Source organism: Streptomyces sp. NPDC050619, assembly GCF_040654815.1.
Taxonomy (GTDB): domain Bacteria; phylum Actinomycetota; class Actinomycetes; order Streptomycetales; family Streptomycetaceae; genus Streptomyces.
On record NZ_JBFAIR010000024.1, the window covers coordinates 114,357 to 170,645 of the forward strand.

Annotated in this window: 53 protein-coding genes and 2 riboswitches (2 of these 55 running past the window's edge); of the genes, 20 read left to right on the forward strand and 33 right to left on the reverse strand. The window is 71.1% G+C overall.

The features are described 5' to 3' along the window. The 4 genes from AB0I77_RS33580 to AB0I77_RS33595 form a co-directional block, all read left to right on the forward strand. A protein-coding gene (locus AB0I77_RS33580; protein ID WP_363286520.1) for a carbonic anhydrase crosses the window boundary here: on the forward strand, window positions 1–521 show its 3' portion. It extends 28 nt beyond the left edge of the window; the window shows 521 of its 549 coding nt (coding positions 29–549); the start codon falls outside the window, past its left edge; its stop codon occupies window positions 519–521. A 237-nt stretch (window positions 522–758) separates the two neighbouring features. Further along, window positions 759–1,793, forward strand: a complete 1,035-nt coding sequence (locus AB0I77_RS33585) for a MoxR family ATPase (RefSeq protein ID WP_363286521.1) — start codon at window positions 759–761, stop codon at window positions 1,791–1,793. Continuing rightward, window positions 1,793–3,157 (forward strand): DUF58 domain-containing protein, encoded by a 1,365-nt coding sequence (locus tag AB0I77_RS33590; protein WP_363286522.1) that lies wholly within the window; start codon window positions 1,793–1,795, stop codon window positions 3,155–3,157. Before AB0I77_RS33585 ends, AB0I77_RS33590 begins: the two co-directional genes overlap by 1 nt. After that, window positions 3,154–5,568: a DUF3488 and transglutaminase-like domain-containing protein gene (locus AB0I77_RS33595; RefSeq protein WP_363286523.1), complete on the forward strand. Its 2,415-nt coding sequence runs from the start codon at window positions 3,154–3,156 to the stop codon at window positions 5,566–5,568. Before AB0I77_RS33590 ends, AB0I77_RS33595 begins: the two co-directional genes overlap by 4 nt. Window positions 5,569–5,780: 212 nt before the next feature. Here the strand turns inward: AB0I77_RS33595 and AB0I77_RS33600 are convergent, their stop codons facing one another. From AB0I77_RS33600 to AB0I77_RS33610, 3 genes are all read right to left on the reverse strand, one after another. Then, window positions 5,781–6,173 (reverse strand): DUF3040 domain-containing protein, encoded by a 393-nt coding sequence (locus AB0I77_RS33600; protein WP_363286524.1) that lies wholly within the window; start codon window positions 6,171–6,173, stop codon window positions 5,781–5,783. Window positions 6,174–6,449: 276 nt separating this feature from the next. Next, complete coding sequence (locus AB0I77_RS33605) at window positions 6,450–7,277, reverse strand: methyltransferase (protein ID WP_363286525.1); 828 nt, start codon at window positions 7,275–7,277, stop codon at window positions 6,450–6,452. Window positions 7,278–7,503: 226 nt separating this feature from the next. After that, window positions 7,504–8,070, reverse strand: a complete 567-nt coding sequence (locus tag AB0I77_RS33610) for an SAV_6107 family HEPN domain-containing protein (protein ID WP_363286526.1) — start codon at window positions 8,068–8,070, stop codon at window positions 7,504–7,506. A gap of 171 nt (window positions 8,071–8,241) precedes the next feature. Here AB0I77_RS33610 and AB0I77_RS33615 point away from each other — a divergent pair, with 171 nt between their 5' ends. Then, on the forward strand, window positions 8,242–8,871 hold the full coding sequence (locus AB0I77_RS33615; protein ID WP_363286527.1) for a TetR/AcrR family transcriptional regulator: 630 nt from the start codon (window positions 8,242–8,244) through the stop codon (window positions 8,869–8,871). A gap of 521 nt (window positions 8,872–9,392) precedes the next feature. Next, entirely contained in the window at window positions 9,393–10,916 is a 1,524-nt protein-coding gene (locus AB0I77_RS33620; RefSeq protein ID WP_363286528.1) for an NAD(P)/FAD-dependent oxidoreductase, read from the forward strand. Window positions 10,917–10,954: 38 nt separating this feature from the next. Here the strand turns inward: AB0I77_RS33620 and AB0I77_RS33625 are convergent, their stop codons facing one another. The 5 genes from AB0I77_RS33625 to AB0I77_RS33645 form a co-directional block, all read right to left on the reverse strand. Continuing rightward, window positions 10,955–11,926, reverse strand: coding sequence for a hypothetical protein (locus tag AB0I77_RS33625; RefSeq protein WP_363286529.1), 972 nt, complete (start codon window positions 11,924–11,926; stop codon window positions 10,955–10,957). Window positions 11,927–11,982: 56 nt separating this feature from the next. Further along, complete coding sequence (metF, locus tag AB0I77_RS33630; RefSeq protein ID WP_363286530.1) at window positions 11,983–12,906, reverse strand: methylenetetrahydrofolate reductase [NAD(P)H]; 924 nt, start codon at window positions 12,904–12,906, stop codon at window positions 11,983–11,985. A gap of 117 nt (window positions 12,907–13,023) precedes the next feature. Beyond that, window positions 13,024–13,680 carry a thiamine phosphate synthase gene (thiE, locus tag AB0I77_RS33635; protein WP_363286531.1) on the reverse strand — a complete coding sequence of 219 codons (657 nt, stop codon included), beginning with the start codon at window positions 13,678–13,680 and terminating at the stop codon, window positions 13,024–13,026. A 113-nt stretch (window positions 13,681–13,793) separates the two neighbouring features. Further along, window positions 13,794–14,159 (reverse strand): Rv2175c family DNA-binding protein, encoded by a 366-nt coding sequence (locus AB0I77_RS33640; protein ID WP_363286532.1) that lies wholly within the window; start codon window positions 14,157–14,159, stop codon window positions 13,794–13,796. Between the two features lie 113 nt (window positions 14,160–14,272). After that, the gene (locus AB0I77_RS33645) at window positions 14,273–15,523 is read right to left on the reverse strand and encodes an FAD-dependent oxidoreductase (protein ID WP_363286533.1); all 1,251 of its coding nucleotides are present in this window, start codon (window positions 15,521–15,523) and stop codon (window positions 14,273–14,275) included. Window positions 15,524–15,657: 134 nt separating this feature from the next. Next, a riboswitch (TPP riboswitch) is annotated at window positions 15,658–15,769 on the forward strand. Between AB0I77_RS33645 and thiO the strand changes: the two genes are divergently transcribed. The 5 genes from thiO (at window position 15,767) to AB0I77_RS33670 (ending at window position 20,986) form a co-directional block, all read left to right on the forward strand. Further along, complete coding sequence (gene thiO / locus AB0I77_RS33650; RefSeq protein WP_363286534.1) at window positions 15,767–16,960, forward strand: glycine oxidase ThiO; 1,194 nt, start codon at window positions 15,767–15,769, stop codon at window positions 16,958–16,960. (Overlaps the previous riboswitch by 3 nt.) Continuing rightward, a complete protein-coding gene (thiS, locus tag AB0I77_RS33655; protein WP_363286535.1) occupies window positions 16,957–17,157 on the forward strand; it encodes a sulfur carrier protein ThiS in 201 nt (66 codons plus the stop codon). The genes thiO and thiS overlap by 4 nt, the downstream gene beginning before the upstream one ends. 3 nt (window positions 17,158–17,160) lie before the next feature. Continuing rightward, entirely contained in the window at window positions 17,161–17,955 is a 795-nt protein-coding gene (locus AB0I77_RS33660; protein ID WP_363286536.1) for a thiazole synthase, read from the forward strand. Between the two features lie 180 nt (window positions 17,956–18,135). Further along, entirely contained in the window at window positions 18,136–20,064 is a 1,929-nt protein-coding gene (pknB, locus tag AB0I77_RS33665; protein ID WP_363286537.1) for a Stk1 family PASTA domain-containing Ser/Thr kinase, read from the forward strand. Between the two features lie 43 nt (window positions 20,065–20,107). Continuing rightward, the gene (locus AB0I77_RS33670) at window positions 20,108–20,986 is read left to right on the forward strand and encodes a deoxyribonuclease IV (RefSeq protein ID WP_363286538.1); all 879 of its coding nucleotides are present in this window, start codon (window positions 20,108–20,110) and stop codon (window positions 20,984–20,986) included. A 17-nt stretch (window positions 20,987–21,003) separates the two neighbouring features. Here the strand turns inward: AB0I77_RS33670 and AB0I77_RS33675 are convergent, their stop codons facing one another. Then, window positions 21,004–21,651, reverse strand: a complete 648-nt coding sequence (locus tag AB0I77_RS33675) for a sulfite oxidase-like oxidoreductase (RefSeq protein ID WP_363286539.1) — start codon at window positions 21,649–21,651, stop codon at window positions 21,004–21,006. 174 nt (window positions 21,652–21,825) lie between these two features. Between AB0I77_RS33675 and bfr the strand changes: the two genes are divergently transcribed. Beyond that, window positions 21,826–22,305 (forward strand): bacterioferritin, encoded by a 480-nt coding sequence (bfr, locus tag AB0I77_RS33680; RefSeq protein ID WP_363286540.1) that lies wholly within the window; start codon window positions 21,826–21,828, stop codon window positions 22,303–22,305. On the opposite strand, the gene AB0I77_RS33685 is transcribed toward bfr, so the two are convergent. Further along, complete coding sequence (locus AB0I77_RS33685) at window positions 22,302–22,553, reverse strand: (2Fe-2S)-binding protein (protein WP_363286541.1); 252 nt, start codon at window positions 22,551–22,553, stop codon at window positions 22,302–22,304. The two genes, bfr and AB0I77_RS33685, sit on opposite strands and share 4 nt — an antisense overlap. 181 nt (window positions 22,554–22,734) lie before the next feature. Beyond that, window positions 22,735–24,087, reverse strand: a complete 1,353-nt coding sequence (locus AB0I77_RS33690; protein ID WP_363286542.1) for a class II 3-deoxy-7-phosphoheptulonate synthase — start codon at window positions 24,085–24,087, stop codon at window positions 22,735–22,737. A 96-nt stretch (window positions 24,088–24,183) separates the two neighbouring features. Between AB0I77_RS33690 and AB0I77_RS33695 the strand changes: the two genes are divergently transcribed. Together AB0I77_RS33695 and AB0I77_RS33700 are read left to right on the forward strand one after the other, a co-directional pair. Continuing rightward, window positions 24,184–24,240: a trp operon leader peptide gene (locus AB0I77_RS33695; protein WP_363286583.1), complete on the forward strand. Its 57-nt coding sequence runs from the start codon at window positions 24,184–24,186 to the stop codon at window positions 24,238–24,240. A 130-nt stretch (window positions 24,241–24,370) separates the two neighbouring features. Beyond that, window positions 24,371–26,227 carry an anthranilate synthase family protein gene (locus tag AB0I77_RS33700; protein ID WP_363286543.1) on the forward strand — a complete coding sequence of 619 codons (1,857 nt, stop codon included), beginning with the start codon at window positions 24,371–24,373 and terminating at the stop codon, window positions 26,225–26,227. Between the two features lie 80 nt (window positions 26,228–26,307). Here the strand turns inward: AB0I77_RS33700 and AB0I77_RS33705 are convergent, their stop codons facing one another. The 4 genes from AB0I77_RS33705 to AB0I77_RS33720 all read right to left on the reverse strand — a co-directional run bounded on the left by AB0I77_RS33705 (window position 26,308) and on the right by AB0I77_RS33720 (window position 30,188). Then, the gene (locus AB0I77_RS33705; protein ID WP_363286544.1) at window positions 26,308–27,336 is read right to left on the reverse strand and encodes a 6-phosphofructokinase; all 1,029 of its coding nucleotides are present in this window, start codon (window positions 27,334–27,336) and stop codon (window positions 26,308–26,310) included. Window positions 27,337–27,450: 114 nt separating this feature from the next. Then, window positions 27,451–28,137: a response regulator transcription factor gene (locus AB0I77_RS33710; RefSeq protein ID WP_363286545.1), complete on the reverse strand. Its 687-nt coding sequence runs from the start codon at window positions 28,135–28,137 to the stop codon at window positions 27,451–27,453. Next, on the reverse strand, window positions 28,134–29,360 hold the full coding sequence (locus AB0I77_RS33715) for a DUF5931 domain-containing protein (RefSeq protein WP_363286546.1): 1,227 nt from the start codon (window positions 29,358–29,360) through the stop codon (window positions 28,134–28,136). The genes AB0I77_RS33710 and AB0I77_RS33715 overlap by 4 nt, the downstream gene beginning before the upstream one ends. Before the next feature lie 45 nt (window positions 29,361–29,405). After that, window positions 29,406–30,188: a lysophospholipid acyltransferase family protein gene (locus tag AB0I77_RS33720; protein WP_363286547.1), complete on the reverse strand. Its 783-nt coding sequence runs from the start codon at window positions 30,186–30,188 to the stop codon at window positions 29,406–29,408. Between the two features lie 161 nt (window positions 30,189–30,349). Here AB0I77_RS33720 and AB0I77_RS33725 point away from each other — a divergent pair, with 161 nt between their 5' ends. Both AB0I77_RS33725 and AB0I77_RS33730 read left to right on the forward strand, forming a co-directional pair. Further along, the gene (locus tag AB0I77_RS33725) at window positions 30,350–31,129 is read left to right on the forward strand and encodes an alpha/beta fold hydrolase (protein ID WP_363286548.1); all 780 of its coding nucleotides are present in this window, start codon (window positions 30,350–30,352) and stop codon (window positions 31,127–31,129) included. Further along, window positions 31,122–31,790 carry a hypothetical protein gene (locus tag AB0I77_RS33730; protein ID WP_363286549.1) on the forward strand — a complete coding sequence of 223 codons (669 nt, stop codon included), beginning with the start codon at window positions 31,122–31,124 and terminating at the stop codon, window positions 31,788–31,790. Before AB0I77_RS33725 ends, AB0I77_RS33730 begins: the two co-directional genes overlap by 8 nt. A gap of 7 nt (window positions 31,791–31,797) precedes the next feature. Here the strand turns inward: AB0I77_RS33730 and AB0I77_RS33735 are convergent, their stop codons facing one another. From AB0I77_RS33735 to AB0I77_RS33760, 6 genes are all read right to left on the reverse strand, one after another. Further along, window positions 31,798–32,550 (reverse strand): endonuclease/exonuclease/phosphatase family protein, encoded by a 753-nt coding sequence (locus tag AB0I77_RS33735; protein WP_363286550.1) that lies wholly within the window; start codon window positions 32,548–32,550, stop codon window positions 31,798–31,800. Between the two features lie 109 nt (window positions 32,551–32,659). Then, a complete protein-coding gene (locus AB0I77_RS33740; RefSeq protein ID WP_363286551.1) occupies window positions 32,660–33,613 on the reverse strand; it encodes an ROK family glucokinase in 954 nt (317 codons plus the stop codon). A 128-nt stretch (window positions 33,614–33,741) separates the two neighbouring features. Beyond that, window positions 33,742–34,239 (reverse strand): DUF5304 domain-containing protein, encoded by a 498-nt coding sequence (locus AB0I77_RS33745; RefSeq protein WP_363286552.1) that lies wholly within the window; start codon window positions 34,237–34,239, stop codon window positions 33,742–33,744. 57 nt (window positions 34,240–34,296) lie between these two features. After that, window positions 34,297–35,502, reverse strand: coding sequence for an ArsA-related P-loop ATPase (locus tag AB0I77_RS33750; RefSeq protein ID WP_363286553.1), 1,206 nt, complete (start codon window positions 35,500–35,502; stop codon window positions 34,297–34,299). A gap of 256 nt (window positions 35,503–35,758) precedes the next feature. Further along, the gene (locus tag AB0I77_RS33755) at window positions 35,759–36,202 is read right to left on the reverse strand and encodes an SRPBCC family protein (protein ID WP_363286554.1); all 444 of its coding nucleotides are present in this window, start codon (window positions 36,200–36,202) and stop codon (window positions 35,759–35,761) included. Window positions 36,203–36,338: 136 nt separating this feature from the next. Next, window positions 36,339–37,094, reverse strand: a complete 756-nt coding sequence (locus AB0I77_RS33760) for a metallophosphoesterase (RefSeq protein WP_363286584.1) — start codon at window positions 37,092–37,094, stop codon at window positions 36,339–36,341. 294 nt (window positions 37,095–37,388) lie between these two features. Between AB0I77_RS33760 and AB0I77_RS33765 the strand changes: the two genes are divergently transcribed. Beyond that, on the forward strand, window positions 37,389–39,185 hold the full coding sequence (locus tag AB0I77_RS33765) for an AMP-dependent synthetase/ligase (RefSeq protein WP_363286556.1): 1,797 nt from the start codon (window positions 37,389–37,391) through the stop codon (window positions 39,183–39,185). Between the two features lie 19 nt (window positions 39,186–39,204). Here the strand turns inward: AB0I77_RS33765 and AB0I77_RS33770 are convergent, their stop codons facing one another. Continuing rightward, a complete protein-coding gene (locus AB0I77_RS33770; RefSeq protein ID WP_363286585.1) occupies window positions 39,205–40,791 on the reverse strand; it encodes a GMC oxidoreductase in 1,587 nt (528 codons plus the stop codon). A 141-nt stretch (window positions 40,792–40,932) separates the two neighbouring features. Beyond that, window positions 40,933–42,075, reverse strand: a complete 1,143-nt coding sequence (locus AB0I77_RS33775) for a glycosyltransferase family 4 protein (RefSeq protein WP_363286557.1) — start codon at window positions 42,073–42,075, stop codon at window positions 40,933–40,935. A 122-nt stretch (window positions 42,076–42,197) separates the two neighbouring features. On the opposite strand from AB0I77_RS33775, the gene AB0I77_RS33780 reads away from it, so the two are divergent. Beyond that, window positions 42,198–43,433, forward strand: coding sequence for a glycosyltransferase family 87 protein (locus AB0I77_RS33780; RefSeq protein WP_363286558.1), 1,236 nt, complete (start codon window positions 42,198–42,200; stop codon window positions 43,431–43,433). Between the two features lie 34 nt (window positions 43,434–43,467). Here AB0I77_RS33780 and AB0I77_RS33785 read toward each other — a convergent pair whose 3' ends face one another. The 5 genes from AB0I77_RS33785 to AB0I77_RS33805 form a co-directional block, all read right to left on the reverse strand. Beyond that, window positions 43,468–44,661, reverse strand: a complete 1,194-nt coding sequence (locus AB0I77_RS33785; RefSeq protein WP_363286559.1) for a hypothetical protein — start codon at window positions 44,659–44,661, stop codon at window positions 43,468–43,470. A 32-nt stretch (window positions 44,662–44,693) separates the two neighbouring features. Next, window positions 44,694–45,725 carry an NlpC/P60 family protein gene (locus tag AB0I77_RS33790; RefSeq protein WP_363286560.1) on the reverse strand — a complete coding sequence of 344 codons (1,032 nt, stop codon included), beginning with the start codon at window positions 45,723–45,725 and terminating at the stop codon, window positions 44,694–44,696. Window positions 45,726–45,957: 232 nt separating this feature from the next. Next, window positions 45,958–46,989 (reverse strand): NlpC/P60 family protein, encoded by a 1,032-nt coding sequence (locus tag AB0I77_RS33795; RefSeq protein WP_363286561.1) that lies wholly within the window; start codon window positions 46,987–46,989, stop codon window positions 45,958–45,960. Between the two features lie 202 nt (window positions 46,990–47,191). Next, complete coding sequence (locus AB0I77_RS33800) at window positions 47,192–48,535, reverse strand: NYN domain-containing protein (RefSeq protein ID WP_363286563.1); 1,344 nt, start codon at window positions 48,533–48,535, stop codon at window positions 47,192–47,194. Window positions 48,536–48,571: 36 nt separating this feature from the next. Continuing rightward, entirely contained in the window at window positions 48,572–48,811 is a 240-nt protein-coding gene (locus AB0I77_RS33805) for a hypothetical protein (protein ID WP_046261230.1), read from the reverse strand. Between the two features lie 157 nt (window positions 48,812–48,968). On the opposite strand from AB0I77_RS33805, the gene AB0I77_RS33810 reads away from it, so the two are divergent. Beyond that, a complete protein-coding gene (locus tag AB0I77_RS33810; RefSeq protein WP_363286564.1) occupies window positions 48,969–49,703 on the forward strand; it encodes a rhomboid family intramembrane serine protease in 735 nt (244 codons plus the stop codon). Next, window positions 49,700–49,981, forward strand: coding sequence for an Lrp/AsnC ligand binding domain-containing protein (locus tag AB0I77_RS33815; protein ID WP_363286566.1), 282 nt, complete (start codon window positions 49,700–49,702; stop codon window positions 49,979–49,981). The genes AB0I77_RS33810 and AB0I77_RS33815 overlap by 4 nt, the downstream gene beginning before the upstream one ends. 27 nt (window positions 49,982–50,008) lie before the next feature. Here AB0I77_RS33815 and AB0I77_RS33820 read toward each other — a convergent pair whose 3' ends face one another. The 5 genes from AB0I77_RS33820 to AB0I77_RS33840 all read right to left on the reverse strand — a co-directional run. Further along, window positions 50,009–51,385: an aminotransferase class V-fold PLP-dependent enzyme gene (locus tag AB0I77_RS33820; protein ID WP_363286567.1), complete on the reverse strand. Its 1,377-nt coding sequence runs from the start codon at window positions 51,383–51,385 to the stop codon at window positions 50,009–50,011. Between the two features lie 39 nt (window positions 51,386–51,424). Beyond that, window positions 51,425–51,541: riboswitch (SAM riboswitch) on the reverse strand. A gap of 74 nt (window positions 51,542–51,615) precedes the next feature. Then, a complete protein-coding gene (gene trpD, locus AB0I77_RS33825; protein ID WP_363286568.1) occupies window positions 51,616–52,680 on the reverse strand; it encodes an anthranilate phosphoribosyltransferase in 1,065 nt (354 codons plus the stop codon). A gap of 138 nt (window positions 52,681–52,818) precedes the next feature. Continuing rightward, window positions 52,819–54,459, reverse strand: a complete 1,641-nt coding sequence (locus tag AB0I77_RS33830; protein ID WP_363286569.1) for a cytochrome bc complex cytochrome b subunit — start codon at window positions 54,457–54,459, stop codon at window positions 52,819–52,821. Continuing rightward, the gene (locus AB0I77_RS33835; RefSeq protein ID WP_363286570.1) at window positions 54,456–55,526 is read right to left on the reverse strand and encodes a Rieske 2Fe-2S domain-containing protein; all 1,071 of its coding nucleotides are present in this window, start codon (window positions 55,524–55,526) and stop codon (window positions 54,456–54,458) included. Before AB0I77_RS33835 ends, AB0I77_RS33830 begins: the two co-directional genes overlap by 4 nt. Further along, window positions 55,523–56,289, reverse strand: partial view of a c-type cytochrome gene (locus tag AB0I77_RS33840; protein WP_363286571.1) — the 3' portion only. It continues 43 nt past the right edge of the window; 767 of the gene's 810 nt are visible here — the last part of the coding sequence; the start codon falls outside the window, past its right edge; it ends in the stop codon at window positions 55,523–55,525. The genes AB0I77_RS33835 and AB0I77_RS33840 overlap by 4 nt, the downstream gene beginning before the upstream one ends.

The following is a 56,289-nucleotide window of genomic DNA, read 5'->3' on the forward strand; positions in this document are numbered from 1 at the left end:
GACCCGAAGGCGCCATAACCAGCGTCGGCACGGTCACCGACCGCCTCGTCGAGGCCAACGAGCAGTACGCCGCCGCGTTCGCCGACCCCGGGATGGACGCCCGTCCCGTCCTGCGCGTCGCCGTAGTGGCCTGCATGGACGCCCGCCTCGACCTGCACGCCGCGCTCGGCCTGGAGCTCGGCGACTGTCACACCGTCCGCAACGCGGGCGGCGTCGTCACCGACGACGTCATCCGCTCCCTCACCATCAGCCAGCGGGCGCTGGGCACCCGCAGTGTCGTCCTCATCCACCACACCGGCTGTGGCCTGGAGAACCTCACCGAGGATTTCCGGCACGAGCTGGAGGACGAGGTGGGCCAGCGTCCCGCCTGGGCCGTGGAGGCCTTCCGGGACGTCGACCAGGACGTACGGCAGTCGATGCAGCGCGTGCGTACCTCGCCGTTCCTGCCGCACACCGACGACGTACGCGGCTTCGTCTTCGACGTGAAGACGGGCCTGCTGCGCGAGATCGACCCCGCGTAACCATCCGCCGCAGCTGTCGGTTCGCTGTTGATTTCCGGCCCTGGGGCACCCGAAAGACCGTAAACCCGACAAATCGCGGGCAGTTGTCCACAGGCGAGTGACACGAATCGGTAACGGCAGCAAGAATGCGGGGTGTGGCGTCACACGGAAGCTTTCACGTGTGGTGTCCGTGTTTCGGGGTGGGCCGGTTACGCATCGCGCGCATCGGCCCGGAAAGAACGGGCCGAGGAGGGCCGGGTGACGACCTATGACGATCGAGCGAGCCTCACTGATCTGACCGCCACTGTGGAGCGTGTCCGCAGTTCGGTGGAAGGAGTGATCGAGGGCAAGCCCGAGGTCGTACGGCTTTCGCTGACCGTACTGCTCGCCGAGGGACACCTTCTGATCGAGGATGTCCCCGGTGTCGGCAAGACCATGCTGGCCAAGGCACTGGCGCGGTCCATCGACTGCTCCGTGCGACGTATCCAGTTCACGCCCGACCTGCTGCCCTCGGACATCACGGGTGTGTCCATCTGGGATCAGCAGCGCCGGGACTTCGAGTTCAAGCCGGGCGCGATCTTCGCGCAGATCGTGATCGGCGACGAGATCAACCGTGCCTCGCCGAAGACGCAGTCCGCGCTCCTGGAGTCCATGGAGGAGCGCCAGGTCACGATCGACGGCACGACCTACGAGCTGCCCAGCCCCTTCATGGTGGTGGCGACGCAGAACCCGGTCGAGATGGAGGGCACCTACCCGCTGCCGGAGGCCCAGCGCGACCGCTTCATGGCCCGCGTGTCCATCGGCTACCCCAGCGCGGAGGCCGAGCTCGAGATGCTCGACATCCACGGCGGGGTGAACCCCCTGGACGACCTCCAGCCGGTGGCGCACGCGCACGAGATCGTGAAGCTGATCGACGCCGTCCGCGGCGTCCATGTCGCCGACTCGGTCCGGCGGTACGCGGTGGACCTGGTCGCCGCCACCCGCAACCACCCTGACCTCAGGCTGGGCGCCTCCCCGCGCGCGACGCTGCATCTGCTGCGCGCGGCCAAGGCGTCCGCGGCCCTGAGCGGCCGGGAGTACGCGCTGCCGGACGACGTGCAAGCGCTCGCCGTCGCGGTCCTGGCCCACCGCCTGCTGCCGACCGCCCAGGCCCAGCTGAACCGCCGTACGGCGGAGCAGGTCGTGCAGGAGATCCTCCAGCGCACCCCGCTGCCCGCTTCGCCCCAGCAGGGCGCCCTCGGCCTGGGCCACGGCGGGCCGACGTACGGCCAGCAACCGCCGCGGAGGCTGTGATGACCACCGGCGGGACCGGCCACGCGGAGGCCGACCAGGGCGACAAGGGCGGTATGCGCACCGCGCTGGCCGGCCTGAGCACCCGCGGCCGATCCTTCTTCGCGGCCGGGATCGCCGCGGCCATCTGCGCGTACGTCCTCGGGCAGAGCGACCTGCTGCGGGTCGGACTGCTGCTGGCCGCGCTGCCCCTGATCTGCGCCACCGTCCTCTTCCGCACGCGCTACCGGGTCGCCGGCAGCCGCCGGCTCTCCCCCGCGCGCGTGCCCGCCGGCAGCGAGGCCCGCGTCCATCTGCGGATGGACAACGTCTCGCGGCTGCCCACGGGCCTGCTCATGCTCCAGGACCAGGTGCCGTACGTGCTGGGCCCGCGCCCGCGCTTCGTCCTCGACCGGGTGGAGCCGGGCGGCCGCCGCGAGGTGTCCTACCGCGTCCGCTCCGACCTGCGCGGCCGCTATCCACTCGGCCCGCTCCAACTGCGCCTGACCGACCCCTTCGGCATGTGCGAGCTGACCCGGTCCTTCTCGACGTACGACACCCTGACCGTCATCCCGCGCGTGGAGCCGCTGTCGCCGGTGCGGCTGAGCGGCGAGGCGAAGGGGTACGGCGAGGGCCGGCAGCGCGCGCTCGCCCTGGCCGGCGAGGACGACGTCATCCCACGCGGGTACCGCTACGGCGACGACCTGCGCCGGGTGCACTGGCGGCTGACGGCGCGCTACGGCGAGCTGATGGTGCGCCGCGAGGAGCAGCCGCAGCGCTCCCGCTGCACGGTACTGCTCGACACCCGGGGCCTCGCCTTCCAGGGCGCGGGCCCCGACTCCGCCTTCGAGTGGGCCGTCTCGGGCGCCGCGTCCGTCCTGGTCCACATGCTTGAGCGGGGCTTTTCCGTACGGCTGTTGACGGACACCGGCAACTCGGTGCCCGGCGAGGGCGCCGACGGGTTCGCGGGCGCGAACCAGGAGTCGGCGGACGCGGCCGGGCTGATGATGGACACCCTCGCGGTGATCGACCACTCGGACGGCACGGGCCTGTCCCGGGCCTACGACGTGCTGCGCGGCGGCAACGAAGGGCTGCTGGTGGCCTTCTTCGGCGACCTCGACGAGGAACAGGCCGCGGTGGTCGCCAGGATGCGGCAGCGCAGCGGAGGGGCGGTCGCCTTCCTGCTGGACAGCGACACCTGGGTACGGGAACCGAGCGATGTGCCCGGCCCGTTGGACAGGAGCGGGGAGCGGCTGCGGATGCTGCGCGAGGCGGGCTGGACGGCGCTGAGCGTACCGCGGGGCGCCTCGCTGAACGAGCTGTGGGGCCAGGCGGACCGGGAGCGCACGGGCATCGGTGCGGCCGGCATCGGGGAGGGGTCGTCATGAGCGGGAGGGCACGACTGGCGCTGTGCGCCTGGGCAGCCACCCTGATGGCCTCGTGCGCCCTGCTGCCGCTGGTCGAGCCGGCCACCTGGATCCTTCAGGCCGCGTTCCTGCTGGCGGTGCAGACGGGCGTGGGCGCGGCGACCCGGCGGGTACCGCTGGCCCGGCCGTTGACGGTGGCGGCGCAGGCCCTGGTCACGCTGCTGCTGCTGACCCTGACCTTCGCGCGCGAGCAGGCCTTCCTCGGGCTGATCCCCGGCCCTGAGGCCTTCCTCCACTTCGCCGACCTGCTGCAACAGGGCTCCGACGACATCGCGCGGTACGCGATCCCGGCCCCGCTGGAGTCCGACGGCATCCGGCTGATGCTGGTCGGCGGTGTCCTGGTGATCGGCCTCGCGGTGGACCTGCTCGCGGTGACCTTCCGCAGCGCGGCCCCGGCCGGTCTCCCCCTGCTCGCCCTGTACTCCGTCGCCGCGGGGCTGTCCGACGGCGGCGCCGACTGGCTGTGGTTCCTGGTCGCGGCGGCCGGCTATCTGCTGCTGCTCCTGGCCGAGGGGCGGGAGCGGCTCTCGCAGTGGGGCCGGGTCTTCGGCGGGGCATCGCGCACTCCGGGCGCCGAGTCCGGCGGGGCGGTGGCGCCGGTCCGCACCGGCCGGCGCATCGGCGTGGTCGCGCTGGGTGTCGCCCTCGTGGTCCCGCTCGCCCTGCCCGCGATGAACGGCGGTCTCCTGGACGGCGCCCGGACAGGCGTGGGCTCGGGCTCCGGGCGCGGCGGCATGATAAACGCGGTGAACCCCCTGGTGTCCCTGCGCAACAACCTGAACGTGGACGAGGACAGCCAGGTCCTGTCCTTGCGGACCAATACCAACGACCTCTCCAACCTGTACCTGCGGATCGTGTCGCTGGACGACTTCGACGGCACCACCTGGGGGCCCTCCCGGCGAGACGTCACCGACGTGCCGGACGACGAGTTCCCGGCCCCCATCGGCCTCAGCTCCGACGTCAAGCGCTCGGAGATCGAGACCACCATCTCGGCGGCCGGCACGTACGCCCAGAACTGGCTGCCGATGCCGTACCCGCCCAGCGAAGTACGGGTCCCGGGCAAGTGGCGCTACGAACCCGTGGGCATGACAGTCGTCGGCGACCCCGGCCAGACCACGCGCGGCGCGACGTACCAGGTCAAGAGTCTGGACATACAGCCGACGGCCGAGCAGCTCTCCTCCGCGCCGGCGCCGCCCGCGGCGCTGAAACGCGAGTACACCGAGCTGCCGGACTCGCTGCCGGCGGTGGTGGGCGAGACGGCCCGTAAGATCACCGCGGGTGCGACGAACGCCTACGAGCAGGCGGTCGCGCTCCAGGACTACTTCGCCGTGACCGGCGGCTTCGAGTACGACACCAGCGTGCAGGTCGGCAGCGGCCCGCAGGCGATCGCCCGCTTCCTCCAGGACAAGGAGGGCTTCTGCGTCCACTTCTCCTTCGCGATGGCGGCGATGGCACGCTCCCTGGGCATACCGGCCCGGGTCGCGGTGGGCTTCGCGCCCGGTTCTCCGCAGGCGGACGGGTCGGTGTCGGTGGGCCTGAAGGACGCCCACGCCTGGCCCGAGCTGTACTTCGAGGGCGTGGGCTGGACCCGCTTCGAGCCGACTCCCAACCGTGGCTCGGTGCCGTCGTACACCGTCCCGGACGCGCCCGGCAGCGCCCTTCCGGACGCGGCGCAGCCGTCCCAGTCGGCGAGCACGGCTCCTTCGCCCTCGGCCTCGGCCAGCGAGAGCTGCACAGCGGAGCAGAAGAAGGTGGAGGGGTGCGAGAGCGACTCCCCGGCAGCCGGGCTGGGCAAGGACACCAACTTCCCGTGGTGGTCCATCGCCGGCCCGTGGTGGTACCTCAAGCTGCTGGGCTGGGTTCTCGCCGGGCTCGCCGTCCTGGCGATCCCTCTGTCGCCGATGTTGTGGCGGCTGCGGACCCGAGCCGTCCGCCTGGGCGGGCACGACCGCACCGAGGCCGGCGCGGCGGTGCACACCCTGGCGGTCTGGCAGGAGCTGGCCGATACGGCATGGGACTTCGGGATCTCGCCGGACGAGTCGCAGACCCCGCGCAAGGCGGCGGCGCGGATCGTGCGGCTCGGGCATCTCGACCCGGCCGCGGCGGCCGCGGTGCACCGTGTGGCGGACGCCGTGGAACAGGTCCTCTACGCGCCGCGACCGCGCCCGACGGCGGGGCTCACGGAGGATGTCCGCAAGGTCGTCGCCGGGCTGCGAAGCACCGCCGGCCGGGGCACGAAGCTGCGCGCTGTGGTCACCCCGCGCTCCACCGTACGAGTGGCGTGGGCGATGTCGGAGTGGTGGACCGGTCTCAAGGCACGCGCTTCGGCGGCCCGCCCGACCCTGCGCAAACCGTCGGGCCAGCAGGGCTGAGCGCGCTGCCCAGCACGCTGCCTTCGGCTGTCTTCGGCTGATCTGTCTTTGGCTGATTCCGGGCCTCTGGGCCCCGGGTCGTGGATGCGACCCGGGCCCAGGCGCCCGTGGGTTTTCCAAGGGGGTCGTGCATGGGGGCATGCGTGAGGGGGTGACCACCCAGCTGGGTGGTCACCCCCTCACGCACACGCGAGAGCTGTCAGTCGGTCGAGCTAATGGCCCTGTTCATCACGGCGGCGCTGCCAGCGCTGCTCGATCCGGTCCATCATGGAGCGCCGCTGCCGTCCCTGGCGACGTGCCTGCGGGCCGCCCTCGGCGGGCTGTTCGCCCGGCTTGGGGGCTTTGCGCCAGCCGGTTACGGCGAGCACCGCGCAGCCCAGCATGACCAGGAAGCCCACCACGCTGAGCCAGACCTGCTTGGCGACCATACCGGCCATGAGGAGCGCGATACCCACGAGGAAGCCAGCGACCGCCTGGTAGACCCGTCGCCGGGTGTACGTACGCAGCCCGCTTCCCTCAAGCGCTGTCGCGAACTTGGGATCTTCGGCGTACAGCGCTCGCTCCATCTGCTCGAGCATTCGCTGCTCGTGCTCCGAGAGCGGCACGGAGTCCTCCTCATCGTGCAGTCGCCGGGGCGACTCCGGGGGTCCCTTCAGGATAGGCAGGGAATCGCCCCCGTGAAACCCGCCCCTCTACGCCATTTAGCCAACCGGATTCCGCCATGAGCGTCCCGACTCGCTGAAGATTTCATTCCCCAGCAGCCGACCCGTCATGCCGGGCGGTCTCCCTCGATCATACGGCGCTGGGCGCAGGATCGGGGGGCCTGTGGCGTACTCCATGCACGCGCAAGTTGCTGATCAGCGACACACCTGGAGAGAGGCTCAGCCCTCGGCGGCACCCCGCGTCTCACCGAGCACATGAAGCTGAGTGGCCACGGAGTGGAACGCGGGGAGCTCGGCCGCCGCCTCCTCCAGCTTCAGCAGCGCCTCCAGGGCCCCGGGCTCGGTGTCGACCAGCACGCCGGGGACCAGATCGGCGAAGACCCGCACGCCGTGCACGGCGCCGACCCTCAGGCCCGCGCCCTCGACCAGTCCGGTGAGCTGCTCGACGGTGAAGCGGTGCGGCACGGGGTCGCCGGCGCCCCAGCGGCCGTTCGGGTCGTCGAGGGCCTGCTTGGCCTCCTTGAAGTGGCCGGCGATGGCCCGGGCGAGCACGGCGCCACCGAGGCCGGCGGCGAGCAGGCTGAGGACGCCCTCGGCGCGCAGGGCGGCCACCGTGTTGCGGACGCCCTCGGCCGGGTCGTCCACGTACTCCAGGACGCCGTGGCACAGCACCACGTCGTAGCCGCCGCGCTCGACTACGTCGAAGAGGCCGTGGGCGTCGCCCTGGACGCCCTGCACCCGGTCGGCCACGCCTGCCTCGGCGGCGCGGCGCTCCAGGGCGAACAGCGCGTTCGGGCTGGGGTCGACGACGGTGACGCGGTGACCGAGGCGGGCCAGGGGGACCGCGAAGTTACCGCTGCCGCCTCCGGTGTCGAGGACGTCCAGCGACTCCCGGCCCGTGGCCTTGACCCGGCGGTCCAGGGCGTCCTGGAGGACCTCCCAGACCACGGCGGTCCGGAGAGAGGCGCGAGAGCGGGAAGGGCCGGAGCGCAGCGACGTCGGTTGCGGGCGGTGGTGGGCGACGGGCGGGCGCATCGGGTCCGACACGGCAGTTGACTCCTCGGCGCGGCACCGCCTCTTGCGCGGCGGAGCGATCGGGGCGCCTCCCGCCCCGGGGCGCGGGACAGCGAGGCTTCAGGCCCTTCCCACCCTATTGCCTCCGACACCGCACCTGGTCGCTACGGTGCCGCGCCTCCTGGTCCGTCTCGCACGGTGGACTCGAGAGTGCCGACCGCCCTCCAGGAAAAGCCGGCACGCCCCGGGTACCGGCCGGTCAGCCCGCGTCCGGGAAGCCACGGTCGGCGGTGTCGGGGCCCTCCGGCCGGTCCGCGTCCTGGCGTGGCTGGGGCAGGACGGGCTGGAGCACCAGCATGCGCTCGACGAGGCGCAGGAACATCGCCACGTCGCGTATCAGGTCGTCGGCGTCCCGGCGGCTGGCCGCGCCCTGGATGCCCGCCTCGGCCCGGGCACGGCGCCGGGCTCCGGCGGCGAACAGCGCGCCCCACTCGGCGAGTTCGGGCGCGATCTCGGGGAGCACTTCCCAGGCGCTCCTGATCCGGGCCCGCCGTCGCGGTGTGGTCTCCGGGCGGCCCCGCGCGGCGAGCACGGCGGCGGCGGTGCGCAGGGCGGCGAGGTGGGCCGTCGCATAGCGCTCGTTCGGCGTTTCCAGCGCGGCGGCCTCGTCCAGTCCCGCGCGGGCCTGGGCGAGCAGATCGAGGGCGGCGGGCGGGGCCGTGGCCCGGCGGAGCACGGGGTGTACGTCGCTCGCCGGGCCGGTCAGTGAGGGGGCAGGGCCGGTGGCGCGGCGCCGACGGGCGGCTGCTGCGTGGTGGTTGGCCATGACGAACCTCCTGTCGTCTGTGTGACGGCACGCCCGGACACGAGGTGCCGTATGTGCCCATCGTGAGGTATGGCACTGACAATCCGTTCTGACCTGGTCTTTTACTTCGATCGAGCGTTCGGGTGACGGACTCGGTGTCACCGCCGAGCGGCTCCTGTGAGAATCAAGGTCATGGAAAGCAGCAGCGCCACGCCGGGCGTCAGCACCCGCCGCGAGGCCACCCGGCAGAAGCTCTACGAGGCGGCCGTCACGCTCATCGCCGAGCAGGGCTTCTCCGCCACCACGGTGGACGAGATCGCCGAGCGGGCCGGAGTCGCGAAGGGCACCGTCTACTACAACTTCGCGAGCAAGTCCGTCCTCTTCGAGGAACTGCTGCGGCACGGCGTGGGACTCCTCACCGCCTCCCTCCGGGAGGCGGCCGAGCGGACCGCCCGGGACGGCGGCGGCCAGGTGGACGCCCTGGACGCGATGATCCGCGCGGGTCTCGTCTTCATCCAGCGCTACCCGGCCTTCACGCAGCTGTACGTGGCCGAGCTGTGGCGCACCAACAGGGCCTGGCAGTCCACGCTCATGGTGGTCCGGCGCCAGGCGGTGGCGGTCGTCGAGGGCGTCCTGCGCGACGGCGTCGACAACGGTGAGTTCAGTGACGACCTCGATGTCCCGCTGACCGCGGCCGCGCTGGTCGGCATGGTGCTGGTGGCCGCCCTGGACTGGCAGGCCTTCCAGCCGGAGCGCTCCCTGGACGACGTGCACGCGGCGCTGTCCCGGCTGCTCCAGGGGCGGGTGAGCGGGCGCCGCTGAGCGGCCGCCGTTGAGTGGGCGCCGTTGAGTGGGCGCCGTTGAGTGGGCGCCGCGCACAGCCGAAAGCGCCGGTCCGGTGTGGCCGCGTCCCCCGCGGGCCACCTCGAACCGGCGCCTCCTCGTGCTCCCCCGTTTCCCCCGTTTCCCCCGTTCCCCCGTTCCCCCGTTGGGCCCCCGTTCGGTCGTCCCCCGGGTTCCCCCGTGCCTCGCTCCCGCCGGCGCCAGCCGGCGGAAGGAGCGGATCCGGGGCGGCTCCGTTCCGGCGCCCCGTGTCGCCGGTGCCGGAGCCGTTCCCCTTCTCCGTGCCTCCACTCTCTCGTTCACGCAGGTCGGAACCTATCCGCGCGCGTACTCAACTCACCTGCTAGGTACGCGTACTCAGTCGTACGCACTCAGGCCCAGGACGCCGGGTCGCCGACTGGTGACGAACGCGTCCGTGTCCGTACTCCCCCACTCCCTCCGGCCGGGGGCCTCACAGGCCCGCGGCCGGATTGTCGGTGGCGGCCGATAAAGTCGCGGGCATGGCAGGGATTGCGGTGATCGGCGCCGGGATGGGCGCGATGGCGGCCGCCGCACGGCTGGCCGTCGCGGGCCACCGGGTGGCGGTGTACGAGCGTACGGAGACGTACGGCGGAGCGGTGCGCCGCTTCGAGCGGGACGGCTTCTCCTTCGACACGGGCCCCGGGCTCCTGCCCCTGCCCGCGGTCTACCGCGACCTGTTCGTCAAGACCGGCAGGGAACCACTGGAGGAGTGCGTCGACCTGGTCCAGGTGGACCCGTCGTCACGGCACGTCTTCGCGGACGGCACCGAGGTCTCGCTGCCGAACGCCTCACGCGCGGGCGTCGTCACCGCCCTGGACGAGGCGCTCGGGTCGGGCACCGGGCAGCTCTGGGGCGACTTCCTGGTCCGCGCGCGCGAGGCCTGGGACCGGACGCGCAGGCCGCTCCTGGAGGAGCCGCTGTGGCCGAACTGGTCGGTGCTGGCCGAGCGCGAGCCCTATCCGGCGGTCCCCCACAAGCGGCTGCTGCGCACTCGTCGGGCCGGCACGCTCGCCGAGGTCGGCGCCTGGGAGCTGCGCGACGCCCGGCTCATCGCCCTCCTGGAGAGCCACGCCCTCGCTCACGGCCTGGACCCGCGGGTCGCTCCGGCGAGCGCGACCGTGCTGCCGTACCTGGAGCACGCCTTCGGCACCTGGTATGTGCGGGGCGGAATACGGGAGTTGGCGCGCGCGGTGTACGAGCGGTGCGTGGCCAGGAAGGTCGAGTTCGTCTTCGGCGCCGAGGTCACCGGGGTGGTGGAGAAGGACGGCCGGGCAGCGGGGGTGGAGCTCGCGGACGGGGCGGTGGCGGAGGCGGATTTCGTGGTCGCCGGCGTCGCGCCCGAGGCGCTCGGCCGCGTCGTCCGGAATGCGGTACTGCGGGGAGAAGGGGAAGTCGGGCCCCAGCGCGGGCTGCCGAGCCGGCTGGCCGTGCTGCTGGCGCTGCGCGGCGCACGCCCGCAGGGGACGACTCATCGCACGGTGGTGCACGCGGAGGACCGCGAGACCGAGTTGGACCGTTTGTTCGGCACGCCCCCCGCTACGGCCGCGCCGCCCCCGACGGTCACGGTGCTGCGGCCGGACGACCCGCGGCTGGTCCCGGACGCGGGGCATGAGGCGGTCACGCTCACCTCGGTGGTACCCACCGGCCGACATGAGCCGGAGGCCTTCGACCGGCGCGCCGACGCAGATGCCGCCGCCGAGGGCATGATCACCGCCGCCGAGCGCGCGATACCCGGCCTGCGCGACCGCCTCCTCTGGCACGAGGTCCGCACCCCGGCCGACATCGCGGCGGCGACGGGCGCGGAGGGCGGGGCGGTCCCGGGACCGGCACTGGCCGCGGCCGACGGCCGTCTGCTGCACCCGGCCAACCTCACGGCCGTACCGGGCCTGTTCACCGTCGGCGGCTGGTCGCACCCCGGCGGCGGTCTCCCGCACGCCGGCATGTCGGGAGCGCTGGTCGCCGGACTGATCGTGGAGGGGCCGGACTTCCGGGGATCCCAGTGAAATGAAGCGAGATGGAGTGAAATGAGGTCCGCTCAGAATCAGAAGCGGTACTGCTCGTCGAACCCGTTCCCCTGCGTCTGACCGTCTCCCTGGTACGGGTACTGCTGCTGCTCCGGCGGGAGTTCGCCACCGTACGGGTCGTCGGTGGTGCGCTGCTGCGGTACCCAGACACCGCCGGGCGGGGTCTCGCCGTACTGACCGGTGGCGTACTGGTCCTGGCCGTAGCCCTGCTGGCCGTACTGCTGCTGGCCGTCGTAGGAGGTGTCGTACGAGGCACCGTCGTAGGTCTGGGTGCCGATGTAGGGGTCGGAGTAGGCGGCGTACTGCTGCTGTCCGGTCATGTCGTAGCCGTACTGCTGCTGGTCGTAGCCGGAGTAGCCGTCATAGGCGTACGTCTGGTCGGTGGCGGCCGCCGCGTACTGGTCCTGGGGCTGGCCCGCGGCCGCGTAGGACGCGTCGGCGGCGGTGTACCCGGGGGCGTTGTATATGCCGTACGAGCCGGTGTCCTCGGGCACGGGCAGCGGTTCGTACACGGCGGTGGCCTCGGCGGCCGGAGGGTCGAGGGGGCGCGCGGGCGCGAACACGTCGTCGCGGTCGTACTCGTCCTCGTGGCCGTAACCACCGGGACCACCGGCGTCCTGGCCGTACTTGGCGTCGGCGTCGAAGCCGGCGTCGGCCGCTTCGAGGCCGGTGACCTCCAGGCTCGGATCCTGGCGGTCCGCCCTGCCGCGGCGCCGCTTGGAGCCGTCGGCGCCCGGGCGGCTGACCGCCCAGCCGGCCGCGAAGCCGCGGCGGAAGGAGAGGGTGACGTAGGTCTGCCCGACCGCGAAGGCGACGGCGCCCAGCGCGATGACGATCACCGACGGGATGAGCACGCCGAGCACGACGCCGAGGAAGCCGACGAAGGCGAGCAATCGCCAGCGAAGCCGCGCCTTGTACTGCAGCAGCACCTCGCCCAGCAGCCACAGTGCGACGATTCCGAACGCGATGTAGAGGACCGTCCAGCCCATGTACGCCCCTCTCCCAGTGGCCGTTACGCAGTGTGTCGTATGGCGGTGCGGCCGGTCTAGGCCTGCGGGGGGTGGTGCAGGCCCAGGTTCTCGTAGATTTCCAGCGTCGCCGTGGAGTTGTTGAGCGTGATGAAGTGCAGTCCGGGCACTCCCTCGGCCAGCAGCCGCGCGCAGAACTCCGTGGCGAATTCGATGCCAATGGAGCGTACAGCCGCCGGATCGTCTTTGACTGTGAGGATCCGCTCTTTCAAGGCGGGCGGGAAGGCCGCGTTGGTGAGGGACGGCACCCGCGCCAGGGTCTTCGCGCTGGCGATCGGCATGACCTCGGGGATGATCGGGGTGTCGCAGCCGGCGTCCGCGACCCGGTCACGCAGCCGCAGATAGTCCTCCGGGTCGAAGAACATCTGCGTGATCGCGTAGTCCGCGCCCGCGCGGCACTTGTCCACGAAGTGGCGGACGTCGGTGTCCCAGTCGGCGGAACGCGGGTGCATCGCGGGGAAGGCCGCGACACCCACGCAGAAGTCACCTGACGTCTTGATGAGTTCGACCAGCTCGGACGCGTAGGCGAGGCCTCGCGGGTGCGGCACCCAGTCGCCCATCGGGTCGCCGGGCGGGTCGCCGCGCAGCGCCAGCATGTTGCGGATCCCGGCGTCGGCGTACTGGCCGATGATGTTGCGCAGGTCGGCGACCGAGTGGTCGACGGCCGTCAGGTGGGCGATGGGCGTGAGCGTGGTGTCGGAGGCGATCGCCTCGGTCGCCTTGACCGTGCCCGCGCGGGTGGAACCGCCCGCGCCGTAGGTCACGGAGACGAAGTCGGGTGCCACGGCCTCGACCCGGCGCAGCGCGTTCCAGAGGTTCCGCTCGCCCTTCGGGGTCTTCGGGGCGTAGAACTCGAAGGAATACGTCGTTTTGCCGGTCGCGAGCATGTCACGCACGGTGCGGGCATGGTCAGACCTGGTGGATGCGGTGCCGAGGGCCATACCCGCAGGTTAGTCAGGGGTGGGCGGTCCCCCAACCAGATCACGGAAGTTTGCCCGATTTGTCTATTTATTGTCCACCGTTCGGACACCTTCGCAGGCCGAAAGCTGTGACGGACGTCACGCCTGCCGCAGCCTTTTGGCGAACTCCGCGGCGGCCGCGCCCGGGTCGTCCGCCTCGGTGATCGCCCGGACGACCACGACCCGGCGGGCGCCCGCCTCCAGCACCTCGTCGAGGTTGCCGAGGTCGATGCCGCCGATGGCGAACCAGGGGCGGTCGGCGCCGAGGCCCGCGGCGTACCGGACCAGATCCAGGCCGGGAGCATGGCGGCCGGGCTTGGTCGGGGTGGGCCAGCAGGGTCCGGTGCAGAAGTAGTCCACGCCCTCCTGGACGGCGGCCGCGGCGGCCTCCGGCTCGGCGTGGGTGGAGCGGCCTATGAGGACGTCGTCCCCGAGGATCGCGCGGGCCGCGGGGACCGGGAGGTCGCCCTGGCCGAGGTGCAGGACGGCGGAGCCGGCGGCATGTGCGACGTCCGCCCGGTCGTTGACCGCGAGGAGCTTGCCGTGCCGGGCGCAGGCATCGGCGAAGACCTCTAGGTGCTCCAGCTCCTGAGCCGCCTCCATGCCCTTGTCGCGCAACTGCACGATGTCGACACCGCCGGCCAGGACGGCGTCCAGGAACTCGGCGAGGTCGCCCTTGCTCCGCCGGGCGTCCGTGCAGAGGTAGACGCGGGCGTCGGCGAGCCGGGCGCGTGTGGTGGCGGCGGTGTCGGGCATGCGTGTGGCTCCCCGTTGCGGTGTGGTGTCGGTGGCGTACGGGCCGCGGTTGGCCGTGCTCGGCCGGGGCCGTGGCCCTGAGGGTCGCGGCCCGTACGCCGGTGCTGTTCAGCTCAGACGGCGAGCGCCTGGGCGCGGCGCTTCACCTCCGTGCCGCGATTCTCGCTCAGAGCCTGTGCGGGGGTGCCGGGCAGGCTCGGGTCGGGGGTGAAGAGCCACTCCAGCATCTCCGCGTCCGTGAAGCCGTCGTCCCGCAGGAGCGTCAGGGTCCCGGACAGGCCCTTGACGACCTTGTCCCCGTCGATGAAGGCGGCGGGGACGTGCAGCGCGCGGTTCTCGCCACGGCGTACGGCGATGAGCTGGCCGTCCTTGACCAACTGCCGCACACGCGTCACCTCGACGCCGAACTGTTCGGCGATGTCGGGGAGGGTGAGCCAGGCGGGGACGAGAGCATCGATTTTTGCGTCAATCTCGGTCACGGGACAAGCCTGCCATCCCGGACTGACAGTCGGAAGTCAGCGCCGTCCGACCTGGGACGACACACCGCCGTCCGAGGCCGCCGCCACGGAAACGGAACAACGGAACAGCGGAACTACGCCGTCGCCGTCTTCAGCGGCCGCGCCGGGTCGACCAGCAGCTCCGGATCCATCGGTGTGCCCGCCTCGATCAGCCGCCGGCCCTGGGCCAGGTCCCGGGGGCGCCCCACCGCGAGCAGGGCGACCAGACGGTTCTCACGCAGCCAGCAGACCGTCCAGGCCGGGCCGGACGGCTCGCCGCGCCACAGGGTCGTGTCGGCGGACGCGTGGTGGCCGGCGTACTGGACGAAGCGGCCGAACTGCTCGGACCAGAAGTACGGGACCGGGTCGTAGACCGCCGGCGCCTCGCCGATGGCCTCGCCGATGATGTTCGCGGCCACCGTCCGGGGGCCCTGGAGGGCGTTGTCCCAGTGGTGCACCAGCAGCCGCTCGCCATACCTTCCCGAAGGGAACGAGGCGCAGTCGCCGACCGCGTAGACGTCCGGCGCGGAGGTGCGCAGGCGGTCGTCGGCGACGACCTCGCCGTGCGCGCCGAGGGCGATGCCGGAGCCGGCCAGCCAGGCCGTGGCGGGCCGGGCGCCGATGCCGACCACGACGGCGTCCGCGGGCAGCCGGGAGCCGTCGTCCAGCAGCACGGCCCCGGGTTCGACGCGCTCCACGCGCGCGTGCGTACGCAGCACGGCACCCGCGTCGGCGTACCAGGCGGCCATCGGCGCGGCCACCTCGGCGGGCAGCGCGCCCGCCAGCGGCCGGTCCGCGGCCTCGACGACGGTCACCGCGCAGCCGGCCTCGCGGGCGGCCGTCGCGAACTCCGCGCCGATCCAGCCCGCGCCGACGACCACGATGTCGTGCTGCCGGGCGAGCACCGGGCGCAGCCGTTCGGCGTCGTCCAGGGTGCGCAGCAGATGGACACCGGGGACGCCTTCCGCGCCCGGCAGCCGGATCGGTTCGGCACCGGTGGCGAGGACCAGGACGTCGTACGGCACGGGCCCCTCGGCGGTGTCCAGCTCGTGCTCGCCGGGGCGCACGCCCAGCACCTCGTACCCGAGCCGCAGTTCGATGCCGAGCGCCTCGAAGTCCACGTCGAAGGCGGAGCCCTCGGCCTTGCCCAGCAGCACCGCCTTCGACAGGGGCGGCCGGTCGTACGGCTGATGGGGCTCCGCGCCGACCAGCGTCACGGTCCCGGTGAAGCCCTGTTCCCGCAGGGCGACCGCGGTCTGCACCCCGGCCATGCCCGCGCCCACGACGACGACACGCCGTGGCGTGGAGTCTCCCGGTTCCTGCCGTTCCTGCGTCTGCTCGCTCACCTGATCACCATAGCCAGCTGATGATCCGTCAGTCTGCGGCCGGGCTCAGTGACCTGTTCCACACCACGTGCCCCGCCGGTATGACGACAGGCTCCCTTACAGAGGTGCGGAACCAAGAGTTAGGGTGGCCGACGTAGAGCACTCGCGGGAGCCCGGACGGACCGGGCTGAGAGGGAGGCTGGCGGCCTCCGACCGTACGAACCTGATCCGGGTCATGCCGGCGAAGGGAGGGGCTGGACGCCCATGTCGCATACGCCCGAGTCATCAGGCAGCCCAGACACGTCAGGCACGTCAGACGTCCTTGTCATCGGGGGCGGAATCATCGGCCTGGTCACGGCTTGGCGGGCCGCGCAGCGCGGGTTCGGCACGGCCGTGGTGGACCCCGAACCGGGCGGCGGGGCCGCCCAGGTGGCGGCCGGGATGCTGGCCGCCGTCACGGAACTGCACTACGGCGAGCAGACCCTGCTCGGCCTGAATCTCGCCTCGGCCCGCCGCTATCCGGACTTCGCGGCCGAGCTCACCGAACTCACCGGTCACGACCTCGGCTACCGCCGGTGCGGCACGCTCGCGGTCGCGCTGGACGCCGACGACCGTGCCCATCTGCGTGAACTGCACGCGTTGCAGCGGCAGTCGGGCCTGGAGTCGGAGTGGCTGTCCGGGCGGGAGTGCCGGCGCCTGGAGCCCATGCTCGCGCCGGGCGTGCGCGGCGGGCTCCGCGTCGACGGGGACCACCAGATCGACCCGAGGCGGCTGGCTCGCGCGCTCGTGGCCGCCTGCGAGCGGGCGGGCGTGGTCTTCCACCGGTCGTGGGCCGAGCGGCTGTCCGTCGTACGGGAGCGAGCGGCCGGCGTCGTCACGCGCGAGGGCGCCGCCCTGGGCGCCGGGCAGGTGGTGCTGGCCGGGGGCAGCCTCAGCGGGCGGCTCGCGGGTGTCCCGGAGGACGTACTGCCGCCCGTACGGCCCGTGAAGGGACAGGTGCTGCGGCTGACCGTGCCGCAGCGGTACGCGCCGTTCCTGAGCCGGACCGTGCGCGCCGTGGTGCGTGGCAGCCACGTCTACCTGGTGCCCCGGGAGAACGGCGAGCTCGTCGTCGGCGCGACCAGTGAGGAGCTGGGCTGGGACACAACGGTGACCGCGGGCGGCGTGTACGAGCTGCTGCGGGACGCCCATGAGCTGGTCCCCGGGATCACGGAACTGCCCCTGACGGAGACCCGGGCCGGTCTGCGCCCCGGTTCCCCCGACAACGCGCCGCTGCTCGGCCCGACCGAGCTGGACGGCCTGCTGCTGGCCACCGGGCACTACCGCAACGGCGTGCTGCTCACGCCGGTCACAGGCGACGCCATGGCGCACGCCCTGACCACCGGTGACCTCCCGGAGGAGGCCCGCCCCTTCACACCCAAGCGCTTCAGTACCGCCCTCACGGAGCAACCCGTATGAACATCTCGGTCAACGGCGAGCGCCAGGAGGTCTCCCCCGGCACCGCCCTCGACACGCTCGTCAACTCCCTCACCGCGGCGCCCTCCGGGGTGGCCGCCGCGCTCAACGAAACCGTCGTCCCGCGCGCGCAGTGGCCGACGACGCCCCTCTCCGAGGGAGACCGCGTCGAAGTCCTCACCGCCGTCCAAGGAGGCTGACCCATGGCCGACGACCCCTTCGTCCTCGGTGGTACGTCCTTCACGTCCCGCCTGATCATGGGCACCGGCGCGGCGCCCAGCCTGGAGGTGCTGGAGCGCGCCCTGGTGGCCTCCGGCACGGAGCTGACCACGGTCGCGATGCGGCGCGTGAATCCTTCCGTGCACGGTTCCGTTCTGTCGGTGCTGGACAAGCTCGGCATCCAGGTGCTGCCGAACACCGCCGGCTGCTTCACCGCGGGTGAGGCCGTCCTCACCGCCCGCCTCGCGCGCGAGGCGCTCGGAACGGACATGATCAAGCTGGAGGTCATCGCCGACGAGCGCACGCTGCTGCCGGACCCCATCGAACTGCTGGAGGCGGCCGAGACGCTGGTCGACGACGGGTTCACGGTGCTGCCCTACACGAACGACGACCCCGTGCTGGCCCGCAAGCTCCAGGACGTCGGCTGTGCGGCGATCATGCCGCTGGGCTCGCCGATCGGGTCCGGGCTCGGTATCCGCAACCCGCACAACTTCCAGCTGATCGTGGAGCACGCGCGCGTGCCGGTGATCCTGGACGCGGGCGCCGGTACAGCCTCGGACGCGGCGCTGGCGATGGAGCTGGGCTGCGCGGGGGTGATGCTCGCCTCGGCGGTGACACGGGCGCAGGAGCCTCAGTTGATGGCCGAGGCCATGAAGCACGCGGTCGAAGCGGGGCGGTTGGCCCGGCTGGCGGGCCGGATACCCCGGCGTCACTTCGCGGAGGCGTCGTCTCCCGCGGAGGGCCTGGCCGCGTTGGATCCGGAGCGGCCTGCCTTCTGACCGGTCGACGGCCGCGGCGTCGAGGTTGCGGCTTCGTGGCCGCAGCTACCTGGTCGTGGCTTCGACGTTACGGCTTCGCCGTTGCGGCTTTCGTGTTTTGCGTCACAGCTCGGCTGCAGTCCCACCCCGATCTCACCGGAACCGGCGGGGCTGTCAGCGGCGGCTCGTACACTCACCTGCGTGGATACGACCCTTCAGGACCCCCTCGTCGGGCAGGTGCTCGACGGCCGCTATCGCGTCGACGCGCGGATCGCGGTCGGCGGGATGGCCACGGTCTACCGGGCGGTGGACACCCGCCTGGACCGCGTGCTCGCGCTCAAGGTGATGCATCCCGCGCTCGCGGTGGACGGGGAGTTCGTCGAGCGGTTCATCCGGGAGGCGAAGTCCGTCGCCCGGCTCGCACACCCGAACGTCGTACAGGTCTTCGATCAGGGCGCCGACGGGTCGTACGTCTACCTCGCCATGGAGTACATCGCCGGATGCACCCTGCGCGACGTACTGCGCGAGCGCGGGGCACTCCAGCCGCGCGCCGCCCTCGACATCCTGGAGCCGGTCCTGGCCGCGCTCGGCGCCGCGCACCGCGCCGGGTTCGTGCACCGGGACATGAAGCCGGAGAACGTGCTGATAGGAGACGACGGCCGGGTCAAGGTCGCCGACTTCGGGCTCGTACGCTCCGTGGACACGGTCACCCACACCACCGGCACCGTGCTCGGCACGGTGGCGTACCTCGCACCCGAGCAGATCGAGAGCGGCACCGCCGATCCCCGCGTCGACGTGTACGCGTGCGGTGTCGTCCTGCACGAGATGCTCACCGGCGAGAAGCCGCACGACGCCGACTCCCCGGCGGTCGTGCTCTACAAGCACCTCCACGAGGACGTTCCGCCGCCCTCGGCCCGGGTGCCGGGGCTGGCGTACGAGCTGGACGAGCTGGTCGCGTCGGCGACCGCCCGCACCCCCGACATCCGCCCGTACGACGCGGTCGCGCTGCTCGCCCAGGTGCGGGACGCGCGCTCCGCGCTCAGCGCGGACCAGCTGGACCTGGTGCCGCCGCAGGCGCTCGCCTCGGCGCACGACAACGGCGACGACCGTACGAGCGTGATCCCGCGCTCGCTCACCGTCCCCCGGCTGCTGCCGGTCAACGACGACGAGCCCGAAAACGGGTTCCACCGCACGAGCCGACTGGAGTCCGAGCCGCCCCCGCCTTCGCGCCGCCGTGCCCGGTCGCCCCGCCTTGTCGTCACGATCGTCGCCGCGGTGCTGCTGGTCCTCGGCGTCGGCGCGGGCGTCTGGTACATCAACTCCGGCCAGTTCACCCAGGTCCCGGCGCTGCTGGAGAAGACCGAGGCACAGGCCCGGGACCGGCTGGAAGCGGCCGGCCTCGAGGTCGGCCAGGTCAAGCACGCCTACAGCGACACGGTGAAGCGCGGCACGGTCATCAGCACGGACCCTGCACCGCGCACCCGGATCCGGGACAACGACCCCGTGGCGCTCACCATCTCCGACGGCCCGGAGACGGTGAAGGTGCCCGATCTGGAGGGCCGACGGCTGGACCAGGCCAAGATCCTGCTGAAGCAGCGGGGCCTGGAGCCGGGCATGGTCACCCGGGCCTTCAGCGACGAGGTCACCAAGGGCGCCGTGATCTCCACGGACCCGACGGCCGGCATCGAGCGGCGCGCCGGCTCGGCGATCGCGCTGACCGTCAGCAAGGGCAGCCCGGTGGACGTCCCGGACGTCACCGGCGAGGACCTGGCCGACGCGCGGGCCGACCTGGAAGAGGCGGGCCTGAAGGTGGAGGTCTCCGCCGAGGAGGTCAACTCCTCCGAGGTCGACAAGGGCCAGGTCGCCCAGCAGACGCCGCCGGACGGCACCCAGGCCGCCGCGGGCGACACGGTGACGCTGACGCTGTCCAAGGGCCCGGAGATGGTCGAGGTCCCGGACGTGGTCGGCGACAGTGTCGACGACGCCAAGGCGACCCTGGAGGCCGCGGGCTTCGAGGTCGACGAGGACCGCGGCCTGCTCGGCCTGTTCGGCGACACCGTCAAGAACCAGTCCGTGAAGGGCGGGAAGACGGCCCCCAAGGGGTCGACGATCACCCTCAAGATCCGCTGACCGGGGTAACGGGGCGGACCGGGCCGCATGACACCCTGAACACGTGAAGAGTCAACAACCCGGCCCCGCCCGCAACCCCGTCGGCGGCCACGTCCCCGTGGCCGGCGGTCTCCACTCCGTGGGCCTGTCGTACGCCCATGACCTGAAGGCCGAGACCGTGCAGGTCTTCGTCGCCAACCCGCGCGGCTGGGCCACGCCCGCCGGAAACCCGCGGCAGGACGAGGAGTTCCGCGCGGTGTGCGCGGCCGAGTCGATCCCGGCGTACGTCCATGCGCCGTACCTGATCAACTTCGGTTCGCACACCGAGGCGACCGTGGAGAAGTCCGTGGAGTCGCTGCGGCACTCGCTGCGGCGCGGGCGGGAGATCGGCGCGCTGGGCGTGGTCGTGCACACGGGCAGCGCGACCGGCGGCCGGGAGCGGTCCGTGGCCCTGAAGCAGGTACGGCAGCGCCTGCTGCCGCTGCTCGACGAGCTCACCCACGAGGACGACCCGTATCTGCTCCTGGAGTCGACGGCCGGGCAGGGCGCCTCGCTGTGCTCGCGGACCTGGGACTTCGGGCCGTACTTCGAGGCGCTGGACGCCCATCCGAAGCTGGGTGTGTGCCTGGACACCTGTCACATCTTCGCGGCCGGGCACGACCTGACCGGGCCGGCCGGCATGCACCAGACGCTGGACCTGCTGGTGGACACGGTCGGCGCGGGCCGGCTGAGGCTCATTCACGCCAACGACTCCAAGGACGTGGTCGGCGCCCACAAGGACCGGCACGAGAACATCGGTGCCGGTCACATCGGCGAGGACCCGTTCCGGGCGCTGATGACCCACCCCGCCACGGCCGGCGTACCGCTGATCATCGAGACGCCCGGCGGCAAGGAGGGACACGCGGCGGACGTGGAGCGGCTGAAGAAACTCCGGGACGGCTGAGCCGCAGCCCGATGCCCTCAGAGGTCGGGGCCGTCCCCGGGCGCCTCCTGGTAGGAGTAGCGCTCTTCCCGCCAGGGGTCGCCGACATTGTGATAGCCGCGCTCCTCCCAGAAGCCGCGGCGGTCGGCGGTCATGTACTCCACGCCGCGGACCCACTTGGGGCCCTTCCAGGCGTACAGATGGGGGACGACGAGGCGGAGCGGGAAGCCGTGCTCCGCCGTCAGCAGTTCGCCGTCCTTGTGCGTGGCGAAGATCGTGCGCTCGGACGCGAAGTCCGACAGGCGGAGATTGGAGCTGAATCCGTATTCGGCCCACACCATCACATGAGTGACCGCGGGCGCGGGCGGGGCGATCTCCAGGATCGTACGGGCGGGAATGCCGCCCCACTCGGCGCCCAGCATGCTGAATTTCGTGACGCAATGAAGATCACTCACTACCGTGGTGTACGGCAGGGCCGTGAACTCCTCGTGGTTCCAGCAGTGTTTCTCGCTGTCCGCGGTGGCGCCGAAGACCCGGAACTCCCAGCGTTCGGGCCGGAACTTGGGGACCGGACCGTAGTGCGTGACCGGCCAGCCGCGCTGCACTCGCTGCCCCGGCGGAAGCTCGGAGTGTACGGCTCCTGAAGAATCGCGTTCTCCCGATTCGCGTTCCACCGGCTGACCCATGTCTCCATCCTGACAGACCTGGGGCAGTGCACATGACCAACCCCCACTCAATTCGGGCAATTAGAACTAAGCCTGCACTTACTAACTAAGTGAAGACTTACTGGACGATCTTCGTCGCCGAGTGCAATCATGCGGCGCAACCTGCCAGTTTCCCCCGTGGAAGGAGCCTCTGCGATGCAGGGCGACCCCGAGGTCATCGAATTCCTCAACGAGCAGCTGACCGCTGAGCTGACCGCGATCAACCAGTACTTCCTGCACGCGAAGATGCAGGAGAACTTCGGCTGGACGAAGCTCGCGAAGTACACGCGGCACGAGTCGATCGACGAGATGAAGCACGCGGAAGTGCTCACCGACCGGATTCTCTTCCTGGAGGGCCTGCCGAACTACCAGCGGCTCTTCCATGTGCGCGTGGGGCAGACGGTCCGGGAGATGTTCGAGGCCGACCGGCAGGTCGAGGTCGAGGCGATCGACCGGCTCCGGCGCGGTATCAAGGTGATGCGCGAGAAGGGCGACGTCACCTCCGCGAACATCTTCGAGTCGATCCTGGAGGACGAGGAGCACCACATCGACTACCTCGACACCCAGCTGGAACTCCTGGAGAAGCTCGGCGACGCGCTCTACATCGCGCAGCTGATCGAGCAGCCGGAGAGCTAGGCGGCTTCCTCGAGCTGCGCGAGCGCGGGTTTGCCCTCGTCGGCGAGTTCGGTGAGTCCGGCGAGTTCCGGGCGCGCGCACGCGCCCCTGCCCAGCAGCGCCTGAATCCGGCGTACGCACGACCCGCAGTCCGTGCCCGCCTTGCAGGCCGAGGCAATCTGTCGAGGGGTGCAGGCACCGCCCTCCGCGTGCTTCCTCACCTGCGCCTCAGTCACACCGAAGCAGTTGCAGACGTACACGCGGGTCACCTCCCCGATGGAATCGACAAGCCGCCATCCCGATGATCGGTGAGGCTAACCTAACCTTACCCGCCGCATACGTGACGCAAAAGTGGAATGGGGCGCGGATCGCATGTGATCCGCGCCCCACTCCACGCGTGCGTAACAGGTGCTCCCGTCACCGGCCTGCTACTGGCCTGCTACCGGCCTCCTACTGGTCGCGGTACATCTCCGCGACGAGGAACGCCAGGTCGAGGGACTGGCTGCGGTTCAGGCGCGGGTCGCAGGCCGTCTCGTAGCGCTGGTGCAGGTCGTCGACGAAGATCTCGTCGCCGCCGCCCACGCACTCGGTGACGTCGTCACCGGTGAGCTCCACGTGGATGCCGCCCGGGTGGGTGCCCAGGCCCTTGTGGACCTCGAAGAAGCCCTTGACCTCGTCGAGCACGTCGTCGAAGCGGCGGGTCTTGTGGCCGGAGGCCGCCTCGTAGGTGTTGCCGTGCATCGGGTCGGTGATCCAGGCCACCGTCGCGCCGGAGGCCGTGACCTTCTCGACCAGCTCGGGCAGCTTGTCGCGGACCTTGTCGGCGCCCATGCGGACGATGAAGGTCAGCCGGCCCGGCTCGCGGTCGGGGTCGAGACGCTCGATGTACTGAAGCGCCTCCTCGGCCGTGGTCGTCGGGCCGAGCTTGATGCCGATCGGGTTGCGGATCCGCGAGGCGAACTCGATGTGCGCGTGGTCCAGCTGCCGGGTGCGCTCACCGACCCACACCATGTGCGCCGAGACGTCGTACAGCTGCCCGGTGCGCGAGTCGACCCTGGTCAGCGCCGACTCGTAGTCGAGCAGCAGCGCCTCGTGCGAGGAGTAGAACTCGACGGTCCTGAACTCCTCCGGGTCGGCCCCGCAGGCGTGCATGAAGTTCAGCGCCTGGTCGATCTCGCGGGCGAGCTGCTCGTAGCGCTGCCCGGAGGGGGACGACTTCACGAAGTCCTGGTTCCAGGCGTGCACCTGGCGCAGGTCGGCGTAGCCACCCGTGGTGAAGGCGCGGACCAGGTTCAGCGTGGAGGCCGAGGCCTGGTACATCCGCTTCAGGCGCTCGGGGTCCGGGATGCGGGCGGCCTCGTTGAAGTCGAAGCCGTTGACCGAGTCGCCGCGGTACGTCGGCAGGGTCACGCCGTCACGGGTCTCGGTGCCCTTGGAGCGCGGCTTGGAGTACTGCCCGGCGATCCGGCCCACCTTGACGACGGGCACGGACGCGGCGTACGTGAGCACGGCGCCCATCTGGAGGAGCGTCTTCAACTTGTTGCGGATGTGGTCGGCGGACACCGCGTCGAAGGCCTCGGCGCAGTCGCCGCCCTGGAGAAGGAACGCCTCTCCCTTGGCGACGGCTGCCATCCGGGCGCGCAGCTGGTCGCACTCGCCCGCGAAGACGAGCGGCGGATACGACTCGAGGTCCGCGATCACTGCGCGCAGAGCCTCGGTGTCGGGGTACTCGGGCTGCTGCGCCGCGGGCAGGTCTCGCCAGGTGTTGCCAGCGCTCGCGCTGGTCTTAGCGTTCACGGTCACGACGTCAACATTACGGGGTGATGTCGTGACCTCCGGCTCCTGCCCAGGAAATGAGACGCCGGATACGCCCCTCGGACATGCGGTAGGGTGCGGCGCATGTTCGCGCACTCCGACCAGACCTGGTGGTGGACCGCTTCTCCGGCGGCCCACTGACTGCGCGTACGCAAGACTTCGCGAAGGCCGCCCGAGGGGCGGCCTTCGGTGTTTTCCGGCGCCGGGGTCGTCTCTCCTCCAGAGCTTCTGAGCTTCAGAGCTTGGGAGTTTCAGAGAAGGATCACGACCGATGAATCTGCTCGACCTGCTGGACGATCCCCGTCCCTTCGCCCTCCTCCGCCGGCGCACTCCGGGCCACGACCACCAGATGGTCGAGATCCTGCTCGGCCCGGTGACCACGTACGACCGGCTCGCCGAGCTTCCCGAGGAGGGCCTGGCGCTCGTCCCCTTCCGCCAGATCCGCGAGCGCGGCTTCGACGTCCGCGACGACGGGACGCCCTTGGCCGTACTCGTGCCGGAGGAAACGCACGCACTGCCGCTGGACGACGTCCTCTCCCAACTCCCCGCGCATGACGTCCGCGTCGAGGACGGCGCTTTCGACGTGGCCGACGAGGAGTACGCACAGATCGTCGGGCGCGTGCTGCGGGAGGAGATCGGGGCCGGCGAGGGCGCGAACTTCGTGATCCGGCGGACGTACGAGGGTGGGATCCCGGGGTTCGGACGGGCCGACGCGCTGGCGCTGTTCCGGCGGCTGCTCGAAGGCGAGCGGGGCGCGTACTGGACCTTCGTCGTGCACACAGGCGACCGGACTCTCGTCGGCGCCAGCCCCGAGGTGCATGTGCGGATGTCCGGCGGGACCGTCGTCATGAACCCGATCAGCGGGACGTACCGCTACCCGGCGGACGGGCCGACGCCGGCACATCTGCTGGACTTCCTCGCCGACGGCAAGGAGATCGAGGAGCTCTCGATGGTCGTCGACGAGGAGCTCAAGATGATGTGCACCGTCGGCGACATGGGCGGGGTCGTGGTGGGGCCCCGGCTCAAGGAGATGGCGCACCTCGCGCACACCGAGTACGAGCTGCGGGGGAAGTCCTCGCTGGATGTCCGGGAGGTCCTCAAGGAGACCATGTTCGCCGCGACCGTCACCGGCTCGCCCGTGCAGAACGCCTGCCGGGTCATCGAGCGGCACGAGGTGGGCGGGCGGGGCTACTACGCCGGTGCGCTCGCGCTGCTCGGCCGGGACTCCGGCGGCGCCCAGACCCTCGACTCCCCCATCCTCATCCGCACCGCCGACATCGACGCGGACGGGCGGCTGCGGGTGCCGGTCGGCGCCACGCTCGTACGGGGCTCGGATCCGGCGAGTGAGGTCGCGGAGACGCACGCGAAGGCGGCGGGCGTGCTGGCGGCGCTGGGGGTGCGTGAGCAGCGGCCGCGCGCGGAGTCCGTACGCCCGAAGCTGGCCGACGATCCCCGGGTGCGGGCCGCGCTCGATGGGCGCCGGGCCGCGCTCGCTCCCTTCTGGCTGCGGATGCAGGAGCGGTCGGACGATCTCGCCGGCCACGCCCTGGTGGTCGACGGGGAGGACACCTTCACGGCGATGCTCGCGCACGTCCTGCGGTCGAGCGGCCTGGAGGTGACCGTGCGGCGGTACGACGAGCCGGGGCTGAGGGAGGCGGCACTCGTGCACGAAGGGCCGATCGTCCTCGGCCCCGGACCGGGTGACCCCTCCGACACGGACGACCCGAAAATGCGGTTCCTGCGGGCCCTGACCACCGAGGTGATCCGGGGCCACGGGCACCAAGTGCTGGGCGTCTGTCTCGGGCACGAGCTGATCGCGGCGGAGCTGGGGCTGGAGATCGTCCGGAAGCGGGTGCCGTACCAGGGCGCGCAGACGGAGATCGACCTGTTCGGGCGGCCGGAGACGGTCGGCTTCTACAACAGCTATGTGGCGCGCTGTGACGACGAGGCCGCTGTGGAGCTGGCGGCCCACGAGGTGGAGGTCAGCCGCACGGCCGACGGGGAGGTGACCGCGCTGCGGGGGAACGGTTTCGCCTCCGTGCAGTTCCATCCCGAGTCGGTGCTCACGCTGAACGGTCCGGCGATCGTCTCGGAGTTGCTGGCGGTACCGCTTCTCCGGCAGCCGTAGCGCCCGATGACTGGGTATGGGCCGAAATTCGGCCCATACCCCCCGTCAATACGGCCATCCCCCGTCGCCCCGTCGCCCCGTCAGCCGAAGAACACCCCGACCTCCTCGTACAGCTTCGGGTTCACCGTCTTCAGCCGGGCCGTGGCCTCCGCGATCGGGACGCGCACGATGTCCGTGCCGCGCAGGGCGACCATCTTGCCGAAGTCGCCGTCGCGGACGGCCTCGATGGCGTGCAGGCCGAAGCGGGTGGCGAGCCAGCGGTCGAAGGCGCTGGGGGTGCCGCCGCGCTGGATGTGTCCGAGGACCGTCGTCCGGGCCTCGTTGCCGGTGCGCTTCTCGATCTCCTTGGCCAGCCATTCGCCGACCCCGGACAGCCGGACGTGCCCGAAGGAGTCCAGCGACTGGTCCTTGAGGACCATGTCGCCGTCCTTGGGCATGGCGCCCTCGGCGACGACCACGATCGGCGCGTACGACGCCCTGAAGCGGGAGGTCACCCAGGAGCACACCTGCTCGACGTCGAAGCGCTGCTCGGGGATGAGGATGACGTTCGCGCCGCCGGCCAGGCCGGAGTGGAGGGCGATCCAGCCCGCGTGACGGCCCATCACCTCGCAGACCAGGACCCGCATGTGGGACTCGGCGGTGGTGTGCAGCCGGTCGATGGCCTCCGTGGCGATGCCTACCGCCGTGTCGAAGCCGAAGGTGTAGTCCGTTCCGGACAGGTCGTTGTCGATCGTCTTCGGCACGCCGACGCAGCGCACGCCGTACTCGTCGGCCAGGCGGGCGGCGACGCCCAGGGTGTCCTCGCCGCCGATCGCGATGAGCGCGTCGACCTCCAGCTCGGCGAGGTTGTCCTTGATGCGGCGGATGCCGTTCTCCTGCTTCAGCGGATTGGTGCGCGAGGAGCCGAGGATGGTGCCGCCGCGGGGCAGGATGCCGCGCACCGCGGGGATGTCGAGGCGCACCGTGACGCCGTCGAGGGGACCTCGCCAGCCGTCCCGGAAGCCGGTGAAGTCATAGCCGTACTCCTGTACGCCCTTGCGGACGATGGCCCGGATGACGGCGTTGAGTCCGGGGCAGTCGCCGCCTCCGGTCAGTACTCCGACCCGCATGGAAATGTCCCTTCGCCAGGGGGTGCGTGCCTGCTGAAGGTCACGCTAATCGTGATGCAGGTCACTTCGTTATGGGCGGGAGGGTCAATTCCGATGAAACGTCGGGATGTTGGCCTACTCGTCGTCGAGTCCGCGCTCTATCGCGTACCGCACGAGCTCCACCCGGTTGTGCAACTGGAGCTTGCCGAGGGTGTTCTGGACGTGGTTCTGGACCGTGCGGTGGGAGATGACCAGACGTTCGGCGATCTGCTTGTAGCTCAGGCCCTTGGCCACCAGCCGCAGCACCTCCGTCTCGCGGTCGGTGAGCTGCGGGGCGCCCGGCTGGCCGGTGTCCGGGGCGGGCGTGGGCTCGGCGGCGAGGCGGCGGTACTCGCCGAGGACCAGACCGGCCAGGCCCGGGGTGAAGACCGGGTCGCCGACGGCCGTGCGGCGCACCGCGTCGAGGAGTTCCTCCGTCGAGGCCGACTTGAGCAGATAGCCGGTCGCGCCCGACTTCACCGCCTCCAGTACGTCGGCGTGCTCGCCGCTCGCGGACAGGACCAGGACGCGCAGCGCGGGATTGGCGGCGACGAGTTCCTTGCAGACCTGGACGCCGGGCTTGGCGGGCAGGTTCAGGTCGAGCACGAGCACGTCGGGCGCGGCGGCCTTGGCGCGGCGCACGGCCTGTTCGCCGTCGCCCGCGGTGGCGACCACGTCGAAGCCGGAGGCGCCGAGGTCGCGGGCGACGGCGTCGCGCCACATGGGGTGGTCGTCGACGACCATGACCTTGATGGGGCCCTGCCCGGTGCCGGTGTCCGTCATCGCTTCTCCGCCTTCTTTCCCCGTGCCGTGCTGCTGTCCTTCGGTACTTTCAGTTCGACTTCGGTGCCCTGGCCCGGCACCGAGATCACCTCGGCGCTGCCGCCGAGCTCGCGCAGCCGGCCCCGGATGGAGAGGGCCACGCCGAGCCGCCCCTCGCCCTCGGCCTGGGCGAGCCGGCCCTCGGGGATGCCGGGTCCGTCGTCCCGTACGGTCACGATCACCTCGTCGGGCTCGTCCTCGACCAGGATCCACGCGCGCGCGTGCTCCCCGGCGTGCTTGCGGACGTTGTCCAGGGCGGCCGAGACGGCCGCGGCCAGCTCCCGTGCCGCGATCGGGGGCAGCGGAACGGGGGCGCCGGGCTCGGCGAGGTTCACCGTCGCGGAGGCGTACGGGGCGAGCAGTGCGCGGAGATCGACCGGACCGTCGTCCTCCGGTTCCTCCACCACGCGTACGACCGCTCCCTCGGCCGCGTCCTCCGAGGCGCGGGAGACGGGGACCAGTCCGCCGGAGACCAGGGTGCGCAGGGCCACCTCCTGCTCCCCGGCCATCCGCCCCAGCTCGGCCGCCTCGCCGCCCAGGACGGCGCCGCGCCGCTGCACCATCGCCAGCACCTGGAGCACGCTGTCGTGGATGTCCCGGGCGAGCCGCTCCCGCTCCCGGGTCGCGGCCTCGATCTCCAGGGCGCGGGCGAGGGTGCGCTCGGAGGCGCGGGCGACCTCGACGACGTATCCGATGGCGATGGAGGCGACCCAGACGAGGACCACGTTGTGGACGGTGTCGCGGGCCGGGGTGCCACGCTCGACGAGGTTGGCGACGGCGACCGCGCTGGAGGCGCCGGCCGCCCAGCGCCAGCCGCCCTTGATGGCGAAGGCCAGTACGGAGCCCGCGGTCCATATCGACGGCAGGGTCGGACCGCCCGACTGGACCCGCTCATGGGCGTCGGCGAGGGGCGTGAGCATGATGCCGGCGAGCGCGATGGTCAGGTCGGCGGCGAGGAACCGCTTGGTGCAGCTCGCCGCGTTCGCGACCCGGGGCAGGGTGGCCAGGGTCCAGACGGACAGGACGCAGTAGTAGGCGACGGCGAGCCAGGGGCGGGCGAACTCGTCGTATCCGGTGACGAAGAAGCCGATCGCGTACAGCATGGTGAGCACCCGGTAGCCGGCGAGCGCACGCCACAGCGGCTGCTCGACCGACATCCTCATGACGCGCTCGCGCTTGGCCATCTCCCCCACCCCCGGGCCGGACTGCCCCTTGTAGACGCCGGCCTGCTACTCCTTGTCGGCCTGTCCGGCCTTCTGCTGCTGGTCCTTCTCCTGCTGGTCCTTCTCCTGCTGCGCGAGTGCGGCCTTCGCCGCTTTCTCCGCTTCCTTCTCGGCCTTCGCCGCGTCCGCGATCTGCCGCTTGGCGGCGGTCGCGTAGATGTCGACGTACTCCTGGCCGGAGAGCTTCATGATTTCGTACATGACCTCGTCGGTCAGCGCGCGGAGCACGAAACGGTCGTGTTCCATGCCCTGGTAGCGGCGGAACTCCAGCGGCTTGCCGATGCGGATGCCGGGCCGCATCAGCTTGGGCATCACCTTCCCCGGCGGCTGGATCTTCTCCGTGTCGATCATGGCGACCGGGATCACGGGCGCGCCGGTGGCGAGCGCCACGCGCGCGAGGCCGCCCGGTTTGCCGCGGTAGAGGCGGCCGTCGGGCGAGCGCGTGCCCTCCGGGTAGATACCGAAGAGCTCACCGCGCTCCAGTACCCCCATCGCGCTCTTGACGGCCGCCTCGCCCGCGCCGCGCGCGCCGGAACGGTCCACGGGGAGCTGCCCGACGCCCTTGAAGAAGGCCGCCGTCATCCGGCCCTTGATGCCGGGCGTGGTGAAGTACTCGGCCTTCGCGATGAAGGTGACCTTGCGGTCGAGGACCGCGGGCAGGAAGAACGAGTCCGAGAAGGAGAGGTGGTTGCTCGCCAGGATCGCGGGGCCCTCGGCGGGTACGTTCTCCAGGCCGTCCACCCAGGGTCTGAAGGCGAGCTTCAGCGGCCCCCCGATGGATACCTTCATCGCGCCGTACAACAACCGAGTGCCTCCTGTGTCCGTCGGTCAGACCTTAACCCGGCGCACCGTCAAAGAGCCCGACGGCCCTGGTCGGTGTCAGTGCGGTCGCGTACGGTGAACCACACCTGGACTTTGCTCATGCCTCTCTCATGAACAGGAGACCGAAGGTGCCGGTCCTTCCTGGAGCCGAGCCGTTCCGCCATGAGGGCGGGGAAGCGGGGGTCCTCCTCTGCCACGGCTTCACCGGCTCCCCGCAGTCGCTGCGCCCCTGGGCGGAGTATCTAGCCGAGCGTGGTCTGACCGTCTCGCTGCCGCTGCTGCCCGGGCACGGCACGCGCTGGGAGGACCTTCAGCTCACCGGCTGGCAGGACTGGTATGCCGAGGTGGACCGCGAGCTGCGCGCCCTGCGGGAGCGGTGCGCGCAGGTGTTCGTGGCGGGCTTGTCGATGGGTGCCACGCTCGCGCTCAGGCTGGCCGCCAAGCACGGGGACACGGTCAGCGGCCTCATGGTCGTCAACCCGGCCAACCGGATGCACGGCCTGGCCCCGCACGCCCTTCCGGTGATCCATCACCTCGTCCGTACGTCCAAGGGGATCGCGAGCGACATCGCCAAGGAGGGCAGCGTCGAGCTGGGCTACGGCCGGGTTCCACTGCGGGCGGCGCACTCGCTGCGGACCTTCTTCCGCCTGGTCGACGGCGAACTGCCCCAGGTCACCCAGCCGCTGCTGGTCCTGCGCAGCGCCCAGGACCATGTGGTGCCGGCGGCCGACTCCGCGCGTGTCCTGAGCCGGATCTCGTCCACGGACGTTCAGGAGATCGTGCTGGAACAGAGTTACCACGTCGCGACGTTGGACTTCGAGGCGGACCGGATCTTCGAGGAGAGCTACGCGTTCATCGGCCGGCTCGCCCCCAGCATCGGCAAGGAAGGGACGGCGGCACGTGGCTGAGCACGACTCCGACCGCGAGGACCGTGAGGAGCGCGAGAACCGCGTGCCGGACGAGCAGAGCGTCCCCTTCGACGAGGATGCCGCATGGGCGGCCATCGTCGAGGGGTACGGCGAGGAACCGCCGGACCCGCCAGGGGCCAAGCCCTTCAAGTCGGTCGAGGACCTGGCGCTGCTGGAGCCCGAGACGAACGACGAGGGTTCCCAGCAGGACAAGGACACCAAAGAGGCCAAGAAGACCACGGACTCCGAGGCCGCCGAGAACGCGAAGAACTCCGGGGATTCCGGACCTTCCGGGGATTCCGGCGTGGACAAGCCCGGGAAGCCGCTGGGCGGCTCGGTCGCCTTCGCCCCCGGTGTCGGCCCGCGGGACTACAGCGCGCCGGAACCGGCCGAGGAGGACTTCGAGGCGGACGACGAGGGCCACTTCGTCCCGCCGGAGCCCCCGCCGCTGCCCGCCGCCGACACCACGTCGAAGTTCGCCTGGCTGGGAGTGCTCGGCGGGCCGGTCCTGCTGCTGGCGGCGGTCCTGCTCGGCTGGGACATGACCTGGTGGCTCACCACGCTCGGCATCGGCGGCTTCCTGGGCGGCTTCGCCACGCTGGTGATGCGCATGCGGGTGGACGACGAGGACGAGGATCCGGGGCGGGGAGCGGTCGTCTAGCCGACCTCTAGCCGGCGGGAATTTTGAGGGCGGCCAGGACTGGGAGGTGGTCCGTGGCCGCCTTCAAGTCTGTCTCCGTCACACCGGGGAGCCCCACCGGCACCCCGCAGCCGAGCACCTCGACGCCCTTCGTGGCGAAGATCGCGTCGATGCGCTGGTGGGGGTCGGCCGGCGTCCAGGTGTGCTCGCCGCCCCAGGGCGCGGTGGCCCGGCAGTCCTGAAGGGTCTCGGCGAGCCGTGCGAAGGTGCGGCCGCCGGGGCGTTCGTTGAGGTCGCCGCCCGCGATGGCGTGCTCCACGCCCATTCCGGCGAGCCGGTCGAGGAGCATGCCGCCCTGCTCGTACCGCTCGTCCTCCTGCAACGACAGATGGCAGCTCAGCACAGCGACCCGGGCGCCGCCGAACCGGACGACCGCGGTCGCGAAGCCGCGCCGGTGCAGGCCCGGGGTGAGCGGGAGCAGGAGGTCCTCGGTGCGTTCGACGGTTGCCCGGAGCGAGCAGAGGATCGCCGGGCCCGCGGCGGTGCCGCCGCCGGTGAGGATCACCTGGCCGGAGGCCTCGGCGAGGCGGGCCAGTTTCTTGCGCCAGCGGAAGAAACGGGGGGCTTCCTGGATGAGGACCAGGTCGGGGGCGCAGGCGGTGATCACGTGGGCGAGGGCGTTGGTGTCGTCGCGCATGGAGCGGATGTTGTAGCTGAGGACACGAACTACGGCGGAACCGTCGGGTTCCGTCCCGGAGTTGGGGAGTGGGGGTGTCACCATGCGGATCAAGATACGTGGTGTGTCGGCTGCGGGTCCGTCGTGGTTGCTCGCGCAGTTCCCCGCGCCCCTGACGGGGCGCGAAGAACCGACGTACCTCGAAAAGTGACCCTCACATGATCGGGTCGGGCTCGCGGGCCAGGTCGGCCGCACCGACCAGCCCCGCCTTGTTGCCCAGTTGGGCCGCGATCACCTCGGCGACCGGGCGCCAGTTGCCGCCGACCAGCCAGCGCTTGTACGACTTGCGGATCGGGTCGAGGACCAGCTCGCCCTCGTCCGAGAGACCGCCGCCGACGATGAAGGCGGACGGGTCGAAGAGGGAGGCCAGGTCGGCGAGGCCGGCGCCGGCCCAGCGGGCCAGCTCGCGGTAGGAGTCGACGGCGACCGGGTCGCCCTGGCGGGCGGCGACGGAGATGTGCTTGCCCTCGATGCCTTCGGGGCTGCCGTCACCCAGCGCGAGCAGCACCTCGGCGTTCTCGGGGGTGGCGTTGGCGCGCTGCTTGGCATAGCGGACCAAGGCGCGGCCCGAGGCGTACTGCTCCCAGCAGCCCTGCGAGCCGCAGCCGCACAGCAGGCCGTCCGGGACCACCCGGATGTGGCCGAATTCGGCCGCCACGCCGAAGTGGCCGCGGCGCAGCTTGTTGCCGATGATGATGCCGCCGCCGAGGCCGGTGCCGAGGGTGATGCAGATGACGTTGCGGTGGCCCTTGCCGCCGCCGAACTTGTACTCGCCCCACGCGGCCGCGTTGGCGTCGTTCTCCACGACGACCGGGAGGCCCACGCGGGCCTCGACCTTCTCCTTCAGCGGCTCCTGGCGCCAGTGGATGTTCGGCGCGAAGTAGACCATGGAGCGCTGACGGTTGACGTATCCGGCGGCACCGATGCCCACGCCGACGATCTCGTGACCGGCGCGCGCGCCCTCAACCGCGGAGGCGATGGCGTCCACGATGCCCTCGGACGTACCCGGGGTCGGCACCTTGAAGGTCGAGAGGATGTTGCCTTCCTCATCGACCACGCCGGCCGCGATCTTCGTGCCGCCGATATCGACGCCGATGGTGAGTCCCATGAATCCCTCAGTTTCGGTCGAGCCCCGCTACGGCCAACCGTACCCGAGCTCTGCCGCCGGTTCCCGGCTCGTCCGCCCGGTGGACGGGCCGGGCGGCGGCATGGGGGTTTCCCGGTTTCGAGGGGCGATCAGTCCAGGTCGATGCGTTCGCCGGGACCGGCGTCGTCACCGCGGTCGTCGCGGCCCTCGCCCACGTCGCGTGGGTCGGTCTCCCGGCTCGTCCAGCGTTGCTCCTGGGCCTGGACCGCCGAGCGGTAGGCCGCCAGCAGTTCGTTTCCCGCCGCCGCGAGATGGTCGAAGATGTCCGGGTTGCGTTCGATGACGGGCTCGACGGCGGACTTGGCCTGGCGCACGACCTGTCGCATCACCTGCTCCGCGGCAGGTCCGGCGACGGCCCCGAGCAACGGGGACTGGAGGCCGGACAGCTTGTCCGCGACGGTGTCGACGAGCTTGCGCAGTTCCTCGGCGGCCGAGCCCGGGGGTGGGCCGTACTCGGCGCGGCGGCGGGCCTTCTCCGCCGCGAGGTCCTCGGCGCACGCCGTCGCCCAGGCGTCGGCGTCGGTCGCCCGCACCTCGTCGACGGCGTCGCGCCCGCCGGCCTCGGACTGGGGGAGCTCTTCGCTCATGACGGACTCCTGACTACGGTTCGTCCCTACGACGTTACCCGAACGGGCGTAAATGGTTCACCGTGTCCTCGGCCAGAGATCCGGGTCCGGCACGAACCGGATCCGCAGTTCGCCCTCGCGCAGGGCGGCCCCGTCGACGGTGCAGCGGCGCAGCGCGGACGGCAGCTGCACGATCCGGCGCAGCTGCCCCGCGCTGACGACGAGTTCGTCGCCGCGCCGGATCAGGTCCAGCTCATCGCGTACGGCGCCGGGCAGCGGGATGTGCCAGACGAGCACACCGTCCTCGGCGGTGGGGGTCCCCCCGCTCGAGCGAAGCCGAGAGTGGGGGAAGTCGGTGACGGGCCACTCGACCGTGGAGGGCTCGGCCTTGACGCCGGGGACGGCGAGCGCGGCGAGGTCGTCGTGGCCGCGCGGGTCGTGTCCGAGATGGGGGACCGCCCGGACGTCGTACGACTCCCGCCACTCGTCCAGGACCTTGCGCTGCTGGGCGACGGGTCCGGTGAGCCAGCTGTCCGCCGCGGCCTCGGGGAGCACCCGGCTCGCGATCAGGAAGTCCGGGCGCAGGCCGCGCAGGGCGAGGCCGAGGGTGGCGGTGCGGACGGCGTCGGCGCCGGCCGGGGAGGGCTCGGCGACCAGCCGTACGGCGGTATTGCGGTCGGCGACGACCGCCTCCACGGCGGCGAGTTCGGTGTCCCAGCGGGCCGCGGTCTCGTACAGCCACTCCGCGGGCATGGGCACGCCGGCGAGCCGGCCGAGGACGGGGCGCAGGGCGCGGGCCGCCTGCCGCTCGGGCGGGAGCAGCCGGCGCAGATAGCGGCGCAGTTCCTCGGGAAGGGCGAGCAGGGCGAGGGCCTGCGGGGCGGGCGGCAGGTCCACGACGAGCAGGTCGTGCGCCTCGGCGAGGGCCGCGTCCCGCACGGCGCGCAGCAGGGTGAGTTCCTCGGCGCCGGGGAGGGGGGTGACCTCCTCGGGGTCCAGCCGGGAGGCGCCGAGCAGGTCGAGGACGGAGGACGCGCGGGCCTGGAACGCCGTGAGGTCGTCCCGGAAGCGTTCGACCGCGTCCGGGCGCCAGGCGGTGAGGCGGGGCGCGACCTGTCGGGGGACAGGGCCCGTCGCGACCCCCAGGGCCGCGCCGAGGGTGTCGGTGCGATCGGCGCTCAGGACGAGGGCCCGGGCGCCGGCGCTCGCGGCGGCGAGTGCGGTGGCGGCGGCGACCGTTGTACGTCCGCTGCCGCCCGGGCCGGTGATCAGGATGGTGCGCATGGGGCTGAACCGTAACCGAGGCCGGCTAGGGCCTGTCGTTTGGATCAGGTCGCAGGAAATCGACAGCGCTGTTCAGTGCCGGTGAGCGGGGTCTGGTGCGTGCAGCTGCAAGGCGGAGGAGGGCGTCGACGCGATGGGGGTCCCCCCGCGCGAGCGAAGTCGAGCGTGGGGGAGTCGGCAACCGACGACAACGCGGCAGATGCGCGTGCCAGACCCCGCGTCTGCGGCGTGATCCAAACGACAGGCCCTAGGTCCCCTACGCCTCCTTGGACTCCACCCTCTTCTTCAACCCGGCCAGCGCCCGGTCGATGATGACCTTCTCCGCCTTGCGCTTGATCATGCCGAGCATGGGGATCTTGACGTCGACGGTCAGCTGGTAGGTGACCTCCGTCGCCCCCGCGCCCGCCGGCTTCAGGAGGTAGGAGCCGTCCAGGGAGCGCAGCATCTGGGACTTGACCAGGGTCCAGGAGACCTCGTTGCCGCCGGTCCAGGTGTAGGCCAGGGTCTGGTCGTCCTTGATGGCGCCCGCGTCCATCACGAGGCGGACCTGTTCGGCGCGGCCCCGCTCGTCCGTCTTGAGGACCTCCGCCTCCTTCACCTCGCCGGTCCAGTCCGGGTAGCGGGCGAAGTCGGCGATCACCTCCATGACGTCGGCCGGTGCCGCCTCGATCGTGATGCTCGAACTGGTGTGTTCCGCCATCGCTGTGGCTCCTCCAGAAGCGGGCCGGTACTGAGCGTCGCCGTGCGCAAGGCTGCGCACGTGTGTGCAGCGTGAAGGCTACCGCGCGCCCGACCTGCCGACTTCACCCCCGTCCGCCCACGTCACCGCGAGCCGCTCACCATTCCAGCGCCCACGGTTTCCCGGTCCCGGCGAAGTGCCCCACATTCACGCACTCGGTCGCCCCGATCCGCATCCGCCGCACCAGCGGCTGGTGGACATGGCCGAACAGGGCGTAGCGGGGGCGCGTGCGCCGGATCGCGTCCAGCAGGGCCCGGCTGCCGCGCTCGAAGCGGCGCGCGACCGTGTCGTAGACCAGCTCGGGCACCTCCGGCGGGATGTGCGTGCACAGCACGTCGACCTCGCCCAGTGCCTCGATCTTCGCCGCGTACTCCTCGTCGCTGATCTCGTACGGCGTGCGCATCGGGGTCTTCAGCCCGCCGCCCACGAAGCCGAACACCCGCCCGCCGATCTCCACCCGCTCCCCGTCGAGCACGGTCGTGCCGGGGCCGGCGAACTCCTGCCACAAAGGAGGCATGTCGACATTGCCGTAGGTGGCGTACGTCGGTGTCGGGAACACGGCGAACAGCTCGGCGTACTGCCTGCGTACCGCCTTCTCGATGGCGGCGGGCCGGTCCGTGCCGATGCCCGCCCACAGCCGGGACCCGAGCTCCCGTGCCTCCTCGAAGCGGCGGGCGGTGCGCAGCTCCACGAGGCGGTCGGCGTTCTCGACGCCGAAGAGGTCGGGGAAGATCCCGCGCGAGTGGTCGGCGTAGTCGAGGAAGAGGACCAGGTCACCCAGGCAGATCAGGGCGTCCGCGCCCTCGCCGGCTCTGGCCAGGTCACGGACGTTGCCGTGTACGTCGCTGACCACATGAACGCGCGTCCTGCCGTTACCGGCTGGTGTGGGTGCCATGGCGATCAAGCGTAAGCGTGTGCGACATACGTGAACAGTGGCGACCCGGTCTCGCGGTTACTGGCCAGTCAGTTAGTGCGTGGACTACTGTGCGTTGAAGAAAAGCCAATCTGTGTGACGCAGCGAACAACTCGCCGGAACCCCCTGTCGAAGAAGCCATACCGGCGGGTAACGTCCGGGCAGTCCAGTCGTGCTCAGGTTTCACCGATCACACAACGTCGTGGCGCCGGCGCCCTATGAGGAGCAGCAGTCTTGCGCGAGTTCAGCCTTCCGGCTTTGTACGAGGTCCCCGCGGACGGCAATCTCACCGACATCGTCCGGAGAAACGCCGCGCAGCATCCGGACGTCGCCGTCATCGCCCGCAAAGTGGGCGGTGCCTGGCAGGACGTGACGGCCACCGCCTTCCTGGCCGAGGTGCACGCCGCCGCGAAGGGGCTCATCGCCTCCGGCGTGCTGCCCGGCGACCGGGTCGGCCTGATGTCGCGTACGCGGTACGAGTGGACGCTGCTCGACTTCGCGATCTGGAGCGCGGGCGCGGTGACCGTGCCGGTGTACGAGACCAGTTCGCCGGAGCAGATCCAGTGGATCCTCAGCGACTCGGGCGCCACCGCCTGTGTCGTCGAGCTCGACGGCCACACGGCGTCCGTCGAGTCGGTGCGCGACCGGCTGCCGGCCCTCAAGCACGTGTGGCAGATCGAGGCCGGTGCCATCGAGGAGCTGGGGCGCCTCGGCAAGGACGTCTCCGACGAGGCCGTCGAGGAGCGCAGCTCGCTCGCCAAGGCCGACGACCCGGCGTCCCTCGTGTACACGAGCGGCACCACCGGGCGGCCCAAGGGCTGTGTGCTCACCCACCGCAGCTTCTTCGCCGAGTGCGGGAACATCGTGGAGCGGATGCGGCCCCTCTTCCGCACCGGCGACTGCTCCGTCCTGCTCTTCCTGCCGCTCGCGCACGTCTTCGGCCGGCTCGTGCAGATCGCTCCGATGATGGCGCCGATCAAGCTGGGCACCGTCCCGGACATCAAGGACCTCACCGACGAGCTGGCCGCGTTCCGGCCGTCGCTGATCCTGGGCGTGCCGCGCGTCTTCGAGAAGGTCTACAACTCGGCTCGGGCCAAGGCCCAGGCAGACGGCAAGGGCAAGATCTTCGACAAGGCCGCGGACACCGCGATCGCGTACAGCAAGGCGCTGGACACCCCGTCGGGACCGTCCCTCGGTCTGAAGATCAAGCACAAGACCTTCGACAAGCTCGTCTACAGCAAGCTGCGCGCAGTCCTCGGCGGCAAGGGCGAGTTCGCCATCTCCGGCGGCGCCCCGCTCGGCGAGCGCCTGGGCCACTTCTTCCGCGGCATCGGCTTCACGGTCCTGGAGGGCTACGGTCTGACCGAGTCCTGTGCCGCCACCGCCTTCAACCCCTGGGACCGCCAGAAGATCGGCACGGTCGGCCAGCCGCTGCCCGGCTCGGTCATCAGGATCGCGGACGACGGCGAGGTGCTGCTGCACGGCGAGCACCTGTTCACGGGGTACTGGAACAACCCGGGCGCGACCGAGGAGGCGCTGGCCGACGGCTGGTTCCACACCGGCGACATCGGCACCCTCGACGAGGACGGCTACCTCAGGATCACCGGCCGCAAGAAGGAGATCATCGTCACCGCGAGCGGCAAGAACGTCGCCCCGGCCGTGATCGAGGACCGTATCCGCGCGCACGCGCTGGTCGGGGAGTGCATGGTGGTGGGTGACGGGCGGCCGTTCGTGGGCGCGCTGATCACCATCGACGACGAGTTCCTGGGCCGCTGGGCCGCCGAGCACGGCAAGCCGGAAGGCTCCACCGCGGCGTCACTGCGCCAGGACGCGGACCTGAACGCGGCGATCCAGGCCGCGATCGACGACGGCAACGCCGCGGTGTCGAAGGCGGAATCGGTGCGGAAGTTCCGCATTCTGTCCTCCCCGTTCACGGAGGAGTCGGGCCACCTGACGCCGTCGCTGAAGCTGAAGCGCCATGCGGTGGCGAAGGACTACGCGGACGACATCGAGGCGATCTACCAGAAGTAGGCGACCCAGGCGGTACGGCTCATGGCGCGGTGTCCTCGGCGAGGACCCGCGCCATCGTGCGTTCGGCGAGCGCGGTGATCGTGACGAACGGGTTCACCCCGATCGACCCGGGCACGAGCGAGCCGTCGGTGACGTACAGCCTCGGATACCCCTTCACCCGGCCGTAGTTGTCGGTCGCCCTGCCCAGCACGCAGCCGCCCAGCGGGTGGTAGGTGAAGTCGTCGGCGAAGACCTTGTTGCCCGACCCGAACAGGTCGTACCGGTAGATCGTCGAGTTCGCCGAGTTGATCCGGTCGAACAGCTTCTTGGCCATGCCCACGGAGACCGAACTCTGGGCGGCGGTCCAGCCGAGCCGTACCCCGCCCGTCGCGCGGTCGTACGAGAACGATGCCCGCTGCGGGTTCTTGGTGATCGCCAGATAGAGGCTGACCCAGTGCTCGAGCCCCGTCGGCAGCGGGGCGATCTCGGCGAAGACGGGGTTCGCGGTGTTGGCCCAGTCGTCGATGCCCATGACGGGCATGGTCGCCTGGTTGGCCCCGACCGTGTCCCACAGGTGGTTGGCCCGGCCGAGCATCACGTTGCCGTTGGTTCCCCAGCCGCCGCCGACGCTCGCGTTCAGCTCCGGGAGCGTGCCCGTCTCCCGGGCCCGGACGAGGAGTTCGGTGGTGCCGAGGCTGCCGCCGCCGAGGAAGAGATAGGTGCAGCCGTACTGCTTGGTCTCGACGACCTTGCCGGTGAGGTCGATGCGGTCGACGGTCAGGACGTACGTCCCGTCGGCGGCCCTGCTGATCCCCGTGGCCTTCTCCAGGGTGTGGAGGGTGACGTTGCCGGTGCCGAGCGCCGAGGCGAGGTACGTCATGTCGAGGCTGCGCTTGCCGTGGTTGTTGCCGTAGATGACCTCGCCCGCGAGCGCCGACTTCGTCGCCGTACCGGCGGCCTCGCGCTGCATGTACCCGAAGTCGTAGACGTTCGGCACGAAGGTGGTCTTCAGCCCGGCCTTCTGGGCGTGGGCGCGGGAGATCCGGGTGAAGCGGTACCACTCCGTCGACTCGAACCAGGCCGGGTCGACGGTGTTGACGCCGAGCATGGAGCGGGCGCGCGGGAAGTAGGTGCCGTACATCTCGTCGGAGTCGACGGTGGGGAACTGCTCGGCGAAGTACGCCTTCAAAGGCGTCACCGCCATCCCGCCGTTGACCAGCGAGCCACCGCCGACACCCCGGCCGACGTACACGGACATGGCGTCGAAGCGCACGCGGTCCAGTACGCCGGGGTAGGCGCCGATGTCCCGGTTGACGACGTCCAGCCACAGGAAGGTGGCCAGCGGTGCCTCGGTGCGGGTGCGGAACCACATGGACCGCTGGTCCGGGGCGCTGGTGGAGCAGAAGATCTTGCCGTCGGAGCCGGGAGTGTTCCAGAGCCGGCCCATCTCGATCACGAGGGTGCGGATGCCGGCCTGGCCCAGGCGGAGGGCGGCGACGGCACCGCCGTAGCCGGAACCGATGACGATGGCGGGGGCGGATTCGACGGCGGCCGGTTCGACGGCCGACGCGGACTGGAGGCCGATACGGGTGAAGCCGGCCGCGGCGGCCGTCTGGAGGGCGGCCATGCCCAGGATTTGACGTCTCGTCAGCTTGCTCTGCATCTGACGTTGCATCAGTTTTGCTGTCATGTGGGCAGCATCGGCGGATTATTTCCGTCCGGCTAGAGCTCGCGCCGCAACTCTCGCGGCAACTGCGCCGGACAGGCCCTACAGCAGCGTCCTCAGCTTCTCCGCCAGCAGGTCCCAGCGCCACTTCTCCTCGACCCACTCCCGCCCGCGCTCCCCCATGCGGCGGCGCAGTTCGGCGTCCCCGAGGAGTACGACGATCCGGTCGGCGGCCTCCTCGGGGGAGCCGCCGCGCACGACCCAGCCGGTCTCGCCGTCCAGCACCGCGTCCGGGGCCCCGCCCGAGTCGCCGGCCACGACCGGCAGCCCGGTCGCGGAGGCCTCCAGGTACACGATCCCGAGCCCCTCGACATCGAGTCCGCCCCGCCGGGTCCGGCACGGCATCGCGAACACGTCACCGGCGCCGTAGTGGGCGGGCAGCTCGGCCCAGGGCACCGGGCCGGTGAAGCGTACGGAGCCGGCGACGCCGGTCTCGTGCGCCAGCTTGCGCAGGTCCTTCTCGTAGGGCCCGCCGCCGACGATCAGCAGCACGGCCTCCGGCTCGGCGGACAGGATCCGGGGCATGGCCAGGATCAGCGTGTCCTGCCCCTTGCGCGGCACGAGCCGGGACACGCACACGATCACCGGCCGCTCGCTCAGCCCGAGCCGCGCCCGGACGGCATCGCCCCCCGAGCCGGGATGGAAGGTCTTCTCGTCGACGCCCGGCGGCAGTTGCGCCATCCGGGAGGCCGCGGCCGGGGTCAGCGCGCCGGCGATCCGCGAGCGCGTGTACTCGCCGAGGTAGGTGAGGGTGTCCGTGGACTCCCCGATCCGGCGCAGCAGCTGCCGCGCGGCGGGCAGTTGCGCCCACCCGGCCTCGTGCCCGTGGGTCGTGGCCACGATCCGCTCGGCGCCCGCCTTCCGCAGCGCCGGCGCCATCAGCCCGAGCGGCGCCGCCGCCCCGAACCACACCGACGTACACCCGTGCTCGCGCAGCAGCCCGACGGCCCGCCGGGTCGCCCCGGGCGTCGGCAGCAGCATCGTCGTGGAGTCCCGTACGACGGTGAAGGGCTGCTCGGCGTCGAAGGCGGCGGTGGCCTCGGTGCCCTCGCGGCCGCGCTTCCAGGTGGAGGCGTACACGACGAGCCGGTCGGGGTCGAGCCGGAGCGCCATGTTGTGCAGGAACGCCTGGATGCCGCCGGGGCGGGGCGGGAAGTCGTTCGTGACGATCAAGGTCTTGTGCATCGCCGCCGACCCTACCGAACGGGCTGCTCGCACCGGGGGCACGGCCGCGTATGTGGCACGCTCACAGCAGGGCAGGACATCATGTTCCCCTCAAGACAGAAATCGAACGGGCAGGGGTTCACGTGGAGACGACGGGCTCTGGGCGGTCACTGGCGTGGCCGCTGCTGACCTGGGGTGTGACCAGGCTGCTGCTGTTGCTCTTCGTCTTCAAGGTGTACATCTTCCCGGGCCCGGACGTGACCAGCGACGTCTCCGCCATCTACCAGGGCTGGTACGAGGTGCTGCGCACCGGCACCTTCCCGGTCCACGACGTCACCTGGCAGTACCCGCCCGCCGCCGCCCTGGCGATCCTCTCCCCCGGTCTGCTGCCCTTCCTCGGCTACGCGTCGGCCTTCTTCGTCCTCGCCTTCCTCGCCGACCTGGCCGCGTTCGCCCTCCTGCTGTACGCGGGCCATCGCCCGGGCAGGCGGCTGCACGGCGCGTGGGTGTGGGTGGCGGGCGTCCCGCTGCTCGGCCCGACCGTGTACGCGCGCTACGACGTGATGGTCGCCGCGGTCGCCGTCGCAGCCCTGCTCGCGGGCGCCAAGCGCCCCCGGCTGATGGGCGCGCTGGCGGGCTTCGGGGCGCTGCTGAAGGTGTGGCCCGCGCTGCTGCTCCTGGGTGCCCGGGGGCGCCGCGTCTGGGCCTCGGCGGCGGTGACCGTCCTCGCGGTGGCCGGGCTGTTCGCCGTCGCCATGCCCGGCTCCTTCGCCTTCCTGACCTTCCAGCGCGACCGGGGCACCGAGGTGGAGTCGCTGGGCTCCCTGGTGTTCCACGTGGCCCGGCACTACGGCTGGCACGGCGAAGTGCTGCTGAACTACGGCTCGGTCGAGTTCCTCGGCCCGTGGGTGCACGTGGTGAGCACGGTGGCGCTGGCCCTCACCGGCATGGCCTTCGGCTGGCTGCTGCTGTGGCGGCTGCTGGCCAAGCGGTTCGAGGCGCACACGATGGCCGACGCGGCCTTCGTGGCGGTGCTGATGTTCACCACCACCAGCCGGGTGATCAGCCCGCAGTACATGGTGTGGCTGGTCGCCCTGGCGGCGGTCTGCCTGTGCTTTCGCGCGAGCCGGATGGGACCGCCGGTCGGCCTGGTCCTCGCGGCGAGCTTCGTGACGGTCCTGGAGTTCCCGATCTGGTTCGGCCACGTCGTCGCCAGCGACCAGCTCGGCATCACCCTCCTGCTCGCGCGCAACGGCCTGCTGGTGCTGGCCACCGTCACCGCGGCCCGCGTGCTGTGGCGCGCGACGGTCCCGGAGCCGACCGTGCCCCGGGTCCCCGGTCAGGCCACCCGCGCCAAGGAGGCGTCGGCCTCCTCCTGACGCGGCGGACGACCTCTTCCGGCACGCCGCGGGTTCAGCCCAGTTGAGCCCGCAGATACTCCCGCCACTGCTCGGTGAACTCGCCCGGAGTCGTCCCGAGCACCTTCGCCATGGCGTCCTCGACCGCCCCGGCCCGCTCCTCGTGCGCGCCCACGGCCTGGTAGAACTCGCCGAGCCGCACCTCGCCCCAGCGGTCGGCGATCATCCGGCACGCCATCCAGCCGCTCTCGTAGGCCCGGGCCAGCCCGGACGCGTCGCTGCCGAAGCCGAAGTCCGGGTCGGACGGCAGGGCGGCCGGCAGCTTGCCCTCGGTCGCGGCCTGCGACAGCTCCGGCGCGGCCTGGGACGGCGTCCGCCCGGTGCCGCGGTAGCCGACCCAGTCCGCGTACCCCTCGGACAGCCACAGGGGCGTCGCGGGGGTCGTGTCGGCGCGGGTGGCGACATGGGTGGTCTCGTGGGTGAGCACGACCTGCTTGCCGAAGGCACCGAGGACGCCGTACGCGTCGGGATTGACGATGATCCGGTCCGCGGGCGCCAGCGCCGGTGCGCCCGTCTCGCCGGTGGTGACGGCCGCGATCCCGCGGTACGAGGAGGCGGGCGAGCCGAGCAGCCCCGCCATCCCCTCCAGCGACTTCGGTACGAGGACGACGACGCGCCGGGACCAGTCCGTGCCCCACGCCTCCGACACGGCCGGCACGGCGCGGTCCGCCAGATCCGCGTAGGAGCGCAGCGCCGCGGCGCTCTGCCCGACGCCGAGGACGAGGCCGTGCGCACCGCGTACGGCCATCACCTCGCCCTGGTCCCACAGCTGCTCGGCGGCCTGCTGCGCGGGCCGCTCGGTGTCCACGTACCACTGCCCGCCCGCGTCCAGGCTCAGGTTCAGGGTGCGCCCGACGGTGACGGGGGCCGTGTCGTAGCCCCGGACGCGGTAGCTCAGTACGGCCTCGGCGGTGGCCGTGTCACCGGTGCGGTCCAGGTCGGTCAGGCGGTAGGACCAGTCGGCGAGCGGCACCGCGGCGAGGTTCCCGAACCAGCTCAGCGCGCCCGTGCGCACGAAGCCCGGCTCGTTGCGGTCGAGGATCGCCGTCGCCCGCAGGTCGAGGACCCGCTGGACCTCCGACTTCGCGGTGTCGGTGGCGGGCTTCTGGTCGCAGCCCACCAGGGCGAAGAGCAGCAGCAGACACAGCGCCACGACTGCGCGTCCCGACGCCCGCCCTCGATCAGCCACGTGCCGATCGTACGGGGGACGCGGGCGTGCGGTCAGACCCTGGTGACCGTCGCACCCGGGATCATGCCCACCGGGTCGTAGCGCACGGGCGCGCCGGGATAGGGCGCGTGGATCACCTGCCCGTTGCCCATGTACATCGCGACATGGCTGGCGTCGGACCGGTAGGTGACCAGGTCACCGGGCTGGGCCTGGGAGAGCGGGACCTGCCGGCCGGCGAAGCGCTGGGCCTGCGAGGTGCGCGGCAGGGCGACCCCGGCCTGCGCGTACGACCACTGCATCAGGCCCGAACAGTCGAAGCCCGAGGGGCCGTTGGCGCCCCAGACGTACGGCTTGCCGAGCGCGGCCCGGGCGGCGGCGACGGCGGCCGCGGCACGCGCCGAGGAGGGGACGGCGCCCCCGAGGTCGGGCAGCTCCGCGCGGCCCGAACGGGAGGCCCGGTCGTAGGCGGCCCGGTCGGCGGACGGCAGGGAGTTGAGCAGTTGGCGGGCCTTGGCGAGCTTCTTCTCGACGGTCCGCTTGTGCGAGGCGACGGCCTTGCGGCTCTTGTCCAGCTCGCCGAGCTTGCGGGCCGCCTCGGCGCGGTCCTGGGTGAGTTCGCGCATGGCCTCCTGGAGGTCCTTGAGCTCCCCGGCCTGATGGACGCTGATCCGGTCGAGGACGGCGGCCTTGTCGAGGTAGTCGTCCGGGTCGTCGGAGAACAGCAGCGCGAGGGAGGGATCGAGGCCGCCGGCGCGGTACTGGGCGCCGGCGAGTGAACCGAGCGAGTCCCGCATGGAGTTGATGTGCTCCTGCTGCCGGGCGATCCGGTCCTGCGCGCCGCTCACCTCCTCGCGGAGCGAATCGGCGCGCTCGTCGGCCTTGTTGTAGGCCTCGGTCGCCTTCTCGGCCTCCTCGTAGAGACGGTCCACCTCGGCCCGGGTGTCGTCCTGCGGTGCGGCGAGAGCCGAGGTGGCCGGTACGACCCCGAGGGCCACGGCGACGGCCGACAGAACTCCGACGGTGACGCGCCCGGCACTGGCGCCCCGGCCGAACCCGGACGGTGCAAGGCGACGATGAGACCCCACGGGAAGCCGCACTCCTTCCGCTGGCGGACAAGGAAACGCGGCAGACAGTAGCCCGGCGGAAGGGGACCCACCAACGACCTCGGCGGGCACATAACGTGACACCCCGCCTCTGACGCAGGTCATGGGCGGGGCGCGGGGTCAGTTCAGGTTGGTGTGATTCGCCCGTTCGGGCGGTGTGGCGTCCCGATCTTGAAAGTGAACCGGGAAGGCGATCGGGCCCGTTGGCGGGCGATCAGACCCGGACGCCGAACTGGAACGGCATGTTGTTGATCGACTCGTAGCGGACGACCGTGCCGGTGCGCGGGGCGTGCAGCACCATGTTGTTGCCCGCGTAGAGGGCGACATGGTGCAGGTCGCCGTAGAAGAAGACCAGGTCGCCGACCTTGAGCTTGCCGACCGAGTAGATCCTGGTGCCGATGTTCGCCTGCTCCTGCGAGGTGCGCGGTATGGAGACGCCGGCCGCCTGGTACGCCCGGGAGGTGAGGCCGGAGCAGTCGTAGGAGCTGAGGCCGGTGGCGCCGTAGACGTACGGCTTGCCGAGCTGGCTCTGTGCCCACGAGTAGGCCGCGCCCGCGCGGCCGGAGGCGGCGCTGCCGGAGCCGAGGACGTCACGCTCGCTTTCGCGGCTGGAGCGTGCCTGCTCGGCGGCGAGCGCGGCCTTCTCCTGCGCGGTCAGGGTGTTGAGGAGCTTCTGCGCGTCGGCGAGCTTGGTCTGGACTTCCTTCTTCTTCTTGCTCAGCTCGGTGCGGGTGCTCGCGAGGTCCTTGAGCTTCTCGGAGGCCTCGGAGCGGTCCTGAGCGAGCTCGCGCTGCTTCTCCTGGATCTTCTTCAGCGCCTCGACCTGCTGAGCACTCAGCTGGTCCATGGTGGACGCCTTGTCCAGGTAGTCGTCCGGGTTCGAGGAGAGGAAGAGCTGGAGCGAGGAGTCGATGGAGCCGGTGCGGTACTGCGCGGCGGCCGCCAGACCGATGCTGTCGCGCATCGTGTTGAGCTCTTGCTGGCCCCGCGCGACGTTGTCCTGGATGGTGGAGATCTCCTTCTGGAGGTTCTCCTGCTTCTCCGTGGCCCCGTTGAGCTTCTCGGTGGCCTGCTCCGCCTCTTCGTAGAGCTTGTCGACCTTGGCGTTGACCTCGTCCTTGCTCGGCTTCGCGCTCGGCGCGGCGTTGGCGGCCTGCGAGCTGAAGGCGACCGCGGCGGCGGCTGCGGTGGTCAGCACGGTCACACGTGTGCGGCTGGGCTGCTTGAGTCGACGATGGGACGCCACGGAGGCGAACTCCTTCTTCTAAGTGATCACCCGCTCAGAGGTTCGAGGTCTGACCTTAGTGACCTTCTTGTGATCACTTCAAATCCCTGCGGAGAAAATGTTTGTCACACACCGCATTCTTTACGCTCAACTCACGTGCAGTAATGCTTGTTTGACACTACGTTGCGTGACAGTTCGGTCAATTCCGGGCATTCATCGACCTTCACGACAGTCGCTTCAGCAACACCGCCGACGCGACCGGCCGCGCCCCCGCCCGCGCCACCCCGTCGGCCACCTCACGGTCGGTCGAGGCGACGATGACCGGGCGGCCGGGCGGCTCGGCGCGCACGAGCTGGCGGATCAGTTCGTCGGCGGTGATGCCCGGCTTGGAGAACAGCACCCGCACCCCGCGCGGCGGCGCCAGCAGCACCGGCGCGACCAGTTCGGCCCCGTCGAAGACGCACGTCACCTCGGCGCCGGTCTGCGCCGCGAGCTGCGAGAGCTGCCCGAGGAGCCTGAGCCGCTGCTTCTCCAGGGGCATCTGGGGATAGCCGGTCTTGGTGACGTTGTAGCCGTCGACGACGAGATGGGCCTGCGGCAGCGCGAGGAGCTGGTCGAGGATCGCGGGGTCGTTCTCGGACAGCGCCCGCGCGGCGATGTCCTTCGGGGTCATGCGGCCCGGTTCGACCGCGTCCACGGTCTCGGCGGGCCGTACGGACACGGGCGGCAGGGCCAGCTCCCGCCGCAGCCCCTGGGCCGCGTCCAGCACGGTGTCCAGCAGCAGCCGTACCCGCATGTCCTCGACGCTGCGCCCTTCGCGTGCCGCCTTGCGCGTGGCCTCCAGGGCGGCCTCCGCCTCGCTGAGGCGGGCCTTCAGCCGCCGGCTCTCGCTCTCGGCGGCGGACACCTGGGCGTGCCCCTCCGTACGGAGGGTGTCCATCTCGCTGTGCACCTTGCGTAGCGCGGCCTCGCCGCGCTTGACGTCACTGAGGGCGGCGCGCAGTTTGCGGTGCAGCGATTCCGCTTCCTTCTTGGCCGCGTCCAGCTCGGTGCGCAACCGCTCGGTCTCGGCCCGGGTGTGCTCACGGGCCCGGTCGAGCTCCTCGCGCAGCCGCTCCAGCTCGGCCCGGTTCTCCTCGTCGACCCGCTCGGCGTCCGCCCGCTGGGCCTCCTCGCCGGCCGCGGTCACCAGCTTCACCCAGCCGATGGGGCGCAGCACATAGGCCGCGGCCGCCACGTCGAGCGGGTCCGCGGCCGGGGGCGGCGAGCCGGCGTCGAGGGCGCCGCAGAGTTCTGGCTGGGCCTCTCTGAACTTCTCCCCGATGCGCTGCCGGAACAGCGGATCGGTCTCCAGGGCCGCCGCCATCGCGTTTCCCGCGAACTTGGCCCGCCGGTTCGGCGCGAACCTGGCGTACTGTCGTAGCTGCGCGGGCAGTTCGCCGACGGTCAGCCCGCCGAAACCGTCCGAGACGATCTGTACGACACGTCGGCGCACGCCGTCGGGCAGCGGACGGTCGAGCACCTCGGCGGTGCCGTCGCCCGGCCCCCCGCCTGTGGTCTCCACCATCCGTCACCACCAATGCCTGTGCGGGGCCCGCTCCCGTCAGGAGCCGGCGCCCGGCCTGTCCACGAGTTCCACCTGATCCACCGCGTTGCACCAGCGACAGCGCACCGACTCGATGCTCTCACTGACCACCTCGCGCTCCTCGACCTTCGGCTCACCGGCCAGATCGAGGTGGACGTACTCGACGACCTTCGACGAGCGCGTCACGTCGAACCGCGTGAGGTTGCCGCAGAGCGTGCAGCGCCACCGCGTCGAGGCGGTTGGCAGGGGAACCGTCATCGTGACTTGTTCGCTTTCCTTCTAGTGTCCGTGACGCGCCGGGCTCCCGGTGCGTGTGGCTCGTTACCCTACGGCCTGGCGGGGACTCGCCGCTCGGGCGTCCGCGGCGGCGAGGCGGTCTGTTCGCTTGCGTCCCGTTACGTCATGCTCTGTGTTCATGATCAGCAAGTGGAGCGAGACGGCCGGCCGGCCGCCGCGGCGGCCGACGGCGCCGATGACGTACGGACTGATCGCCCTGTGCTGCCTTCTCTTCCTGGTCAGCCCGGCAGCGGGCCTCAATCCGGCGTACGGCTCCGGGGACGCGCCGCTCGCCGCGCAGCGGGCCTATTTCCATCGCTGGGGTGTGGTTCCGGCCGAACTGTTCGAGGGCTCGGCGCGAGCCGCCCTCACCCCCGCGACGGCCCTCTTCGTCCACGGCAGCTGGGTGCACCTGCTGGGCAACATGCTCTTCCTCTACGTCTTCGGGGTGATGACCGAGGAACGGATGGGCCGCGTCCAGTTCACCCTCTTCTACGTCGGCTGCGGTTACCTGGCCCTGCTGGGCTACGCGGCGGCCAACGCCGACTCCGAACAATCCCTGGTCGGCGCGTCCGGGGCGATCTCGGCGGTCCTCGGGGCGTTCCTCTACCTGTTCCCCGGCGCCCGGGTGACCAGTCTTCTGCCGTTCCTGTTCTTCCTGCCGCTGCGCTTACCGGCGTGGGTCGTACTGCCCTTCTGGGCGACCCTTCAGTGGCTGGCGGCCGGGCGGGCGGGCGAGGGGCCGGGGGTGGCGTATCTGGCCCACCTGGTGGGGTTCGGGCTGGGCTTCAGCTATGCGTGGGTGCGATTCGGCCGTACGACTAGAGTGAAGTCCGCCCCAGCTCCAGCCCCCGAAGGAGAGAACCAGCCGTGATCACCGCGATCGTCCTCATCAAGACCAGCGTGGACCGGATCCCCGAGATCGCGGAACAGATCGCTTCGCTGGACTCCGTCAGCGAGGTCTTTTCCGTCACCGGCACGTACGACCTGATCGCCATGGTCCGGGTGCACCAGCACGAGGATCTGGCGGAGGTCATTCCCGGGCGGATCAGCAAGATTCCGGGGGTGGAGGGGACGGACACGCATGTGGCGTTCCGGACGTACTCGCAGCATGATCTCGAGGCGGCGTTCGCCATCGGGCTGGACTCCTGACCCGCTGAAACGCCGCCCCGCGAGGGATCAGACAGCCGGAACGCAGCGGCCGTCCTCCGTCCGGTAGGTCCACTTCGCGCCGTCCCGCACCAGTTCCTTCACCGCGCCGACGAAGCGCTCCACGTGCTCGTCGGGCGTTCCCGCGCCGAAGCTCACCCGGATCGCGTTGAGGGACTTCTCGCCGGGCGCGGCCTCGGGGGCACCGCACTCGCCCTGGCTCTGCGGGTCGCTGTCGAGCAGGGTGCGCAGCAGCGGGTGGGCGCAGAAGAGGCCGTCGCGGACGCCGATGCCGTACTCGGCGGAGAGCGCGGCGGCGAAGTGGGAGCTGTTCCAGCCCTCCACGACGAAGGAGATGACGCCGACGCGCGGGGCGTCGTCGCCGAAGAGGGAGAGGACCCGGACCTCGGGCACCTCGGCGAGGCCCGCGCGCACGGTGTCGATCAGGTGCCGCTCGCGGGCGACGAGGGTGTCGAAACCGGCCTCGGTGAGCGCCTTGCAGGCGGAGGCGATGGAGTAGGCGCCGATCACGTTGGGCGAGCCGGCCTCGTGTCGGGCCGCGCTCTCGTGCCACTCCACGTCCACTCCCCCGTCCGTGCGCCGGCTGACCTTGCGGCTGGCGCCGCCGCCCGCGAGGTACGGCTCGGCCGTCCGCAGCCAGTCGGCGCGGCCGGCCAGGACGCCGGAGCCGAAGGGGGCGTACAGCTTGTGCCCGGAGAAGGCGACCCAGTCGACGTCGAGGTCCTGAACCGAGACCGGGTGGTGCGGGGCCAGCTGGGCGGCGTCCAGGACGATCCGGGCGCCGTGCGCGTGGGCGGCGGCCGCCAGCTCCCGTACGGGCCACAGCTCGCCGGTGACGTTCGAGGCGCCGGTGACGCAGACCAGGGCCGGGGCGTGGCCCTCTTGAATAGATGCAGTGCGGTCGGCGAGGGCGCGCTCCAGGGCCGCCACCGCCTGCCGCGGGGTGCGCGGGGCGTCGAGGTAGCTGACGCGGGCGTCCTGCCAGGGCAGCAGCGAGGCGTGGTGCTCGGTCTCGAAGACGAAGACCTGGCAGTCGGCGGGGAGCGCGGCGGCGAGCAGGTTGAGGGAGTCGGTGGTGGACCGGGTGAAGACCACCTGGTCGTCGTCCCGGCAGTCGAGGAACTCCGCGACGGTCCTGCGGGCGTTCTCGAAGAGGTCGGTGGAGAGCTGGGAGAGGTATCCGGCACCCCGGTGGACGCTGCCGTAGTAGGGCGCGTACGCCGCCACGTCGTCCCAGACCCGCTGGAGGGCCGGCGCGCTGGCCGCGTAGTCGAGCGCGGCGTAGGTGACCTCGCCGCCGGTGACGAGCGGAACGGTGACATCCCGGCCCAGAACGGGCAGCGGGGCGCGGACGGACTGGGCGGCGACAGGGGTGGAAACAGACACGGAAGGCTCCTCGACGACCAGGACCCCTGGCTCGTGAGGGGTCCGCGCTTGCCGCAGGCCTTTTTGCCTACGACCTGGTCTTCACCCGGGGCACCCCGCCACGGACGGAGGGTTGCCGGACAGTCGGCCGGGGCCTGATGACTGTCACTCATGACCTGATCGAGAACGTACGTGAAGTGATCGATGTCCCGCAACCCGAGTCCGGATTGCGGGACATCTCAGCTCACCGTTTAGGCGTTGCTGACCGTCACCCAGCGCTCCAGCGTCCGCTTGGCGGACCCGGAGTCGATCGACTCGGCGGCCTTGGCCATGCCGGCCCGGATCTGCTCGGTCAGCGGCGCGTCCGTCGGCTCCAGCGCCACCAGCGCCGCCGCCGCGTTCAGCACGACGGCGTCCCGGACCGGCCCTGTCTCGCCCTCCAGCAGCCGGCGCGCGACCTCCGCGTTGTGGGAGGCGTCCGCGCCCCGCAGCGCCTCGACGGGCACCAGCTCGAGGCCGACGTCTCTCGGGTCGAAGGACTCCTCGGTGACCTTGCCGTGGCGGACGATCCACACCCGGGAGGTGGCGGTGGTCGTCAGCTCGTCGAGGCCGTCGTCGCCGCGGAACACCAGGGAGGAGTTGCCGCGCTCGGCGAAGACGCCCGCGACGATCGGTGCCATGCGCGGGTCCGCGACCCCGACGGCCTGGGCCCGTACCTTGGCCGGGTTGGTCAGCGGGCCGAGGACGTTGAACACCGTGCGGATGCCCAACTGGCCGCGTGCGGCGCCCACATGACGCAGCGCCGGATGGAACTTGATCGCGAAGCAGAAGGTGATCCCGGCCTCCTCGGCGACCTCGGCCACCCGCTGGGGCGTCAGCTCCAGGTTGACCCCGAGCTTGCCCAGTACGTCGGAGGCCCCGGACGCGGAGGACGCGGCCCGGTTGCCGTGCTTGACGACCTTCGCTCCGGTGCCGGCGACGACGATCGACGCCATCGTGGAGATGTTGACCGTCTTCGCGCCGTCGCCGCCCGTTCCGACGATGTCGACGGTCGCGCCCGGCACCTCGATCACGTTCGCGTGCTCGTACATCGTGCGGACGAGCCCGGTGATCTCCTCGACGGTCTCGCCCTTGGCCCGCAGCGCCACCATGAACCCGGCGATCTGCGCGTCGGTCGCCTCACCGCGCAGGATGCTGTCCATCGCCCAGGCCGTCGCGTCGGCGCCCTGGTCGCGGCCGGACAGCAGGGCGTTCAGCACCTCGGGCCAGGAACGGCCCGCCGCGGTGTCGCCTCCAGCGGGGGTCACAGCGCTCATAAACCGCTCCTGGGTCAGTCCCGAACACCGGCGGGACACGATTTGCTCGGGTCCACCCTATCCAGCGCCGGGCATGGCGAAGGGCCCCCGTCCGCAGAACGGACGGGGGCCCTTCGCTCGTCGTGTGGCGACGCGTGATCAGTGGTGGCCGTGGCCGCTCGTGATCTCCCTGTACTCCTCGACGGTCGGCTTCGGGATCTGGGCCTCCTCGCCGTAGTACGCCTCGCTGAGCTTGGCGCGCAGCTTCTCGGGGGCCTTCACCTTGCGCTCGACGCCGTTCTCGTCGACCGTCGGGCCGATCTGCGCCGGCACGTACTGCTCGTGCGCGGTGAGCGTGTGCAGCTGCTCCTGGCTGAGCGGCTCGTGCACCTCGATGAACTCACCGTGCGGCAGGCGCTTGATGATGCCCGACTCGCGGCCGTGCAGCACCTTGTCCTTGTCCCGGCGCTGGAGGCCGAGGCAGATCCGCTTGGTGATGACGAACGCGATGACCGGGCCGACGAAGAACGCGATCCGGACGAACCAGGTGATGGCGTTGATCGACAGGTGGAAGTGGGTGGCCCAGAGGTCGTTTCCACCACCGATCAGCAGGACCATGTACCAGGTGATCCACGCGACACCGAAGGCCGTACGGGTCGGCGCGTTGCGCGGGCGGTCCAGGATGTGGTGCTCGCGCTTGTCGCCGGTGACCCAGGACTCGATGAACGGGTAGACCGCGATCGCGACCAGGACCAGCGGGAAGATCACCAGCGGGATGAACACGCCCAGGACGAGCGTGTGACCCCAGAAGTCGATCTCCCAGCCCGGCATCACGCGGATCAGGCCCTCGGAGAAGCCCATGTACCAGTCGGGCTGGGCGCCGGTGGACACCTGGTCCGGACGGTAGGGGCCGATGGCCCAGATCGGGTTGATCGTGGCGATCGCCGAGATGGCCGCGATGACACCGAAGACCAGGAAGAAGAAGCCTCCGGCCTTGGCCATGTAGACCGGCAGCAGCGGCATGCCGACGACGTTCTTGTTGGTCTTTCCGGGGCCCGCGAACTGCGTGTGCTTGTGGTAGAAGACCAGGATCAGGTGGCCGACCACCAGGCCGAGCATGATGCCCGGCAGCAGCAGGATGTGGATCGAGTAGAAACGGGCCACGAAGTCGCCGCCCGGGAACTCGCCGCCGAAGAGGAAGAACGACAGGTACGTGCCCACGATCGGCACGGACAGGATCGCGCCCTCCATGAAGCGGACACCGGTGCCGGAGAGCAGGTCGTCCGGGAGCGAGTAGCCGGTGAAGCCGGTGAACATGCCCAGGACGAACAGCAGGAAGCCGAACAGCCAGTTGACCTCACGCGGCTTGCGGAACGCACCCGTGAAGAACACGCGCATCATGTGCACGAACATGCCGGCGAGGAAGATCAGCGCCGCCCAGTGGTGGATCTGCCGGATCAGCAGACCACCGCGCACCTCGAAGGAGATGTTCACGGTCGAGTTGAACGCCTCGGACATCAGCTGTCCCTGGAGCGGGACGTAGCTGCCGTGGTACTCCACCTCGTTCATCGACGGGTGGAAGAACAGCGTCAGATACACACCCGTGAGGATGATGATGATGAAGCTGTAGAGGCAGACCTCGCCCAACATGAACGACCAGTGGTCGGGGAAGATCTTGCGCATGTTGGTCTTGGCCAGGGAGTAGATCCCGAGCCGGCCGTCGGCCCAGTCGGCGACGCGCTCGCCGGCGGGTGCCTTGTCGTCGCGCGAGCGCGACTCATTGTTCTCGTTGGTGCTCATCCGCGCTCCCAGAAGGCAGGACCGACGGGCTCATCGAAGTCGCCGAGCGCCTCAAGGTAGCCCTCGTCGTTCACGCCGATGCGCAGCTGCGGCAGGGCGTGACCGGCGGGGCCGAAGATCACCCGGGCACCGTCGGAGAGGTCGAAGGTGGACTGGTGGCAGGGGCACAGCACGTGGTGCGTCTGCTGCTCGTACAGGGAGATCGGGCAACCGACGTGGGTGCAGATCTTCGAGTACGCGACGATGCCCTGGTGCGACCATTCGAGCTCGCGCTGGTCCTTGATGTCGTCCGGCTGGATCCGGACGATCATCAGGGCGGCCTTGGCGATCTCGGTCTGGAACTCCTCGTCGTGCTCCTCCAGGCCCTCGGGCTTGGCGAAGGTCAGCGAGCCGACCGCGACGTCGGAGGCGCGCAGCGGCTCGTTGGTGTTCATGTTGACGAGCAGCTTGCCCTTGGACCACAGGGTGTGGCGGAGCTTGGTGCCGGGCAGCGGGCCGAGGTCGCGCAGCAGCATGACGCCGGAGAGCGGGAACAGGGCCAGCGCGCCGAACATCGTGTTGCGGACCAGCTTGCGACGGCCGAGGGCCGACTCCTTGGCGCCCTGCTTGAAGTCGGCCATGACCTTGGCCTTGACCTCGGGGGGCGCCTCGATCGCGTGCCGCTCGTCGGCGATCTCCTCGTCGGACATCAGGGTGCGGGCCCAGTGGACCGCGCCCGCGCCGATCGCGAACAGCGCGACGCCCAGGGTCAGCCCCAGCGCGAAGTTCAGCGCGTTGATGCGCCCGATCGGGAAGACGTAGATCGCCTTGTGGTGCGGGATCCCCACGTACGAGGCGATGAAGCCGACGGTGGCCAGCATCGACACCGTGAACAGCAGGGCGACCGTGCGCTCGGACCGCTTGGCGGCCCGCTCGTCGATGTCCTGGATCCGGTGCTCATGGGGCGGCAGACCGGGGTCGGCGAACGGGTCCTTCTCGTCGGCGAGGCCTGGCGCACCATGCGCGGTGTCCTGCTCAGCGGGCAGGTTCTCTGCTGGAATCTCTTCTGGAATGTCTTGGCTACTCATGACTTCTTGGCCTTTGCGGTCCGAGCGGCGACCCAGACGGCGACCGCGATCAGCGCGCCGAGTCCGAAGATCCAGGCGAACAGGCCCTCGGAGACCGGGCCGAGACCGCCCAGCGAAAGCCCGCCGGGGCTCTCGGTGTCGTCGCCGTTGACCGCGTTCAGGTACGCGATGACGTCCTTCTTGTTCTGCGCCGACATCGTGGTGTCGGGGAAGGAGGGCATGTTCTGCGGGCCGGTCTGCATGGCCTCGTAGATGTGCTTGGGGGCGACGCCTTCAAGGTTCGGCGCGGACTTGCCGTGCGTCAGCGCACCGCCCTCGCCGGTGAAGTTGTGGCACTGCGCGCAGTTGGTGCGGAACAGCTCGCCGCCCTTGGCGATGTCGGCGCCCTCGGGGCCGTACTCCGCCTCGGTCGGGACGTCCGGACCGGCGCCCAGCGAAGCGATGTACGCGGCCAGCTGGTCGATCTCCGCCTGCGCGTAGATGTTCTTCTTCTTCGGGACCTGCGCGCCCGGCTGCTGAGCCGGCATCCGGCCGGTGCCCACCTGGAAGTCGACCGCGGCGGCGCCGACGCCCGCCAGGCTCGGACCGTCAGAGGAGCCCTGACCGCCGGTGCCGTGGCAGCTGGCGCAGCCTACGGCGTAGAGCCTCTTGCCCTCGTCGATGGCGAGCGACTGGGCGGTCTCGTCGGCCTTGGCGCTGCCCGTGGGCGAGAACAGGGTGTACAGCCCCCCCGTGCATGCCAGCGCGAGGAGTAGGACGACGA

Coding starts and splice junctions, on each gene's coding strand:
- AB0I77_RS33590 (WP_363286522.1), top strand. CDS start 1,793: ATGACCACCGGCGGGACCGGCCACGCGGAGGCCGACCAGGGCGACAAG.
- AB0I77_RS33595 (WP_363286523.1), top strand. CDS start 3,154: ATGAGCGGGAGGGCACGACTGGCGCTGTGCGCCTGGGCAGCCACCCTG.
- AB0I77_RS33610 (WP_363286526.1), bottom strand. CDS start 8,070: ATGGCCAACCACCACGCAGCAGCCGCCCGTCGGCGCCGCGCCACCGGC.
- AB0I77_RS33615 (WP_363286527.1), top strand. CDS start 8,242: ATGGAAAGCAGCAGCGCCACGCCGGGCGTCAGCACCCGCCGCGAGGCC.
- AB0I77_RS33620 (WP_363286528.1), top strand. CDS start 9,393: ATGGCAGGGATTGCGGTGATCGGCGCCGGGATGGGCGCGATGGCGGCC.
- AB0I77_RS33625 (WP_363286529.1), bottom strand. CDS start 11,926: ATGGGCTGGACGGTCCTCTACATCGCGTTCGGAATCGTCGCACTGTGG.
- metF (WP_363286530.1), bottom strand. CDS start 12,906: ATGGCCCTCGGCACCGCATCCACCAGGTCTGACCATGCCCGCACCGTG.
- thiE (WP_363286531.1), bottom strand. CDS start 13,680: ATGCCCGACACCGCCGCCACCACACGCGCCCGGCTCGCCGACGCCCGC.
- thiO (WP_363286534.1), top strand. CDS start 15,767: ATGTCGCATACGCCCGAGTCATCAGGCAGCCCAGACACGTCAGGCACG.
- thiS (WP_363286535.1), top strand. CDS start 16,957: ATGAACATCTCGGTCAACGGCGAGCGCCAGGAGGTCTCCCCCGGCACC.
- AB0I77_RS33660 (WP_363286536.1), top strand. CDS start 17,161: ATGGCCGACGACCCCTTCGTCCTCGGTGGTACGTCCTTCACGTCCCGC.
- AB0I77_RS33675 (WP_363286539.1), bottom strand. CDS start 21,651: ATGGGTCAGCCGGTGGAACGCGAATCGGGAGAACGCGATTCTTCAGGA.
- bfr (WP_363286540.1), top strand. CDS start 21,826: ATGCAGGGCGACCCCGAGGTCATCGAATTCCTCAACGAGCAGCTGACC.
- AB0I77_RS33700 (WP_363286543.1), top strand. CDS start 24,371: ATGAATCTGCTCGACCTGCTGGACGATCCCCGTCCCTTCGCCCTCCTC.
- AB0I77_RS33705 (WP_363286544.1), bottom strand. CDS start 27,336: ATGCGGGTCGGAGTACTGACCGGAGGCGGCGACTGCCCCGGACTCAAC.
- AB0I77_RS33710 (WP_363286545.1), bottom strand. CDS start 28,137: ATGACGGACACCGGCACCGGGCAGGGCCCCATCAAGGTCATGGTCGTC.
- AB0I77_RS33715 (WP_363286546.1), bottom strand. CDS start 29,360: ATGGCCAAGCGCGAGCGCGTCATGAGGATGTCGGTCGAGCAGCCGCTG.
- AB0I77_RS33720 (WP_363286547.1), bottom strand. CDS start 30,188: ATGAAGGTATCCATCGGGGGGCCGCTGAAGCTCGCCTTCAGACCCTGG.
- AB0I77_RS33735 (WP_363286550.1), bottom strand. CDS start 32,550: ATGGTGACACCCCCACTCCCCAACTCCGGGACGGAACCCGACGGTTCC.
- AB0I77_RS33740 (WP_363286551.1), bottom strand. CDS start 33,613: ATGGGACTCACCATCGGCGTCGATATCGGCGGCACGAAGATCGCGGCC.
- AB0I77_RS33745 (WP_363286552.1), bottom strand. CDS start 34,239: ATGAGCGAAGAGCTCCCCCAGTCCGAGGCCGGCGGGCGCGACGCCGTC.
- AB0I77_RS33750 (WP_363286553.1), bottom strand. CDS start 35,502: ATGCGCACCATCCTGATCACCGGCCCGGGCGGCAGCGGACGTACAACG.
- AB0I77_RS33755 (WP_363286554.1), bottom strand. CDS start 36,202: ATGGCGGAACACACCAGTTCGAGCATCACGATCGAGGCGGCACCGGCC.
- AB0I77_RS33770 (WP_363286585.1), bottom strand. CDS start 40,791: ATGGCCGCCCTCCAGACGGCCGCCGCGGCCGGCTTCACCCGTATCGGC.
- AB0I77_RS33775 (WP_363286557.1), bottom strand. CDS start 42,075: ATGCACAAGACCTTGATCGTCACGAACGACTTCCCGCCCCGCCCCGGC.
- AB0I77_RS33800 (WP_363286563.1), bottom strand. CDS start 48,535: ATGGTGGAGACCACAGGCGGGGGGCCGGGCGACGGCACCGCCGAGGTG.
- AB0I77_RS33805 (WP_046261230.1), bottom strand. CDS start 48,811: ATGACGGTTCCCCTGCCAACCGCCTCGACGCGGTGGCGCTGCACGCTC.
- AB0I77_RS33810 (WP_363286564.1), top strand. CDS start 48,969: ATGATCAGCAAGTGGAGCGAGACGGCCGGCCGGCCGCCGCGGCGGCCG.
- trpD (WP_363286568.1), bottom strand. CDS start 52,680: ATGAGCGCTGTGACCCCCGCTGGAGGCGACACCGCGGCGGGCCGTTCC.
- AB0I77_RS33830 (WP_363286569.1), bottom strand. CDS start 54,459: ATGAGCACCAACGAGAACAATGAGTCGCGCTCGCGCGACGACAAGGCA.
- AB0I77_RS33835 (WP_363286570.1), bottom strand. CDS start 55,526: ATGAGTAGCCAAGACATTCCAGAAGAGATTCCAGCAGAGAACCTGCCC.